The 55,482-nt window shown below is 65.0% G+C and carries 57 protein-coding genes, 1 tRNA gene and 1 pseudogene (2 of these 59 cut by a window edge); 38 read left to right on the top strand and 21 right to left on the bottom strand.

Features of this window, described 5'->3' with window-relative positions:
* From DS843_RS13460 to DS843_RS13475, 4 genes are all read left to right on the top strand, one after another.
* Window positions 1-145 carry the end of a glycosyl hydrolase family 28-related protein gene (locus DS843_RS13460; RefSeq protein WP_149469403.1) on the top strand. The gene continues 1,886 nt to the left of window position 1, outside the view, so only the last 145 of its 2,031 coding nucleotides appear in the window; its start codon lies beyond the left edge, outside the window; its stop codon occupies window positions 143-145.
* A complete protein-coding gene (terL, locus tag DS843_RS13465; protein WP_149469404.1) occupies window positions 145-1,689 on the top strand; it encodes a phage terminase large subunit in 1,545 nt (514 codons plus the stop codon). The genes DS843_RS13460 and terL overlap by 1 nt, the downstream gene beginning before the upstream one ends.
* Before the next feature lie 88 nt (window positions 1,690-1,777).
* Entirely contained in the window at window positions 1,778-2,113 is a 336-nt protein-coding gene (locus tag DS843_RS13470) for a hypothetical protein (protein ID WP_149168017.1), read from the top strand.
* The gene (locus DS843_RS13475) at window positions 2,110-2,625 is read left to right on the top strand and encodes a cell wall hydrolase (RefSeq protein WP_149469405.1); all 516 of its coding nucleotides are present in this window, start codon (window positions 2,110-2,112) and stop codon (window positions 2,623-2,625) included. The genes DS843_RS13470 and DS843_RS13475 overlap by 4 nt, the downstream gene beginning before the upstream one ends.
* Window positions 2,626-2,665: 40 nt before the next feature.
* Here DS843_RS13475 and DS843_RS13480 read toward each other — a convergent pair whose 3' ends face one another.
* Window positions 2,666-2,914, bottom strand: coding sequence for a hypothetical protein (locus DS843_RS13480; protein ID WP_149469406.1), 249 nt, complete (start codon window positions 2,912-2,914; stop codon window positions 2,666-2,668).
* Between the two features lie 307 nt (window positions 2,915-3,221).
* Between DS843_RS13480 and DS843_RS13485 the strand changes: the two genes are divergently transcribed.
* The 6 genes from DS843_RS13485 (at window position 3,222) to DS843_RS13510 (ending at window position 10,574) form a co-directional block, all read left to right on the top strand.
* Window positions 3,222-3,599, top strand: coding sequence for a DUF952 domain-containing protein (locus DS843_RS13485; RefSeq protein WP_149469407.1), 378 nt, complete (start codon window positions 3,222-3,224; stop codon window positions 3,597-3,599).
* Window positions 3,596-4,669, top strand: coding sequence for a quinone-dependent dihydroorotate dehydrogenase (locus DS843_RS13490; RefSeq protein ID WP_149469408.1), 1,074 nt, complete (start codon window positions 3,596-3,598; stop codon window positions 4,667-4,669). Before DS843_RS13485 ends, DS843_RS13490 begins: the two co-directional genes overlap by 4 nt.
* Window positions 4,670-4,677: 8 nt before the next feature.
* Complete coding sequence (locus DS843_RS13495) at window positions 4,678-5,829, top strand: EAL domain-containing protein (protein WP_149469409.1); 1,152 nt, start codon at window positions 4,678-4,680, stop codon at window positions 5,827-5,829.
* Window positions 5,830-5,977: 148 nt separating this feature from the next.
* Window positions 5,978-7,930 (top strand): threonine--tRNA ligase, encoded by a 1,953-nt coding sequence (gene thrS / locus DS843_RS13500; RefSeq protein WP_475849125.1) that lies wholly within the window; start codon window positions 5,978-5,980, stop codon window positions 7,928-7,930.
* 123 nt (window positions 7,931-8,053) lie between these two features.
* Window positions 8,054-8,542 (top strand): translation initiation factor IF-3, encoded by a 489-nt coding sequence (infC, locus tag DS843_RS13505; protein ID WP_475849127.1) that lies wholly within the window; start codon window positions 8,054-8,056, stop codon window positions 8,540-8,542.
* A 187-nt stretch (window positions 8,543-8,729) separates the two neighbouring features.
* Window positions 8,730-10,574, top strand: a complete 1,845-nt coding sequence (locus tag DS843_RS13510; protein ID WP_149469412.1) for a transglycosylase domain-containing protein — start codon at window positions 8,730-8,732, stop codon at window positions 10,572-10,574.
* Here DS843_RS13510 and DS843_RS13515 read toward each other — a convergent pair.
* Both DS843_RS13515 and DS843_RS13520 read right to left on the bottom strand, forming a co-directional pair.
* A complete protein-coding gene (locus tag DS843_RS13515; protein WP_149469413.1) occupies window positions 10,571-11,230 on the bottom strand; it encodes an SH3 domain-containing protein in 660 nt (219 codons plus the stop codon). The two genes, DS843_RS13510 and DS843_RS13515, sit on opposite strands and share 4 nt — an antisense overlap.
* Before the next feature lie 8 nt (window positions 11,231-11,238).
* Window positions 11,239-12,387, bottom strand: a complete 1,149-nt coding sequence (locus DS843_RS13520; protein ID WP_149469414.1) for a hypothetical protein — start codon at window positions 12,385-12,387, stop codon at window positions 11,239-11,241.
* 269 nt (window positions 12,388-12,656) lie between these two features.
* Here DS843_RS13520 and DS843_RS13525 point away from each other — a divergent pair, with 269 nt between their 5' ends.
* Window positions 12,657-12,977, top strand: a complete 321-nt coding sequence (locus DS843_RS13525; protein ID WP_149469415.1) for a ribbon-helix-helix domain-containing protein — start codon at window positions 12,657-12,659, stop codon at window positions 12,975-12,977.
* A 30-nt stretch (window positions 12,978-13,007) separates the two neighbouring features.
* On the opposite strand, the gene DS843_RS13530 is transcribed toward DS843_RS13525, so the two are convergent.
* Together DS843_RS13530 and DS843_RS13535 are read right to left on the bottom strand one after the other, a co-directional pair.
* Window positions 13,008-13,883, bottom strand: coding sequence for a TIGR01459 family HAD-type hydrolase (locus tag DS843_RS13530; protein ID WP_149469416.1), 876 nt, complete (start codon window positions 13,881-13,883; stop codon window positions 13,008-13,010).
* Window positions 13,884-13,921: 38 nt separating this feature from the next.
* Complete coding sequence (locus DS843_RS13535; RefSeq protein ID WP_149469417.1) at window positions 13,922-15,148, bottom strand: glycosyltransferase family 4 protein; 1,227 nt, start codon at window positions 15,146-15,148, stop codon at window positions 13,922-13,924.
* 43 nt (window positions 15,149-15,191) lie between these two features.
* Here DS843_RS13535 and DS843_RS13540 point away from each other — a divergent pair, with 43 nt between their 5' ends.
* Together DS843_RS13540 and DS843_RS13545 are read left to right on the top strand one after the other, a co-directional pair.
* Window positions 15,192-15,995, top strand: a complete 804-nt coding sequence (locus tag DS843_RS13540) for an alpha/beta hydrolase (protein ID WP_149469418.1) — start codon at window positions 15,192-15,194, stop codon at window positions 15,993-15,995.
* A gap of 134 nt (window positions 15,996-16,129) precedes the next feature.
* Window positions 16,130-16,220, top strand: a tRNA-Ser gene (locus DS843_RS13545).
* A gap of 138 nt (window positions 16,221-16,358) precedes the next feature.
* Here DS843_RS13545 and DS843_RS13550 read toward each other — a convergent pair.
* The gene (locus DS843_RS13550) at window positions 16,359-16,871 is read right to left on the bottom strand and encodes a metallophosphoesterase family protein (RefSeq protein ID WP_149469419.1); all 513 of its coding nucleotides are present in this window, start codon (window positions 16,869-16,871) and stop codon (window positions 16,359-16,361) included.
* Between the two features lie 95 nt (window positions 16,872-16,966).
* Window positions 16,967-17,206, bottom strand: a complete 240-nt coding sequence (locus DS843_RS13555) for a DUF4170 domain-containing protein (RefSeq protein ID WP_149469420.1) — start codon at window positions 17,204-17,206, stop codon at window positions 16,967-16,969.
* A 249-nt stretch (window positions 17,207-17,455) separates the two neighbouring features.
* On the opposite strand from DS843_RS13555, the gene DS843_RS13560 reads away from it, so the two are divergent.
* The gene (locus tag DS843_RS13560; RefSeq protein ID WP_286192083.1) at window positions 17,456-18,103 is read left to right on the top strand and encodes a cytochrome b/b6 domain-containing protein; all 648 of its coding nucleotides are present in this window, start codon (window positions 17,456-17,458) and stop codon (window positions 18,101-18,103) included.
* Between the two features lie 65 nt (window positions 18,104-18,168).
* Here the strand turns inward: DS843_RS13560 and DS843_RS13565 are convergent, their stop codons facing one another.
* On the bottom strand, window positions 18,169-18,597 hold the full coding sequence (locus DS843_RS13565; RefSeq protein ID WP_149469422.1) for a c-type cytochrome: 429 nt from the start codon (window positions 18,595-18,597) through the stop codon (window positions 18,169-18,171).
* Between the two features lie 274 nt (window positions 18,598-18,871).
* Here DS843_RS13565 and DS843_RS13570 point away from each other — a divergent pair, with 274 nt between their 5' ends.
* From DS843_RS13570 to DS843_RS13580, 3 genes are all read left to right on the top strand, one after another.
* A complete protein-coding gene (locus DS843_RS13570) occupies window positions 18,872-20,077 on the top strand; it encodes a pyridoxal phosphate-dependent aminotransferase (protein WP_149469423.1) in 1,206 nt (401 codons plus the stop codon).
* Between the two features lie 130 nt (window positions 20,078-20,207).
* A complete protein-coding gene (locus DS843_RS13575; RefSeq protein ID WP_149469424.1) occupies window positions 20,208-20,960 on the top strand; it encodes a hypothetical protein in 753 nt (250 codons plus the stop codon).
* Entirely contained in the window at window positions 20,957-21,337 is a 381-nt protein-coding gene (locus DS843_RS13580; protein WP_149469425.1) for a HEPN domain-containing protein, read from the top strand. Before DS843_RS13575 ends, DS843_RS13580 begins: the two co-directional genes overlap by 4 nt.
* 134 nt (window positions 21,338-21,471) lie before the next feature.
* Here the strand turns inward: DS843_RS13580 and nhaA are convergent, their stop codons facing one another.
* The gene (gene nhaA / locus DS843_RS13585) at window positions 21,472-22,698 is read right to left on the bottom strand and encodes a Na+/H+ antiporter NhaA (protein WP_149469426.1); all 1,227 of its coding nucleotides are present in this window, start codon (window positions 22,696-22,698) and stop codon (window positions 21,472-21,474) included.
* A gap of 122 nt (window positions 22,699-22,820) precedes the next feature.
* Window positions 22,821-24,227 carry an Nramp family divalent metal transporter gene (locus tag DS843_RS13590; RefSeq protein WP_149469427.1) on the bottom strand — a complete coding sequence of 469 codons (1,407 nt, stop codon included), beginning with the start codon at window positions 24,225-24,227 and terminating at the stop codon, window positions 22,821-22,823.
* A 765-nt stretch (window positions 24,228-24,992) separates the two neighbouring features.
* On the opposite strand from DS843_RS13590, the gene DS843_RS13595 reads away from it, so the two are divergent.
* On the top strand, window positions 24,993-25,235 hold the full coding sequence (locus DS843_RS13595) for a hypothetical protein (protein ID WP_149469428.1): 243 nt from the start codon (window positions 24,993-24,995) through the stop codon (window positions 25,233-25,235).
* Between the two features lie 136 nt (window positions 25,236-25,371).
* Here DS843_RS13595 and DS843_RS31760 read toward each other — a convergent pair whose 3' ends face one another.
* From DS843_RS31760 to DS843_RS13605, 3 genes are all read right to left on the bottom strand, one after another.
* Window positions 25,372-25,500, bottom strand: coding sequence for a hypothetical protein (locus DS843_RS31760; RefSeq protein WP_286192084.1), 129 nt, complete (start codon window positions 25,498-25,500; stop codon window positions 25,372-25,374).
* 262 nt (window positions 25,501-25,762) lie between these two features.
* Window positions 25,763-27,802 (bottom strand): elongation factor G, encoded by a 2,040-nt coding sequence (locus tag DS843_RS13600; protein WP_149469429.1) that lies wholly within the window; start codon window positions 27,800-27,802, stop codon window positions 25,763-25,765.
* Between the two features lie 197 nt (window positions 27,803-27,999).
* Window positions 28,000-28,938: a ketopantoate reductase family protein gene (locus DS843_RS13605; protein ID WP_149469430.1), complete on the bottom strand. Its 939-nt coding sequence runs from the start codon at window positions 28,936-28,938 to the stop codon at window positions 28,000-28,002.
* Window positions 28,939-29,191: 253 nt separating this feature from the next.
* Between DS843_RS13605 and DS843_RS13610 the strand changes: the two genes are divergently transcribed.
* The 3 genes from DS843_RS13610 (at window position 29,192) to DS843_RS13620 (ending at window position 30,993) form a co-directional block, all read left to right on the top strand.
* Complete coding sequence (locus DS843_RS13610) at window positions 29,192-29,683, top strand: cache domain-containing protein (protein WP_149469431.1); 492 nt, start codon at window positions 29,192-29,194, stop codon at window positions 29,681-29,683.
* A gap of 242 nt (window positions 29,684-29,925) precedes the next feature.
* Window positions 29,926-30,393 (top strand): Dps family protein, encoded by a 468-nt coding sequence (locus tag DS843_RS13615; protein ID WP_149469432.1) that lies wholly within the window; start codon window positions 29,926-29,928, stop codon window positions 30,391-30,393.
* 141 nt (window positions 30,394-30,534) lie between these two features.
* Window positions 30,535-30,993, top strand: coding sequence for a DoxX family protein (locus DS843_RS13620; RefSeq protein ID WP_149469433.1), 459 nt, complete (start codon window positions 30,535-30,537; stop codon window positions 30,991-30,993).
* Between the two features lie 43 nt (window positions 30,994-31,036).
* Here DS843_RS13620 and DS843_RS13625 read toward each other — a convergent pair.
* A pseudogene (locus DS843_RS13625) lies at window positions 31,037-31,636 on the bottom strand (FAD-dependent oxidoreductase); the annotation flags it as partial.
* A gap of 151 nt (window positions 31,637-31,787) precedes the next feature.
* Here DS843_RS13625 and DS843_RS13630 point away from each other — a divergent pair.
* From DS843_RS13630 to DS843_RS13665, 8 genes are all read left to right on the top strand, one after another.
* On the top strand, window positions 31,788-33,224 hold the full coding sequence (locus tag DS843_RS13630; protein ID WP_167525302.1) for a site-specific integrase: 1,437 nt from the start codon (window positions 31,788-31,790) through the stop codon (window positions 33,222-33,224).
* Entirely contained in the window at window positions 33,224-36,493 is a 3,270-nt protein-coding gene (locus tag DS843_RS13635; RefSeq protein ID WP_149469435.1) for a VPA1269 family protein, read from the top strand. Before DS843_RS13630 ends, DS843_RS13635 begins: the two co-directional genes overlap by 1 nt.
* A gap of 59 nt (window positions 36,494-36,552) precedes the next feature.
* Window positions 36,553-37,293 (top strand): hypothetical protein, encoded by a 741-nt coding sequence (locus DS843_RS13640; RefSeq protein WP_149469436.1) that lies wholly within the window; start codon window positions 36,553-36,555, stop codon window positions 37,291-37,293.
* On the top strand, window positions 37,268-37,732 hold the full coding sequence (locus tag DS843_RS13645) for a hypothetical protein (RefSeq protein ID WP_149469437.1): 465 nt from the start codon (window positions 37,268-37,270) through the stop codon (window positions 37,730-37,732). The genes DS843_RS13640 and DS843_RS13645 overlap by 26 nt, the downstream gene beginning before the upstream one ends.
* A complete protein-coding gene (locus tag DS843_RS13650; RefSeq protein ID WP_149469438.1) occupies window positions 37,732-39,972 on the top strand; it encodes an AAA family ATPase in 2,241 nt (746 codons plus the stop codon). The genes DS843_RS13645 and DS843_RS13650 overlap by 1 nt, the downstream gene beginning before the upstream one ends.
* A 146-nt stretch (window positions 39,973-40,118) precedes the next feature.
* Window positions 40,119-40,322: a hypothetical protein gene (locus DS843_RS13655; RefSeq protein ID WP_149469439.1), complete on the top strand. Its 204-nt coding sequence runs from the start codon at window positions 40,119-40,121 to the stop codon at window positions 40,320-40,322.
* Window positions 40,319-40,519, top strand: a complete 201-nt coding sequence (locus DS843_RS13660) for a hypothetical protein (protein WP_149469440.1) — start codon at window positions 40,319-40,321, stop codon at window positions 40,517-40,519. Before DS843_RS13655 ends, DS843_RS13660 begins: the two co-directional genes overlap by 4 nt.
* 5 nt (window positions 40,520-40,524) lie before the next feature.
* Window positions 40,525-40,734, top strand: a complete 210-nt coding sequence (locus tag DS843_RS13665) for a hypothetical protein (protein WP_149469441.1) — start codon at window positions 40,525-40,527, stop codon at window positions 40,732-40,734.
* 93 nt (window positions 40,735-40,827) lie between these two features.
* Here DS843_RS13665 and DS843_RS13670 read toward each other — a convergent pair whose 3' ends face one another.
* The 3 genes from DS843_RS13670 to DS843_RS13680 form a co-directional block, all read right to left on the bottom strand.
* Complete coding sequence (locus DS843_RS13670; protein ID WP_149469442.1) at window positions 40,828-41,427, bottom strand: hypothetical protein; 600 nt, start codon at window positions 41,425-41,427, stop codon at window positions 40,828-40,830.
* A 20-nt stretch (window positions 41,428-41,447) separates the two neighbouring features.
* Entirely contained in the window at window positions 41,448-42,086 is a 639-nt protein-coding gene (locus tag DS843_RS13675; protein WP_149469443.1) for a hypothetical protein, read from the bottom strand.
* 225 nt (window positions 42,087-42,311) lie between these two features.
* Complete coding sequence (locus tag DS843_RS13680) at window positions 42,312-43,265, bottom strand: ParB N-terminal domain-containing protein (RefSeq protein ID WP_149469444.1); 954 nt, start codon at window positions 43,263-43,265, stop codon at window positions 42,312-42,314.
* A gap of 133 nt (window positions 43,266-43,398) precedes the next feature.
* On the opposite strand from DS843_RS13680, the gene DS843_RS13685 reads away from it, so the two are divergent.
* Both DS843_RS13685 and DS843_RS13690 read left to right on the top strand, forming a co-directional pair.
* Window positions 43,399-44,151, top strand: a complete 753-nt coding sequence (locus DS843_RS13685; RefSeq protein ID WP_149469445.1) for a hypothetical protein — start codon at window positions 43,399-43,401, stop codon at window positions 44,149-44,151.
* A gap of 212 nt (window positions 44,152-44,363) precedes the next feature.
* The gene (locus tag DS843_RS13690) at window positions 44,364-44,783 is read left to right on the top strand and encodes a hypothetical protein (RefSeq protein WP_149469446.1); all 420 of its coding nucleotides are present in this window, start codon (window positions 44,364-44,366) and stop codon (window positions 44,781-44,783) included.
* Between the two features lie 16 nt (window positions 44,784-44,799).
* Here the strand turns inward: DS843_RS13690 and DS843_RS31195 are convergent, their stop codons facing one another.
* The gene (locus DS843_RS31195; protein WP_167525303.1) at window positions 44,800-44,949 is read right to left on the bottom strand and encodes a hypothetical protein; all 150 of its coding nucleotides are present in this window, start codon (window positions 44,947-44,949) and stop codon (window positions 44,800-44,802) included.
* A gap of 156 nt (window positions 44,950-45,105) precedes the next feature.
* Between DS843_RS31195 and DS843_RS13695 the strand changes: the two genes are divergently transcribed.
* Window positions 45,106-45,525 (top strand): hypothetical protein, encoded by a 420-nt coding sequence (locus DS843_RS13695; protein ID WP_149469447.1) that lies wholly within the window; start codon window positions 45,106-45,108, stop codon window positions 45,523-45,525.
* On the top strand, window positions 45,522-46,598 hold the full coding sequence (locus DS843_RS13700) for a hypothetical protein (RefSeq protein ID WP_149469448.1): 1,077 nt from the start codon (window positions 45,522-45,524) through the stop codon (window positions 46,596-46,598). Before DS843_RS13695 ends, DS843_RS13700 begins: the two co-directional genes overlap by 4 nt.
* A gap of 23 nt (window positions 46,599-46,621) precedes the next feature.
* Here DS843_RS13700 and DS843_RS13705 read toward each other — a convergent pair whose 3' ends face one another.
* The 3 genes from DS843_RS13705 to DS843_RS13715 are packed head-to-tail and all read right to left on the bottom strand — an operon-like array spanning window position 46,622 to window position 49,148.
* Complete coding sequence (locus tag DS843_RS13705; protein WP_149469449.1) at window positions 46,622-47,731, bottom strand: serine/threonine protein kinase; 1,110 nt, start codon at window positions 47,729-47,731, stop codon at window positions 46,622-46,624.
* The gene (locus tag DS843_RS13710) at window positions 47,728-48,279 is read right to left on the bottom strand and encodes a DUF3010 family protein (RefSeq protein WP_149469450.1); all 552 of its coding nucleotides are present in this window, start codon (window positions 48,277-48,279) and stop codon (window positions 47,728-47,730) included. The genes DS843_RS13705 and DS843_RS13710 overlap by 4 nt, the downstream gene beginning before the upstream one ends.
* 59 nt (window positions 48,280-48,338) lie before the next feature.
* Window positions 48,339-49,148, bottom strand: coding sequence for a hypothetical protein (locus DS843_RS13715; RefSeq protein WP_149469451.1), 810 nt, complete (start codon window positions 49,146-49,148; stop codon window positions 48,339-48,341).
* 156 nt (window positions 49,149-49,304) lie between these two features.
* Here DS843_RS13715 and DS843_RS13720 point away from each other — a divergent pair, with 156 nt between their 5' ends.
* From DS843_RS13720 to DS843_RS13740, 5 genes are all read left to right on the top strand, one after another.
* Complete coding sequence (locus tag DS843_RS13720) at window positions 49,305-52,142, top strand: competence protein CoiA family protein (protein WP_149469452.1); 2,838 nt, start codon at window positions 49,305-49,307, stop codon at window positions 52,140-52,142.
* Between the two features lie 156 nt (window positions 52,143-52,298).
* On the top strand, window positions 52,299-52,523 hold the full coding sequence (locus DS843_RS13725) for a hypothetical protein (protein WP_149469453.1): 225 nt from the start codon (window positions 52,299-52,301) through the stop codon (window positions 52,521-52,523).
* Window positions 52,520-54,067: an AAA family ATPase gene (locus DS843_RS13730; protein ID WP_149469454.1), complete on the top strand. Its 1,548-nt coding sequence runs from the start codon at window positions 52,520-52,522 to the stop codon at window positions 54,065-54,067. Before DS843_RS13725 ends, DS843_RS13730 begins: the two co-directional genes overlap by 4 nt.
* Window positions 54,068-54,181: 114 nt before the next feature.
* Window positions 54,182-54,859, top strand: a complete 678-nt coding sequence (locus DS843_RS13735; protein WP_149469455.1) for a hypothetical protein — start codon at window positions 54,182-54,184, stop codon at window positions 54,857-54,859.
* A gap of 276 nt (window positions 54,860-55,135) precedes the next feature.
* Window positions 55,136-55,482: the start of a hypothetical protein gene (locus DS843_RS13740; RefSeq protein ID WP_149469456.1), read on the top strand. It continues 703 nt past the right edge of the window; only the first 347 of its 1,050 coding nucleotides appear in the window; it begins with the start codon at window positions 55,136-55,138; the stop codon falls past the right edge of the window.

The raw sequence follows: 55,482 nt of genomic DNA on the forward strand, positions 1-55,482 counted from the left end.
CGACGTATCGGGCAACCCGGTCACCGTCACGGTGCAGGGCGGCGGCGGGCCGGACAACGCTCCGGTGACCCTGGCCGCCACCGGCAGCGCCGTGACCGCCATGTCCAACGGCGCGGGCTGGCACATCGTGGGACGGGTGCCGTGATGGAGGCGGCGGATGAACGGAAGAAGGGGTTCTTCGCCTTCGTGCAGGACTGGAACCGGCAATCGGAGTTGAGCACCCCCCGCCACCATCTGCAGATCGCGGCATGGCTGGAGCGGCAGTCCGTCGGCATCGGGCCTGCCGCCATCGGGCCGCGCCTGCTGCTGATGGCCTTCCGCGGGGCGGGCAAGTCGTCCATCGTCGGGCTGTTCGCCGCCTGGATGCTCTACCAGGACCCCAACCGGCGGCTGCTGGTGCTGGCGGCGGACATGAAGCTGGCGAAGAAGATGGTGCGCAACGTCAAGCGCATCATCGAGCGGCATCCCGACACCCGCGGCCTGAAACCCCCGGCGAAGGAGCGCGACCAGTGGGCCGCCGACCAGTTCACCGTGGTCCGCCCGCAGGAGCTTCGCGACCCCTCCATGGTGGCGGCGGGCATCGGCGGCAACATCACGGGCAGCCGCGCCGACGTGGTGATCTGCGACGACGTGGAGGTGCCGCGCACCTCCGGCAGTCCGGGCAAGCGCGCCGACCTGCGTGAGAAGCTGGCGGAGATCGACTATCTGCTGGTGCCGGGCGGGGTGCAGCTCTATGTCGGGACGCCGCACAGCTACTACTCCATCTACGCGGAGGAGCCGCGGACGGAGGCGGGGGAGGCGCGGCCCTTCCTGGACGGCTTCGCGCGGCTGGTCCTGCCGGTCTACACCGACGGGCCGGACGGCAAGCGCTGCTACGCCTGGCCCCAGCGCTTCGGCGAGGCCCATGTCAACCGCATCCGCAAGACGACCGGTCCCAACAAATTCACCAGCCAGATGCTGCTGCGCCCCGTCAACGAGGCGGAGGGCTTCCTCGACCCCGACCGGCTGGGCCGCTACGGCGGCGAACTGGAGTACCGGGAATCGGCGGGGCGGGCGGTGCTGACGCTGAACGGCGTGCGCATGGCCTCGGCCTCCTGCTGGTGGGACCCGGCCTTCGCGCGCCCGGCGGCGGAAGGCGGCAAGCCCGGCGATTCCAGCGTGGTCGCCGCCGTGTTCGGCGGGACGGACGGGCGCTTCTACCTGCACCGGCTGCTCTACCTGTCGGTGGACCCCGGTGCTCCGGACAGCGAGGCGGAACAGCAATGCCTCCAGGTCGCCCGCTTCCTGGAGCGGCACCATCTGCCGGCGGTGCATGTGGAGATCAACGGCATCGGGCGCTTCCTGCCCGGCCTGCTGCGCAAGGCGCTGGAAAAGGAGAAGGTCGGCGCCGCCGTGGTCGAGGAGGCCAGCCGCCGCGCCAAGTCCCTGCGCATCCGCGAGGCGTTCGACGCCCTGCTGGCCGATCGCCGGCTGCTGGCCCACGCCGCGGTGTGGGAGACGCCCTTCATCCGCGAAATGCGCGAATGGTCGCCGGACGGGCGCTACGCGGGCCACGACGACGGGCTGGACGCGGTGGCCGGCGCCCTGTCCTGCGAACCCTTCCGCTTCGACCGCCAGCCGGTGCCGGGCCGGAAACCGGACTGGCGCGCCGCGGCGCCGTCGGTCGCGGCGGAGGGATGGGACGTGTGATCGTCGCTCGTGAGGTCCCGTGTTCGTCAGGCCGCCTTCCCGACCGGAAGGCGGCCTTTTCTTTTGCTTTTTTCCATGGAGAACGGAGATGCAGGAAACCATCGACCTGTCCTGGTGGATCACGGCGGTCGAGCTGCCGGTCATGGGCGGGCTGTTCTGGCTGATCGCGCGGCTGCGCAAGGATGCGGAGACCGCGCTGGAGACCGTGCGGGCGCGCGCCGAGTCCGCCCAGGCGCAGGTGCGCGAGAGCCTTGCGGCCTACAAGCTGGAGGTCGCGAAGACCTACGTCTCGGTCGCGACGCTGAAGGATGTGGAGCAGCGGCTGACCGACCATCTGCTGCGCATCGAGAACAAGCTGGAAAACGGCTGCGCGCCTTATGGCCAGCCCTATGTCCCGCCCTATGCCGACGGGGGCCGCCGGTGAGGGCGCGCGTCCTGAAGCCCGAACCCGCTCCGGCGGTGGCGCCGCCGCAGGGTTCGTCCGCCGATGCCCTGGGCGCAGATGCCCTGGGCGCCGATGCCCCCGGCGATGCGGTGGACACGCTCGCCCGCACCCTGTGGGGGGAGGCGCGCGGTGAGTCCGTGCGGGCCATGGAGGCGGTGGCGGCGGTCGTGATGAACCGCGTCCGCCGCGCGCGCGACCATGGAGGATGGTGGTGGGGCGGCGATGTGGCCGCCGTCTGCCGTCTGCCGGGACAGTTCCCCTGCTGGGACCCGGACGCGCCGGGGCGGCTGGGGCTGTCGTCGGTGACCGCCGCGGACCCGGTCTTCGCCGTTGCCCAGCGGATCGCGCGCCGCGCGGTGGCCGGGCTGCTGGACGACCCGACCGGCGGGGCGACACACCTGCACCGGGCGGGTGAGAACCCGGACTGGGCCCAAGGCCGCGGCGCCTGCGCGGAAATCGGCGGATTCCAGTTCTACAACGACGTCGAGTGACGCCGCCTTCCGGGAATCGGGCCTGCATTCAGGCCGGTGGTCAGGCGGCTTCCTTGATCATCGCGAGGTAGATCTTCCAGGCCGTTTCGACCGAGACGCCGCCGGCGCGCGACCCCGCGGCCAGCATCGCCGCCGACGGCTTCAGCGGGACGGGCGTGCTGCTGGGCTCGGCGGACCCGGTCAGGGGGGCTGTGTCCGCTCCGGTCACGATCACCCCATGGACGCGCGAGTCGAGCGCGTGTTCCGCCGGGTGCCGTTCCTTCACAACATTCATCGCGATCGCGTTCATGGGGCTTCTCCTTGCTTGCCCCACTCAAAGCAATCCCGATGCCAACCCGGGGCGGCTCCCTGCGGAAGAGGCGGACCCCACGCCGAAGCCTTGATTCCTCGACCTTTCTTCGAAGCCGGCGGGGGAGGGAAAGGCGCGGCGGCCAATTTTCTTTCTGCAAAACGCCGAGAGATTTCCGAGACCGCATTTGCAAATTGCGAAGCAAACAGCGCAACACCCCGTTCCGGGGCCGTCGCGGCCCCGCAGCCCGTACCATTCCCGCCACATCTGGCTTTGCCGACGGGCTTTGGGGTAAGGTCGCCGTGCCATGACTGAACGGATCATCTTTCATATGTGCCGCGCCACGGAGTGGGAGCAGGCGCTCGCCGCCGGCGCCTATCGCGGCTCGTCGCAGGATGCGGCGGACGGCTTCATCCATTTCTCCACCGGCTCCCAGGTCGAGGAGAGCGCGGCCAAGCACCGCGCCGGCCAGGACGGCCTCGTCCTGCTGACGGTGGACGGCGCCGCCCTGGGCGACGCCCTGAAGTGGGAGGCGTCGCGCGGCGGCCAGCTTTTCCCCCATCTCTACGGGCCGCTGCCCCCCGCGGCGGTGCTTCGTGCCGATCCGCTGCCGCTGGGGCCGGACGGCCGCCACGTCTTCCCGCCGAACTTCAAGGACATCATTCTCAAGGATACCGCGCCGTGATCGACCTGTTCCCCATCGTCGGCCCCGTCCTGCGCAGCTTCGATCCGGAAACGGCGCACGGGCTGACCATCAAGGCCCTGTCCAGCGGGCTGATGCCGCCGGTGCGGGAAAAGGACGATCCCATCCTGCGGACCCGGGTGCTGGGGCTGGACTTCGCCAACCCGGTGGGGCTCGCCGCCGGCTTCGACAAGAACGCCGAGGTGGTGGACGCCATGCTCCGGATGGGCTTCGGTTTCGTGGAGGCGGGCAGCGTCACGCCGCGCCCGCAGCCCGGCAACCCGAAGCCGCGTCTGTTCCGCGCGCCGGAGCAGGGGGCGGTCATCAACCGCATGGGCTTCAACAACGAAGGGTTGGAGCCCTTTGCCCAACGGCTGGAGCGGCGCCTGTCCGGCGGGCGCAAGGCGCCGGGCATCGTCGGCGCCAACCTGGGAAAGAACAAGGACACGGTGGAGGCCGCGGACGATTACGTCCTGGGCGTGACGCGGGTGGCGGCGCTGGCCGATTATCTTGTCGTCAACGTGTCGTCCCCCAACACGCCGGGCCTGCGCGCGCTCCAGGGGCGCGACCCGCTGCGCACCCTGCTGGGCCGCGTGCTGGACGCGCGGACGGCCTGCAAGCTGGCCAAGGCGCCGCCCGTCCTGCTGAAGATCGCCCCCGACCTGACGGACGAGGACAAGGCCGACATCGCCGCCGTCGCGCTGGAGTCGGGAATCGACGGGCTGATCGTCTCCAACACCACCATCGCCCGCCCGGCGGAGATTCCGGAGCCGTTGCGCGGGGAAGCCGGCGGCCTGTCCGGCAAGCCGCTGTTCGCGCCCTCCACCGCCGTTCTGCGGGAGATCTACGCGCTGACCGGCGGCAAGCTGCCGCTGATCGGGGTGGGCGGCATTGCCTCGGGCGCCGACGCCTACGCCAAGATCCGCGCCGGTGCGTCGCTGGTGCAGCTCTATTCCGCGCTGGTCTATGCCGGACCGGCGCTCGTGCTGGCGATCCGGCGCGATCTGGCCGCCCTGCTGCGCCGCGACGGTTTCGCCTCGCTGGGCGACGCCGTCGGGGCGGATCACCGCTGAACGGGCGCGTGGCGACCGTGATCCACGCTCTGGCCGTCGCGGCGGCGGCGGCCCTGGCCGTTCTCGGCCTGTGGGAGCTGCGGCCTGAAGCCGATCCGGCTATCGGCTGGCTGGCCGGGGCGCTGGTTTTCCTGGCCGGAATCGTCCTCCACGGCCGGCTGACCCGCCGGGCGCGCGAGAGCGTGGTCCTCGACCGGCTCGACGGCGTGCAGCGGAGCGTCGATGCGCTGGCCGCGAGGCTGGATGAGGGGCGGAGCGCCTCCGCTCCCACACCCGTCACCCAGCAGGCCGTTCTCCAGGAGGTGAAGCTCCTGCAAACGCTGGTCGCCCGGCTCGGCGCCCTGCCGCGGGACGGCGTGCCGGCGCCCCAGGCGCCGCGTCCGCCGGAAGAGCGGCGTGCCGCCTTCGTCGAGGCGCCACCGATGGACGACGCCGCGGTTCTGGAAGCGGTGCGCGACGCTCTGGCCGCCGACCGGATCGACATCTACCTTCAGCCCATGGTCAGCCTGCCGCAGCGCAAGCACCGCTTCTACGAGGTGTTCTCGCGCGTGCGGGCCGCCGACGGGTCCCTGATCCTTCCCGACCGCTATCTGGAGATCGCGGAGCGCGAAGGGCTGCTCGCCACCATCGACAACCTGCTTCTGGTCCGCTGCGTCCAGTTGATCCGCGAGACGGAGCGGCGCCAGCACGCCATCGGCTTCTTCTCCAACATGTCCGCTTCCACGCTCAGCGACGCGGAGTTCATGGAGCAGTTCCTGGATCTGATGGCCCGGAACCAGGCGCTGGTGCCAAAGCTGGTGTTCGAGCTGAGCCAGCAGGAACTGCGGGCCGGCAGGGCGGTGACGATGGGCATTCTGTCGCAGCTCGCCCGCATCGGCTTCCGCTTCTCCATGGATCAGGTGACGGATCTGGACATCGACCCTGACATCCTGTTGCGGCACGAGATCCGCTATCTGAAGCTGGATCGCGGGCTTCTGCTCGACCCCGCCATGGCGCCGCGCGCCGAGGCCCTGCGCCGCCGTCTGGACGGCACGGGGATCGACCTCATCGTCGAGAAGATCGAGACGGAGGCGCAGCTCGACGCGGTCGCGCGCACCGGCATCGATTTCGGCCAAGGCTACCTGTTCGGCGAACCACGTCCGGCGCGCAAACCGGCGTGAATTGATTTTTGCAAGAAAATTCGCCGTTCGGGTGGCGAATTCAGGCTGGAAATGCCCCCGCCGCCCTTGACAGAAAGCCCGGCGGCATTAGAAGTTTCGCCTCCCGGCATGCGCCGGGTGCGATGCAAACAGTCAAATGGTGACTTCGGTGACGTCCAACATCGCCATCACGCTGCCCGACGGCAGCGTGCGGGAGTTCGACCGGCCGGTGACGGGGCTTGAGATCGCCCAGTCCATCGGGCCGCGCCTTGCCAAGGATGCGCTTGCCGTCAAGCTCGACGGCGAGGTGAAGGACCTCACCACCACCGTCACCACCAACGCCAAGATCGAGATCGTCACGCGCAGTCATCCCGACGCGCTTGAGGTCATCCGCCACGACGCCGCCCACGTTCTGGCCGACGCCGTTCAGAAGCTGTATCCGGGCACGCAGGTGACCATCGGCCCGGCGATCGCCAACGGCTTCTATTACGACTTCGCGCGCGAGGAGCCCTTCACGCCCGACGATCTGGAGAAGATCGAGGCGAAGATGCGCGAGATCGTCGCCAAGGACATCCCCATCGTGCGCGAGGTCTGGACCCGCGACGAGGCCATCGCTTATTTCAAGAAGCTGGGCGAGCATTACAAGGCCGAGCTGATCGAGGCGATCCCGGCGGACCAGGACATCAGCGTCTACCGCCAGGACGACTGGCTGGACCTCTGCCGCGGCCCGCACGCCCCGACCACGGGCAAGGTCGGGACCGGCTTCAAGCTGATGAAGGTGGCCGGCGCCTACTGGCGCGGCGACAGCCGGAACCCGATGCTCCAGCGCATCTACGGCACCGCCTGGCGCGACGAGAAGGAGCTGAAGGGCTACCTGCACCAGTTGGAGGAGGCGGAGAAGCGCGACCACCGCCGGCTGGGCCGGGAACTGGACCTGTTCCACGTCCAGGAGGAGGCCGTCGGCTCGGTCTTCTGGCACCCGAAGGGCTGGACGCTGTTCCGCACGCTGGAGACCTACATCCGCACCAAGCTGCAACAGGCGGATTATGTCGAGGTGAAGACGCCGCAGCTCATCGACAGCTCGCTGTTCAAGGCGTCGGGCCACTGGGACATGTATGGCGACAACATGTTCAAGGTCTCGGCGGACGACGGCGAGAAGATGCTGGGCATCAAGCCGATGAACTGTCCGGGCCATGTGCAGATCTTCAAGCACGGGCTGCGCTCCTACCGCGATCTGCCGATCCGCATGGCGGAGTTCGGGGCCTGCCACCGCAACGAGCCGTCGGGCGCGCTGCACGGCATCCTGCGCGTGCGCGCCTTCACCCAGGACGACGCCCACATCTTCTGCACGGAAGATCAGGTGCCGACCGAGGCGGCGGATTATTTCAAGCTCCAGCTCGGCGTCTACCGGGATCTGGGCTTCGACAAGATCGACGTGAAGCTGGCGCTGCGCCCCGACGTGCGCGCCGGTACCGACGCGGTGTGGGACCGTGCGGAGGAGGGGCTGCGCACCGCGCTGCGCTCCGCCGGGCTGGAGTTCGAGGAACTGCCGGGCGAAGGCGCCTTCTACGGCCCGAAGGTGGAATTCCACCTGACCGACGCCATCGGGCGCACCTGGCAGTGCGGCACGCTCCAGCTCGATTTCGTCCTGCCGGAGCGGCTGGACGCGTCCTACATCGGCGAGGACGGCGCCCGTCACCGTCCGGTGATGCTGCACCGGGCCATCCTGGGCTCGCTGGAACGCTTCGTCGGCATGCTGATCGAGCATTACGCCGGCAAGTTCCCGATGTGGCTCGCCCCGGTCCAGGCGGTGGTCTGCACCATCACCAACGAGGCCGACGGCTACGGGCAGGAGGTCGTCGGCCTTCTGAAGCGCCGCGGCATCCGTGCCGAACTCGACACCCGGAACGAGAAGATCAACCTGAAGGTCCGTGAGCACAGCCTTCAGAAGGTTCCCGTTCTGGTGGTCGTGGGCAAGCGCGAAGCGGAAGAGCGGACGGTCGCCCTCCGTACCCTCGGTGGTAAGGATCAGGAAGTTCTTGCCCTCGACGCCGCGCTCAATAAACTGAATGAGGAGGCGAGGTCCCCCGCGGGCGCCGCCGCCTTCGATTCGCCGTTCTAACCGACCGCACCGTTCGGGTGGGCTTCCCTCCGGGAGGCCGCGCCACGGTGGGTTTCCAGTCATGGAGAAGCGTCCATAGCCAGGATACCGTCCGAAGCCGCTCCGACCCGCGATGGACCGCGGGTGAACCGGGAGATCACGGCTCGCTCCGTCCGTCTCGTCGGCGCCGATGGCGAGATGGTGGGCGTCGTTTCGTTGCGCGATGCGCTTCTGGCCGCCGAAGATGCGGGTCTCGACCTCGTCGAGATCGCCCCGCAGGCCGAGCCTCCTGTCTGCAAAATCCTCGACTATGGCAAGTACAAGTACGAGGCGCAGAAGAAGGCCGCCGAGGCCCGCAAGAAGCAGAAGATCATCGAGGTGAAGGAGATCAAGCTCCGTCCCAACATCGATGACAACGACTACGACGTGAAGATGCGCTCGGCCCGCCGCTTCCTTGAGGAAGGCGACAAGGTCAAGGTGACCATGCGCTTCCGCGGGCGCGAGATGGCGCACCAGGATCTTGGCATGAACGTGCTGGTCCGCGTGCGCGACGAGTTGGATGAACTGGCGAAGGTCGAGCAGATGCCGAAGCTCGAAGGCCGCCAGATGGTGATGGTCCTCGCGCCGAGGTGACCCTCCGGCGCGGAAGGCCATACCGCCGTCCGCAGAGCACACGCGTTTCAAAAAAGGCCCGCCGGTTCCGGCGGGCTTTTTTGTTGGGCGGGGGTGCCGTCGCGCCTCCGCAATTACGGGGTAACGGCATTGTGAAAGGCGGGCGGTGCGCCGACGTGAGGCTCGTTCCGCCTCCAACGTCCGGCCTATGCCCCGACCATCCCTGTTCCGCCGCGCCGCCCTTGCCCTGACGCTCGCGCTGCCGCTGCTGGCCGTCGCCCCCGCCGCGCCTTCCGCGCAGGCGTTGGAACTGTTCGGGGAGGACTTCCCCACGGTGAACGACGTGCTGGCGTACAACCGCGGCCACGGCGTACGCTTCCTCGACCGGCAGGGGCGCTTCATCGGGGCCATCGGCGAGACGTACGGCGAGACGCTGACGCTGGAGGCCCTGCCGAAGCATCTGATCCAGGCGCTGATCGCCAAGGAGGACCGGCGCTATCTGGAGCATGACGGCATCGATTTCCAAGGGTTGGCCCGCGCGCTGGCCGTGGCGGTGACCTCCGGCAGCTTCAGCCAGGGCGGCAGCACGCTGACCCAGCAGACGATGAAGCTCATCTTCCTGAACCGCTACAACCGCTGGTCCCGCAAGGCGTACGAGCTGTACAGCGCCAGCGACTTCGAGGAAAAGCTGGGCAAGAAGAACGTCCTGTACCTGTACCTGAACCGCGCCTATTTCGGTTTCGGCGCGTACGGGGTGGACGCCGCCGCCCGCGTCTTCTTCGGCAAGCCGGCGGGAAAGCTGTCGCTGAAGGAGTCGGCGATGCTCATCGGGTCGCTGCCCGCCCCCTCCCGCCTGAACCCCTTCGCCGATCTGGAGAAGGCGGAGGCGAAGGCCGCCCTGGTGCTGGACGCCATGGCCGACGCGGGATTCATCACCAAGCGCACGGCGGAGCAGACCAAGCGCCAGCGCCCGATGCTGGCCGCGGCGAACAAGGCGGCGGTGCTGTCCACCGGCCATTTCCGCGGGACGGCGAAGGCCCGGTTCGACCGCTTCGCCGCCGACCGCTACCGGGGTTCCGCCATGCCCGGCCCCACCTTCACCGCGCGGACCACGCTCGACCGCGATCTCCAGGCCGCCGCCCTGCGCAGCGTGGAAACCACCCTGAAACGCCACGCCAAGACCCTGGGGGACGCGGAGGTCGCGCTGGTTGCGCTCGACGGCGACGGGGAAATCCTGGCGATGATCGGCGGGCGCGACGCCGCGGCCCGGCGGGACCACTTCAACCGCGCCATCCAGGCCCGCCGCCAGCCCGGTTCGGCCTTCAAGCTGTTCGTGTTCCTGGCGGCGCTGGAACGGGGGATGACGCCGGACTCCCGCGTGGACGGCTCCCGCATGGAATTCACGGACGGGCGGGCCATCCGCAACTTCGACAACCGCTATCCGCCGTCGGAAACGCTGGCCGAAGCCTTCGCCCACTCGACGAACACGGCGTCGGCCCGGCTGACCCGCGGCCATGCGGAGGAGATCGCCGCCGCCGCCCGCCGCCTGGGAGTCGAATCGCCGCTGGAGCCCGACCTCGGGCTTGCGCTTGGGGTCAGCGAGGTGTCGCTGCTGGAGATCACCCAGGCCTATGCGGTGGTCGCCAACGGCGGCAACAAGGTCGACGGTCACCTGTTCCAGCGCATCGGCGACCCCGCCGGGCGAACCATCTACCGCTACACCCCAGGGAAGCCGGAACGGGTGATCGACCCGCGGACCGCCGCCACCCTGAAATCCATGTTGGGCGGCGTGATGCGGGAGGGCACCGGCAAGACCGCCCGCCTGCCCGCGGCCCTCGCCAAGCAAGGGGCGGGCGGCAAGACCGGCACCACCAACGACTACCGGGATGCCTGGTTCATCGGCTTCGCGGACGGCGTGGCCGGACGCGGTCTGACGGTGGGGGTTTGGGTCGGGAACGACGGAAACACACCCATGAAAGGCGTCACCGGCGGCTCCGTTCCGGCGGAAATCTGGCGCCGCTTCATGGTCGAGGCGGCACGGCTGAAGGGTTAGCGGCCCTTGGTCCCCCTGAGCAGCGACGCCCCGACGAAGCCCAGCGACCGTCCGTTGCGCCCGACCTCGTACCAGGACCCGAAGGCGCCCATCACCGTGACCGTCTCCCCTCTCTCCAGCACATCCTTCACCTTGGCGTCGCAGTAGGGAGCGACGCGCAGGTTCGCGGCGGCGAGGACCCGCACCCGCGTGCCCGTGGCGATGGTCGGGCGGCGCGTCTCGGCGCTGCGCTCCTCCGCGATGTGGTCGGGCAGGGCGCAACCCCGGTCTTCCTTCGACGCCTTGGCATAGCCGCCCTTGAAACGATTGGCGGGCGGGCTTTCCGCGGCGGCCACGGGCGCGGGGGCATCCGGCTTGCGGACGGGCAGGGGAGGGGCCGCGGCGTCCGTGGCTGTGGAGGGCGGAGGTTCGTCCTTGGGAGCGGCGGCCTGCTCGGGCGTCGCGGGCGTGGGGGTGGCCAGCGCCGGCAGAGGCAGCAGCGGCGCCTGGGCTTGCGGGGCGCCCTTTCCCGTCCGGCCCAGCGGTGTCAGCCGGGGCAGCAGGGCGGTCGGCGGCGGGCGTGGCGTGAAGGTCGGTTCCGCCTCGTCCGCCCGCGCCGACGAGTTGTCCGGCAGAACCAGCAGACCGAGAAGGACAGAAAGGGCGAGCCGCCGCATCCGCCGCCTCAATCCACGACGACGCGGGCGATGAGGGCGGGCAGGGTCTGGCAGCGGAACAGCCCGTCCATGGTCTGCTGCTCGGTCAGGCGCAGCGACAGGGCGCAGCCATAGGCGTTCACCGTCAGGGTCGTCTGCGCCAATGCGCCGATGGAGGCGGAGGGCTTGGCGATGCTGTAGCCGGGTGCCCCCAGCCGTCCGGCCAGAGCGCCGTTGACCGGGTTGAAGGAATCGATCTCCAGCGTCAGCGGACCCAGATTGTTCAACACCGTTTCGGAGTGCGGGTCCTCCTTCGTCGCGTAGAGCTGCACCGGAACGGCCTTGCGCCGGGCGATCCAATCCTTCAGCGCCAGATTGCCCAGCACCGGGTCGCGGCTTTGCAGCGCCGCCTCGACGGCGATCTGGCGCAGCGCCGGGTCGTTGCCGCCCAGCGCCGCTTCATAGGCGGCGATCCGCGCCGGGCGGTCGGCGCCCAGCATCCGGGCGCGCAGATCGGCGATCCGCGCCGCACGGGCGTCCGCCTGCCGCCGCTCGGCCGCGGCGCGCTCCTCCTCCGCCTTGGCGGCGGCAGCCTGCCGGGCGAGCAGGTCCTCCTCGCGGCGGCGGCGGGCATCCTCTTCGGCGGCGCGGGCCTCGGCCTCGCGGGCGATCTGGTCGCGCAGGCGGTTGGCCTCGGCGGAGCCGACCAGGACCGGGCGGCCCGGAAGCTCCTCCAACGGCTGGCCGATGCCCTCCAGCACCTCCGGATTCCGCAACTCGATGCGCGCGCTCCACCCGTTGGGGCCGAGCGTGGCGAGCGCCTTGGCGGCCAGCGTCTTCTCCAGCCCGGCGTCGGCGACGGGGCGGATGAAGGTCACGGCCCCGTCCCGGCTTTCGACCGAATAGGTGGGCTTGGCCAGCCGCAGTCTTACCCCGATTCGGACCATGGTCCGCGAATCGGCGCCCTTCGCGGCGGTTCGTCCATCGGGCGCCGGGGCGGGCGCCGGGGCTGGAGCCGGCTCCGCCGTCACCTCCTCGACGGACCAGGGGGGCGGGACGAGGCGCGACACCTCGGCGCGGATGCGGTTGATGGGCAGGTCGGACGCGCGCGCCGGCAGGACGGGGAGCAGCCCGGCCATCAGCGTCACCGCGATTCCCAACGCCGCCGGTCGCACCATCTCTCGTTCCCCGCCGGAAGTGACCACTACAGCTTGTGTCGGTCGATCGACCCACTGGTATAGCGAAGCCGTCCGCGAAAGGAAGCGGCTTTTGCCCGGACCGAAGCCGTGCGGCGGCGGGAACAGGAAGCGGTTGTACGGGATCGCGACCCTCGGTCGAGATTGGCTTTGTGCGCACACGCCGCTTGCAATATCCTCATACAAGTGAATGTATGTTCGCCGGGAACGCGAACGCATTTCCGCAACGGCAGGGGATCAAGGGCATCGATATGGCGGGCAGACAGGGGAACAAGGAAGGGCCGGTCCTGGTCTGTCGCAACGTCAAGGTTTCGGGCCGACGCACCAGTCTTCGGATGGAGCCGTACATTTGGGACTCCTTGAAGGAAATCTGCGAGCGCGAGGGCCTGACCCTGAACGACATCTGCACGCAGATCGACGAAAGGCGCGGGGAGGCGAACCTGACCGCCTCCATCCGCGTCTTCATCGTCAGCTATTTCCGCAACGCCATCGGTATCCGGGGCTTCTCCGAAGACGGGCCGTCCAGCATTCTGCGGAAGGCCATGGACGACGCCATTCCCCCCTTCGACTGAAAAGGGGGAACGGGCGCGCCCGGCTCCGCCCTACCAGCGCAGGCTGGGCAGCCCGTAGGTCGGGCGGTGCCCGGCGGCCTGCGCGGCGGCGGCCAGCTTGACCGGATCGACGGATTCGCCCCAGGCGCCGCCCAGCTCCTCCCGGTGGATGCCGAAGGTGACCAGCGCCACGTCGATCCCGGCGGCGTTCGCCCCGGCCACGTCGGTGCGCAGGCTGTCGCCCACGGCCAGGATGCGCCGCTTGTCCGCGACGCCCATCAGCGACAGGCAGCGGTCATAGACCGGGGCGTGCGGCTTGCCATGCCAGAACACGTCGCCGCCCATCTCCTCGTAGCGTTGGGCCAGCGTGCCGGCGCAGATGACCATGTCGGGGCCGACCATCACGATCAGATCGGGGTTCGCGCAGATCATCGGCAGTTTCCGGCGGCGGCAGGCCTCCAGCGCCGGCTCATAGGCCGACAGCGGCTCGCCGAAGTCCACGATGCCGGTGTTGACGACGAAGTCGGCCTCGTCGGGCGTCGGCACGACCGTGTAGTCCAGCCCCTGGAACACGTCCACGTCGCGGTCCGGGCCGATGTGGTACAGCCGGCGTCCCAGGGCGGCGTGCCACGGGTCGTCGCGGTCCCGCAGCGCGTCGTAGGCCGCCTCGCCGGAGGTCATGACATGGTCGTAGCGTTCGCGCCCGATGCCCATGCCCTCCAGCTTGGCGATGACGCCTCCGGTGCGGCGCGGCGCGTTGGACAGCAGGCAGATCACCTTGCCCGCCTCGCGCAGCCGGTCCAGGCACTCGGGAACGCCGGGATAGGGCTGCTCGCCATCGTGCAGGACGCCCCACAGGTCGAGGATGACTCCGTCGTAACGGTCGATGACGGGGGCGATGCCGGAAAGCTGGACGATGTCGGTCATGATGTCCGGTGGTGTGACGGGCGGGAAGGAACGGCGGCTCAGCGGCCCTGCGGGGGGCGCTTCGGCTCGGCCAGAAGCTCCGCATAGACGGCGAGCGTGTCGGCGCACATGCGCTGTTTGGTGTAGCGCTCGGTAACGAAGGCGCGGGCGCGGGCGCCGATGGCGTCGCGCTGCTCCGGCGTGAGGGACAGCGCCTCGTCCAGCGCCTTGGCCAGCGCGTCGGGATCGGCGGGCGGCACCACCCAGGCGGTCTCGCCGGGAATCACCGTCTCCTGATAGGCGCCGATGGCCGAGACGATCACGGGACGGCCCATGGCCTGCGCCTCCACGATCACGCGCCCGAAGGCTTCCGGCTCCTGCGAGGCGGAGACGACGACGGTGGACAGCCGGTAGGCGGCGGCCATGTCGTTGCAGTGGTCGGTCATCGTCACGACGCCTTCCAGACCGGCGCGGCGCGCCTGCTCCTCCAGCTCCTGCCGGTAGCCGGTGCGGCCCTGGTCCGACCCGACGAGAAGCGCGCAGACATCCTTGCGGCCCAGCTTCGCCAGCGCGTCGATCAGCACGGTCTGGCCCTTCCATCGGGTCAGGCGGCCGGGCAGCAGGATCACCGGCTTGTCGTCGGGCAGCCGCCATTTCTGGGCGAGCTGGATCATGCGGGCGGAGCTGACCCGTTCCGGCGCGAAGGACATCGGATCGATGCCGCGGTGGATGGTGCGGATGATCGCCGGATCGACCGCGTAATTCTCCAGGATGTGGCCGCGGATGAAGCCGGAGATCGCGATGATCCGCTCGCCCCGCGCCATCACCGAATTGTACCAGCGCTTCAGCCCGTTCTTGTAATTGTAAGGGGCGTGGAAGGTGGTCATGTAGCGCGCCCCGGTGGCGCGGCAGGCCAGCCACGCGCTCCAGGCCGGGGCGCGGGAGCGGGCGTGCACGATGTCCACGCCATTCTCCCGGATGATCGCCTCCAGCTTGCGCGCGTTGCGGCGGATGACCAGCGGGTTCTTGGAGGCCAGCGGCAGGGTGATGTGGCGGATGCCGGCGCGGTCCAGCTCCGCCGCCATCGGCCCGCCCTCCGACGCCACCAGCGGCAGCGCCCCGGCCTGGGCCAGCGCCAGCGCCACGTCGATGCAGCCGCGCTCCGCCCCGCCGGTGACCAGCGCCGGCAGCACCTGGAGAACGACGGGCCGGCGCCCGCCCTCCGCGAAGGCGCTGGCCGGGTTGCGCGGTGCCTCGCCGGTGCTAAGCTGGGATTCGACGTCCATAGTCACAGATTCCTAAAGTCCTGGCCCACAGAGGTGTCCGATCATGACCGAACCCGCAGCCGGCCCCGTCCCGTCGCCGGGCGGCGCGCACCATAGCCTGAAGCGCGGCGCCGCGACCATAGCCTATCGTCACACCCCGGGCCGCGACCCGGAAGGTCTGGCCCCCGGCGTGATGTTCCTGGGCGGCTTCATGTCGGACATGACCGGCACCAAGGCGCTGGCCCTGGAGGCGTGGGCGGAGCGCGAGGGGGTGTCCTTCACCCGCTTCGACTATCAGGGCCACGGCGCCTCCAGCGGGCGGTTCGACGAGGGCACCATCGGGCTGTGGGCCGACGACGCGCTGGCCGTTCTGGACCGCGTGACGGTGGGGCCGCAGGTCCTCGTCGGCTCCTCCATGGGCGGCTGGATGATGCTTCTGACCGCGCTGCGCCGTCCGGAGCGGGTGGCCGGTCTGGTCGGCATCGCCGCCGCCCCGGACTTCACCGAAGACCTGATGTGGGACCTCTTCGACGAGTCCGTCCGCCGCGAGATCCTGGAAACGGGCCGCTGGCTGCGCCCGTCCGGCTATGGGCCGGAGCCGCAGCCGATCACCCGCGCGCTGATCGAGGACGGGCGCAACCACCTGCTGATGCGCGGGCCCATCGCCTTCGACAAGCCGGTGCGCCTTCTGCACGGCATGGCCGACCCCGACGTGCCCTGGCAGGTCAGCCTGACCCTGGCCGAAAAGCTGACCGGAGCGGATGTGCGGGTCACGCTGATCAAGGACGGCGACCACCGCCTGTCCCGCGACCAGGACATCGACCTGCTGTGCCGCACGGTGAGCGATCTGATCCGCGACCTCGGTTGAGGCGAGGGGCGGCTGAGAAAGGATACTTTGATCCGCAATGCGGATCATCCCGAAGGCGGTGCAAGATTTTTCCGAAAAAGTGATTTCAGGGGCTTGCGCACCGCCTTCGGTCTGGATATAAACGCGGCCTCTGCGGAGGGGTGGCCGAGTGGTCGAAGGCGCACGCCTGGAAAGTGTGTATACCCCAAAAGGGTATCGAGGGTTCGAATCCCTCTCCCTCCGCCAGTTTTTCTTAGCAAGCCGCTGAGTGGAGCCGGTCGATAAGACCAAGCCGGTTCTTCGAAACTGATCAGTTATATCCACGCCATTCCCACTGTATCGGCCTTCCCTTGCTGGAAGCCGCGGCGGGTGTCGCGTGGACTATTACCGTTTCTTCGTCCGTTGCCGTGAGGCAAGAATCTCATCGACGGTGACCGGGCGGAAATTCCACACATCCACCCCCACGTCGAATTGCCGGGTCATGCCCTTCAATTGCCCGTGGCTGTGACCGTGCAGGTTCAGGGCGCCCTTGTACATGCCGTTCCAGGTGCGGAAGGCGTAGTGGCAGAGGACCAGCCGCCGCTCGCCCAGAAGAAGCTCCGCGTAGTCCTGAACGCTCGCCCAGCCGGGCAGGGTCCGGGTGGCGGGGCCGTCGTTGTTGCCGGTGATGAGGTGCTTGGTGCCGTGCAGGCGTTCCAGGAGCGCCGCCATCTCGTCCGGCTTGCGGTGCAGGGCGAAGTCACCCAGATGCCAGACGTCGTCGTCCGGACCGACCGTGGCGTTCCAATTGGCCGCCATGGCCGCGTCCATGTCCGTCACCGACGCGAAGGGGCGGCGGAAGCGGCTGAGCGCGCCGGCGTGGCCGAAATGGGTGTCGCTGGTGAAGAAGACCGCCATCGGGGGTCCTCAACGCACCGGCGGCGCGCAGGGTTCCCCGCGCCGCCGGTGCCGCAGGCCGTCAATCGTGGCAAGCCGTCAATCGTGGCAAGCCGTCAGTCGTGCTTGTGGCCGTCCACCGACGGGTCCAGCAGACGGTGCAGGTGCACGATGAAGTAACGGGTGTGCGCGTCGTCGATCGTCGCACCGGTGGCGCCGCGCCACGCCTTGTACGCATCGTCGTAGCTGGGGAAGATGCCCACGATGTGGACCTTCGTTGGGTCCACGAACTGGTCGGAATCGGGGCGGACGAGTTCACCGCCGAACACGAGGTGGAGAAGCTGCTTGTCGGGCATGACGCGGGCATCCTTGTTGGGCTGGATTTGAGGAAACTCATATCCGCCGTCCCCCTGCTTCTTCAAGTGGAATGACAGTGCTGTGACGCTGTGGCTCCCCCCGATTGCCACTTTTTTTCGGAAATGCGGGCAAAAGGCACCGCCTTGGGGCATAGTTCAAGGAAGAACAGGAGAAGCGAGGGGTGATTCATGGTTGCTGGTAATACCACAAATCGCACGACAGCCCGGTGCGATGTGGCCGTCTGGGACTTGCCGACGCGCCTGTTTCATTGGGGGCTGGTCCTTCTGGTGGCGGTCGCGATCGTTTCCGCGAAGACCGACCGGATGACCATCCACATGCTGGCGGGAGAGGCGATCCTGGCGCTTTTGCTGTTCCGCCTCGTCTGGGGGCTGATCGGCAGCCAGACGGCGCGCTTCGCCGATTTCGTGAAGGGGCCGCGCGCGGTCCTGGCCTACGCCGCCGGGACGCTTCGCGGCAAACGCGGGGGCATGGCGGAAAAGCCGGTGCTGGGGCACAACCCGATGGGTGGGCTGATGGTGCTGGCGCTTCTGGGGGCGCTGACGCTCCAGGCGGTCGCCGGCCTCTTCACCTCGGACGACATCCTGGTCGACGGGCCGTTGGTGGCTCAGGCGTCGGGGGACGTGGTGGCGGGCTTCAGCACCCTGCACCGTGTCCTGGCCGACGGAATCCTGATCCTGATCGGCGTGCATGTGCTGGCCGTGCTGGCCTATCTGGTGGTGAAGCGTGACAATCTGATCCGCCCGATGATCACGGGGCGGAAGACGATCCCGGCGGATGCGCCGGTGGAGCCGCCCAAGCGCCGTCCGGCGGCGCTGGCGCTGGCGGTGATGGCCGCGGCGGCGGGGCTGGTGGCGGCGGTGGTGCAGGCGGGCTGAGAAGGAAGGTCGGGCGTGCCTTCCCCGCGCCGGGCGGGGAAGGGGCGTTCCATGGATCGGCCGGATCAGTCGGCGCGGTAGCGATCGTGACAGGCCTTGCAGGCTCCGCCCACGGCGGCGAACTGCTTGGCGGTGGCGGCCTTGTCGCCGGAGGCGGCGGCGGTCTCCAGTTCCTTGGCGGCGGCCTGGAAGGCCTGGGCCTTGGCGGTGAAGTCGGCGTTGTTTGACCAGATGTCGGACTTGGCCTTGGTATCGCCCTTGTCGCTGCCCGCCGGGAACAGGGTCGGGATCTGGGCGGCGAAGGCACCCATGCGCTGGGCGACCGGGCCGACCTGGGCGACCTTGTCGCTGCCCAGCAGGTCCTTGATCTCGGCCATCGCCTTCTTGCTGGAATCGAAGCCGTCCTTGCGCGCCTTGATCGAATCCTGGGCCATGGCCGTGCCGCCGATGAGGAGCAGGGCGGCCGTGGCGGCCAGCGTGACGCGGGTGAGCATGCAGATCCTCCGGAGATGGGTTGATTAGAAAGAGGTAACATACCCCTTTCGTTGCGCCGGCTGTCAAGCCGGGCCTGTGCGGCGCGGCAACCGGGCCCGCGGGCCAGCCAGCCAGCCGCCGGTCCATCCGCCTGCCGGGAAACCGGCCCGCTCGGGGAGTGATCGGCTTGCAAGAGCAATAAGGCGGAAGTAAGGTCCCGCGTCGCGTTCGCGCGGACATACCAGTTTCCTCACCCCAACCTTCCGCCACCTTCGTCATAGGGGCCAGTACGCCATGTCGATCATCGCGTCCCGTCTGTCGCGCATCAAGCCCTCGCCGACCATCGCCGTCACCCAGAAAGCCCGCGAGCTTGCGGCGGCCGGTCGCGACGTCATCGGCCTCGGCGCCGGCGAGCCGGACTTCGACACCCCCGACAACATCAAGGACGCCGCCATCAAGGCCATCCAGGCCGGCGACACCAAATACACCGCCGTGGACGGCACGCCCGCGCTGAAGAAGGCCATCTGCGCCAAGTTCGAGCGCGAGAACGGCCTGACCTACGCGCCCGACCAGATCACGGTCGGCGTCGGCGGCAAGCAGGTGCTGTACAACGCCCTGATGGCGACGCTGAACCCCGGCGACGAGGTCATCATCCCGGCCCCCTACTGGGTGTCCTACCCGGACATGGTGGAGCTGGCGGAAGGCACGCCGGTCTTCGTCTCCTGCCCGGCCGAGCAGGGCTTCAAGCTGCAGCCCGCCGACCTGGAGAAGGCGATCACGCCGAAGACCAAGTGGCTGATCCTGAACTCCCCGTCCAACCCGTCGGGTGCGGCCTACACGCGCGACGAGATGAAGGCCCTGACCGACGTGCTGGTGAAGCACCCGCATGTCTGGGTCATGACCGACGACATGTACGAGCACCTGCTCTATGACGGCATCGAGTTCGTGACCCCGGCCCAGGTCGAGCCGGCGCTGTACGACCGCACGCTGACCGTCAACGGCGTGTCGAAGTCCTACGCCATGACCGGCTGGCGCATCGGCTACGCCGGCGGCCCGAAGGCGCTGATCAAGGCGATGGGCGTGATCCAGAGCCAGTCGACCTCCAACCCGACCTCGATCGCCCAGGCCGCCGCCGTCGAGGCGCTGAACGGTCCGCAGGACTTCATCAAGGAGCGCGCGGCGGTGTTCGCCCAGCGCCGCGATCTGGTGGTGTCGATGCTGAACCAGGCCAAGGGCATCTCCTGCCCGAAGCCGGAAGGCGCCTTCTACGTCTACCCGTCCTGCGCCGGCACCATCGGCAAGAAGACCCCGGACGGCAAGGTGATCGAGACCGACGAGGATTTCGTCACCTACCTGCTGGAATCGGAAGGCGTCGCGGTCGTCCAGGGTTCGGCCTTCGGCCTCGCCCCGCACTTCCGCATTTCCTACGCGACCAGTACCCAGGCTCTGGAAGAGGCCTGCAAGCGCATCCAGCGCGCCTGCGGCAATCTGAAGGACTGATCCCGGGCGGTTGATTGATCCGGGTGTGTGCGAGGGGGCCGGAAGGCCCCCTTGTTTTTTGCCCTTCCGCGGGTGGCTTTGCGGGCTTCCTCACCCGATGTTAGAGTGTGCGGAACGCGAGGATTCGGCCATGAATGCACCGGCACCGCAGAACGCCGCGGTGGAGCTTTGGAACAGCCTGAACCACCTGAGCCGTGACGACGGGGTTCAGGTGGAGCGTGTCCTTTGGAAATTTCGTGGACAGGTTGCCCGCAAACCCAATGATTTCATTGCGCGCATGGGGCTTGCCAGGGTGCTTCTCATGCTCGGTAGAAAGAGCGAGGCCATGCCGCATGTTGAAACCGTATGGGGCATGCGCCATGGACAAGCGTATGAAGATTTGGTCAGCCTTGGTGGGCTCCTCGTGAATTGCGGGAAACTTCCCGAAATGCTGGATTTGTACAACTCCTTGTCCGGTTTCCAAGGCGTTCACAACGATAGAATCCTTTGGCAGAATGCAGCCGAGCTTGCGTTCCGTCTCGGCGATCTTTCGGTGTGGGACCATTGGGATCGGATCACCAATGCTGCGACCTTGGAGCAGCGCCGGTGGCGGAGTCGCTTGTCCGCAGAGGGCCTGAACGATGCGTTTCAGCGCCATCAGGCGATTGCCGAAGCCATCGTCGGGCCATACACCAGCTATTTTCATGGCACCATTATTCCAGATGGGGATGGTGAGGCGACCGCCTATCTGGAGTATTTCACCGATCTCGACCAGGATGCCCGCTTCGAGATTGAAGGCGCCATCGCCGATCGGCTGGACTCGGATGAACTGATCCGTGTGGCGGATTTCGTCACCGTATGCGTGCGCGGTTCGGCCGCTAACCGGATCGAGGCCGCCGCATGATTACCCCCGCCGATGTGCTGCGTGAAGCCCAAGCGCTTTTCGGCATGGACGATGGTGACGAGGTTCGTCGGCGCACCGCGGTGTCGCGCGCCTATTACGCGGCCTATCATCACGCTCGGTGCGCAGCCGAGGCGGATGGATACCGAGAGGACGGCAAGGCCAGCGTCCATTGGCAATTGCAGCGGCATTACAGCGGCAAGGCGAATCCCAAGCAGAGGCGCATCGCGCAGTTCCTTCGGAATTTGAAAGGCCTGCGTGTTCGCGCGGACTACCGGCTGTCGGAAGCCCTGAGCGTTTCTGAAGCAAGGGAGGCGCTCTCTCTGGCGGCGCACATCGTGACCCAGATTGATCGGATTTCCCAGGACAAACCGGCCTAGCCGGTAGAATGGAAAGAGGCGATTCGCATCGCATGGCGCTTTTCAATGATCCCGGGCGGTTCCGACCGACCTGAAAAAGTAGAGGGGGCCGAAAGGCCCCCTCTTTTCGTCTCTGCGCTTTATGGACCGCTGCTTTACGCGCTGCGGTCGGCTTCCGCGGTTTGCAGGACCGGGGCGATGGCCTTCGCCGACACCAGCCGCAGGACCACGGCGCCCGCTGTGGCGGACAGGAGCGAACCGGCGAAGACGCCCACCTTCACCGCGTCGCCAAGCTCCGGCGAGGTGGGGAAGGCCAGCGCTCCGATGAACAGGCTCATGGTGAAGCCAATCCCGCACAGCAGGGAAACGCCGTAGAGCTGCGCGATGTTGGCCCCGGCCGGCATGTTCGCGTAGCCCAGCCGGATGGTCAGCCAGGCGGTTCCGAAGACGCCGACCATCTTGCCCAGGAACAGGCCGAGCGCGATGCCCATCGGCAGCGAGCCGGTGAGGATCGAGGCTTCCATGCCGGCGAAGGACACGCCCGCGTTGGCGAAGCCGAAGATCGGGACGATCAGGAAGGCCACCCAGGGGTGGATGCCGTGCTCCAACCGAAGCAGCGGGGCATGCGCGTCCGCCGGCTGGCCGGCGGTGGAGCGCAGCGGGATGGTCAGCGCCAGGGTCACGCCCGCCAGCGTCGCGTGCACGCCCGACAGCAGAACCGCTCCCCACAGCCCGGCGCCCAGCACCAGATAGGGCAGGAGGGACCGCACGCCGAACCGGTTCAGGCCGATCAGCGCCGCCAGGATCAGCGCCGCCACGCCGAGCGCGGGCAGGGACAGGTCCGCGGTGTAGAACAGGGCGATGATGATGACCGCACCCAGATCGTCGATGATCGCCAGCGCCGTGAGGAAGATCTTGAGCGAGATCGGAACGCGCGGACCCAGAAGCGACAGGACGCCGAGCGCGAAGGCGATGTCGGTCGCCGCCGGAATGGCCCAGCCGTTGACCGTGGCGGGGTTGCCGGCGTTGAAGGCCAGATAGACCAGGGCGGGCACCAGCATGCCGCCCGCTGCCGCGATGCCCGGCAGGATTCGGCACGACCATGTGGAAAGCTGGCCGTCCAGCATCTCCCGCTTGATTTCAAGCCCGACCAGCAGAAAGAAGATCGCCATCAGGCCGTCGTTGATCCAATGCCCGATGCTGAGCCCCAGGACATAGGTGTGGAGCGTTTCGAAATAGGCGCCCGACAGAGGGGAATTCGCCACCACCAGAGCCAGCGCCGCGGCGACCATCAGCAGGATGCCGCCCGACGCCTCGCTGTTCATGAAGTCCCGGATGAAGGACGCCGGGCGCCGGCCGGCGGCTTGATTCTGAACATCCATGGCGCTTTGTTCCTTTCCTGATTGGCGGGAAAAACGGGATTTGGCGGAGATTGTAAAAAGATTGTGGCGCCACAGCGACTTCGCCATGGCGCCACCGGAAGTTTCCGCTCAGATGCGCGCCATCACATGAAGAACTTCGTGATCAGCACGTAGAGCGTCAAACCAATCAGGCTGATCGTGCCGGCCCAGGCCCAGCCGAACTGGAACTTGCTCGGCAGCAGTTCACGCTCGAAATCGCTCGTGAAGTTGTCCTTGACCGCCTTGATGGTCAGCCAGAACAGGACCGGCGAGAAGACCAGGGCCATGACGGAGGCGAGCTGGACCACGAAGATCGGCTCGGGCAGGCCGTAGACCACCGCGATGCCGGCGACCAGCCACGTCACCTGCATGCCGCGGTACAGCAGCTTGCGGATCGCCGCGGTGTCCCAGTCGCGCTTCAGACGGACCACGCACTCCTCGAACAGGCGGGCCTGACCGTCGAAGTAGGTGAAGACGGTGGAGAACAGAGCGGCCACGCCGCCGGCGATGATGACCGGGAAGATCCACGCGCCGAAGGTGTCGGTGTAGATGCTGGCGATGGTCACGCCCATCTCCGAACCCTTGGGCACCAGACCCTGCGGGTGCAGCACGACGGCACCGACGATCAGGAAGATCATGCCCGACAGCATCGAGATGATGTAGCTGATGTTCATGTCGCGCTTGAACAGGATCAGGCTGTTCTTCATGTAGTTCGGGTCCATGTGCACGGTGTGCCCCTGGGCCCGCATCTCGTTGACCTTCACCATGCCGGCCTTCTTGTCCACGGCCCAGTTGGACTGCATGGGCGCGACTTCCAGCGTGGTCGGGAAATAGCCGAACATGGCCCCGAACAGCATCATCGAGCCGATCGGCGGCAGGGTCGGCAGCAGACGCGACAGATACTCGCCCGGCGGCGGGGCCTGGAGCGCGAAGGCCACGAAGCAGGACACGGCGAAGACGATGATGAGGATCTTGCAGATGCCCTCGACCGCCTTGTAGCTGCCCATCCACAGGATTCCGACGGTCAGCAGAAGGATGGCGACCGCCCAGAGCTGCATCGACATGAACGGGAAGGCCGCCCACATCAGCGCCGCGCAGCCCAGCGCGCGGCCGGCGATGCCCACGGTGTTGGCGAAGCCCTGGAAGATCATGAACCACAGCGGCCAGGTGCCAACGCGGTGGTAGGCGTTGATGATGGATTCGCCCTTCACCATCGTGTAGCGGTGGGCGAATTCGAAGGCGCAGTATTTGATGATGTAGGCGGCCAGGATCACCCACAGCAGATCGTAGCCGTACAGCGCGCCGGCGGTCGGCGCGTGCATGATGTGGCTGGCGCCGATGCCGGTCATGGCCGCGGCGATGCCGGGACCCATGGCCTTCCAGGTGTCCATGAAGCCGGTGCCGGGGGCTTCCAGCCGGATGACCTTCTTGGCGCTTCCGTCCGCGGCGGCGCCGGCACCGTATTGGCCATCGGCGTCGATGGCCGCACTGTTCGTCGAGCTGATGCTCATACCCAACTCCTCCCTAGGATTGGCCTGTCGATTGGCGTCGGGCCGCTTGGTGATTTTCGGCCCGCTTCCGTCCGGCTCCTTTCCTGATCCATGCTCCGATGCAGGCTGGTTTCCCGCATGCCATAGTTTGGTATGCCAAATATCAGCGACGCGTAGGGAAAAATTTCCCTGGGGGGTGGGCGTTTTTCAGACTCAGGAAAAATGCAAAAATCGGGGACTAAAAGTGCGACTACCCATATCGGCACCAATCCCGGCGCTTCATGAGAAAGCAAGCCGATGATGAAGTTTGCGGGTTGCCATCGACCGGAAGATCGTCCATATGCCGTTGGACTCAGCGCGCTTGGGCCGCACGCTGCGTCTCCTCCCCGAAGGCTGTTCCTGTGAATCCAGGAACAGCCTTCTTTCGTTCCGATGCTTTGCGGGGACAAAAATTTTTTCAGTTTTCAGGGATGAAAACTGAGTGCCGCTGAGTCGGCTTTGGGTCTTCGTGAAGACCGGTGATTTGCGGGCCTAGGTTATTAATCCCCGAAATGCAAAAATTTTTTGAAGGACCCGGTTCCGCGACGGGAAACCACGACATCGTTTTGTGTTTTGCCGTATTGTGAAAAATGCGCAGGTGTTCGGGAACTGAAAACGCCTATCCTTACGGGTAGGGCGAGCGGAAAGCCGTGCAACACGCGGCGGCAAACCTGTTGTCCGGGGCATCGCTCCGAAGGATTGCGCCGCCTGAATTCGGCGCCATGAACCGAATGCGTGGGAGTTCCCATGATCCTGGAACCGATCTCACTCGCCGTGGCGTTGTGCCTCGCCACGTTCGCCGCGACCTACATCGCTTCCGTGCTGAACTCGGTGTGGGACAGTCACAAGGACCCCGGCGCCATCCTCGCGCCCGTACGGCCCTGGGGGCGCCCGGCCAACATGAACCGTGCCCCGCGCGGGGCGCGCCGTCATTTGTGGATTGCCGGAGAGGCGCCGGAGTTGAAACACCGGAATGAAAGGCCGGAGTGAGGCGCCTGAGTGAAACGGGGGCGCCCGGAAACGGTCAGGTGCCGGCGGTCAGCGTAAGGCCGGAATCGGAAAGGGCCGCGACACGATCGCGGCCCTTTCGTCGTCCGGTGTTGCCCGGCTTGCTGCAAGGCATGGCTTACAGGAAGCCGTACAGGCGGGACTTTTCGCACCAGGCTTCCATGAAAGACTTGAAGGCTTGGATGAAAGTCGTGCCGGTCGAACCGTTCCGGTTGGTGTGAAGGTGGCTTACAGTCGCGTAGGTCATGATTGCCTCCGTTGTTCGATAAAAAGAATCTGCGCTGGTATACCCAATACCAGAAGCGCAATCCATGCACCTCTCGATTGCCGTCAACACATGACAGGTCGCCAAACAACTACTTTTGGTTTGTTGGACTGATTTATTGTGCAGCTGATTTTCTTTCCCTGCTTTGCGCGGTCCTGCACCGTCGCCAGGACGGTGGCAAAAAAATGGAGCCGGAGGATGAACCCTCCGGCTCCATGGCCTTCACCGCTCGACCCCTTGAATGCTACTGCGCCGCCAGCGCCTCCTTGCGGATTTCCACCGCCTTGTCGGCGGCCTTGCCGGTCAGTTCCTGCAAGCGTTCGAAACTCCAGGTGAAGGTGCCGACGCCGAGCGAGAGCGACCGCAGTTCCACGATCAGGTCGTGCATCTCGGCCTGCGGCAGATAGGCCTTCACCTCGTCCCAGCCCTGCCAGCCGGGGCGCGCGTCGTAGCCCAGGATCTGCCCGCGCCGTCCGCTGACCAGACGCTGGACCTTGGACGTGAAGTCGCTTGGCACGGCGATGGAGACGGTCAGGATCGGCTCCAGGAGAACCGGGTCGCAGGCCGGCAACGCCTCGGTCATCGCCTGCCGCGCCACCGTCTTGAAGGCCATTTCGGAGCTGTCCACGGCGTGGAACTGCCCGCCGGTCAGCTTCACCGCGAAATCCACCACGGGGAAGCCCAGCGGCCCGCGCACCGCATAGTCGCGCACGCCGGTCTCCACCGCCGGGATGAACTGGCGCGGCACGACGCCGCCGACGATGCCGTCCTCGAACTGAAAGCCGGTGCCGCGGGGCAGGGGCTTCACCTCCACATGGATGTCGGCGAACTGGCCGTGCCCGCCGGTCTGCCGCTTGTAACGGGCGTGGTGGGACGTGCTCTTGCGGATCGACTCGCGGTAGGGCACCTGCGGCGGCACGCCCTTGACCGTGACGTTGAACTTGTTGCGCAGCCGGTCCATGGCGATCTGGAGGTGGATGTCGCCCTGGCCCCACAGCACCAGTTCGCTCGTGTCGGCGGACTGGTCCAGCCGCAGGGCGGGGTCCTCCTCCACCAGCTTCTGGATGGCGGCGGTCAGCTTCACCTCGTCGTTGCGGTTCTGGGCGTGCAGGGCGAGGCCGAAGACGGGGGACGGCAGCTCCGGCCACGGCGCCGGGCGGCCCGCGTTGCCCTTGTCGGTCAGCAGGTCGCCGGTCGCCGCCTTGTCGAGCCGGCCCAGAGCCACCACCTCGCCCGCCGCCGCCTGGGACAGCTTTTCCTGGTTGTGGCCCATCATGCGGAAGACGCCGGACACCCGCTCCCCGCCCAGCGTCATGCCGTCGCTCACCGTGCCCCGCCAGACCCGCGCGAGGCTGATCTTGCCGGCGTGGGAGCCGTTCAGCGTCTTGAAGACCTGGGCGGCCACCGCGGCGTCGGCGGGGATGCCGGCGCGCTCCGCCGTCGTGGCGACGTCGGGTCCTTCGTGGCGCAGCGCCTTCAGCAGGCGGCGGATGCCGTTGTCGTTCTCCGCCGAGCCGAAGAAGACCGGGACGATCAGATCCTCCGCCAGTTCGCTGGCCAGCCGGTCGTAGACCTCCTGCGTGTCGGGGGCGACGTCCTCCAGCAGCTTTTCCAGGAGCGCGTCGTCATAGTCGGCCACGGCCTCCAGCATCTCCTGCCGGGCCTCGTGCTCGCGGTCCTTCAGGCTGTCGGGGATCTGCACGAGGTTGGACGGCTTGTGCGGGTTGAAGTGCCAGGCGCGCTCGCTGACCAGATCGACGAAGCCGGTGATCTTCCCCCCCTCGCGGATCGGCACCTCGCGCAGCACCAGCTTGCGCGCCGACACCGCCTGATAGGCCTGCACCACATCGCGCACCCGCAAGTCGCCCAGGCCGTCCACCTTGTTGATGAACAGCAGGTGGGGGATGCGGTTGTCGTCCAGGAACTTGAACAGGGGGGCGAGCAGCACGGCCTTTTCCGGCGCCGCCTCGGCCACGATCACGGCGACGTCGGCCACCATCAGGGCGTTCTGGGTCTCGCAGACCAGCTCGACCGAGCCGGGGCAGTCGAGCACCGTCCAGCGTTCGCCCAGATACTCGAAGGAGGCGAGATTGACCTCCACGCTCATCTGCCGGGCCTTGGCTTCGGGAGAGCTGTCGCCGACCGCGTTGCCGTCGCGGACGCTGCCCTTGCGCGTGGTGGCCCCGGCGGCGGACAGCAAACTTTCCAGAAGCGATGTCTTGCCGCTGAGATAGGGGCCGACCAGCGCGGCGCAGCGGGCCGTCTGGATCTGTGTATGGGGCATGCACACCTCCCGTTTGGTCCCGTATGGGCTGATTGCCGGAACGCCGGGCGGCCTGGGCGGGCCTGCAGGAAGCCGGACTGGTCCGGTGCTTTGAAAGCGGTGCCTTTTCAACGTCATGGTCCACCCGCGCCGGGGGACCTGTCGATGGAAAAAAGGGGCGGCATGACGTCACGCCGCCCCGTCCGGGGTGTCTTTCCTTATGGCGGTCCGTCGGCGTAGGGCGCCAGGGCCGCCGCGACCACCCGGTGGACGGGCGTCGGCACCCCAAGCTCCGCCCCCAACTGCACCGCCGCCCCGGACAGCCAGGGCAGCTCCAGCCGTCCGCCCCGCGTCAGGTCGTTCAGCATCGAGGACGCCATGGCGGGCGGCAGGCTGTCCAGCAGGGACTCGACGCGGGCGACGATGCCGGTGCCCAGGTCCACGTCGCGGGCGCGGGCCAGCCGGGCGACCTCCGCCACCGCATCCAGGAACAGGGCGCGGGTTTCCGGCACGCGGCGGATCACCCCGGCGGGCTGGCGGGTCAAGGCGGTGATCCCGCTGAAGGGCGCCAGGAAGGCGAACTTCTCCCACAGCGCGCGCAGGATCGCGGCGGACAGCACCGCCTCGAACCCGGCCGCCTCGGCCAGCGCGTGGAAGGCGGTCAGCCGGGGGGAGGGGCGTCCGTCCAGCTCCCCGTAGGTCAGGCGGGCCAGGGTGCCGGTGTGGCGGATCACGCCGGGGGCGGCGACGGTGGCGCCGATGTGGGCGACGCCGCCGGCCACATGCTCCCGTCCCAGAATCCGGCACAGCGTGTCCAGCCCGGTGACGCCGTTCTGGACGGAGACCACGACGGTGCCGGGCTTCAGCAGCGGGCGGCAGGCCTCCGCGGCCCGGTCGGTGTCCCACAGCTTGACCGCGAACAGCACGAGGTCCACCGGCCCGACCTCCGCCGGGTCGTCGGTGGCCCGGACGTCCGTCAGGTGCAAGGGCGCCGCCTCGCTTTCGATGCGCAGGCCGCCGCTGCGGATGGCCTCCAGATGCGGGCCGCGGGCGATGAAATGCACCTCCATTGCGCCATTTGCCACCGCGCCGCTTGCCGCAAGCCGCGCGCCGAAATAGCCGCCGACCGCGCCCGCCCCCATGATTGCGATGCGCATGCGTTGCTCCTCCCATTGGCGGTCGGGGCCGGTGCGCTCCGTTCGGTGGGGCCGATCCGCTGGCGGAGGACCCGGATGCGCCTTCTCAATCCCCGGATGTCGAAGGACAGTGTGGCGCGACCGGGTCTTTGCGGCAATAGGCCGCAGGATACCGCATTGCCGGACGCGGGCTTTCTTTCGAAAGTGCACGGAAGCGAACAGCGACCTTACTCGAACGTCACGTCCCGGCATCGGCCGGCCTGGGGGATCTGCCATGCGCGCCTTCGTCCGTTTGCCGCCGGCCCGCGTCTTATGGGTCCTTCTGGCCGCCGTCCTGATCGCGACCGTCCGGATCGCGGGCGCCGAGGCCCAAATGCACAGGCCGGCGCAGGAGGAGGCCCGCGCGATCGCGCTGAAGGCGGTGGACCTGATCGTGGAGAAGGGGCTGGAGGCGGCGGCGGATGCGTTCAACCGCGACGGCGAATTCAAGCATGGCGAGATCTACGTCAACGTCATCGACTTCGCCGGAGTCTGGAGGGTCTATCCGCCCCGGCCCGCCGGAATCGGGATGAGCGTGATCAACGTGAAGGACCCGGACGGGCGGGACATCGTCCGCGACATCCTGTCGGTCGCGCGGGACTCGGGCGAAGGCTGGGTGGAATACCGCTGGCTGAACCCGTCCAGCAACCGGATCGAGCCGAAGGTCACCTTCGTGAAGCGCGTGCCGGGGCAGGAACTCGTCGCCTATGTCGGCGTGTATCGGTGACGCCGCGCGGCTTGCGGTCCGGGACGCTTGATACGAACGCTGTTGCAGCGCACATCTTGACCCGCCCCCGGCGCGCCCAAGCTTGTCTGGATGGTGGTTCACACGGCACGCCGGGGCATGCGAGCTGCGCAGGGCTGTTTTTTAGAACTCTTCTAAAGTAGGGCCTTTACCCGGGACGCAACTGGGCGTAGCCTCGATTGCAGCCAAGAATGGAAGACAACCCGTCGGAGGATAGAGGAACCATGCAGATCGACATCGGGATTGCGGAAGCCGACCGGAAGGCCATCGCCGAGGGGCTGAACCGCGTGCTGGCCGACACCTTCGCGCTGTACCTGAAGACGCATTCCTTCCACTGGAACGTCACGGGTCCGATGTTCAACACGCTCCACGCCATGTTCATGACCCAGTACACGGAGCTGTGGACCGCCCTGGACGAGGTGGCGGAGCGCATCCGCGCGCTCGGCTATCCGGCGCCGGGCAGCTTCTCGCAGTTCACCAAGCTCGCCTCCATCAAGGAGGAGCAGGGCGTGCCGAACGCGCAGGAGATGCTGCGCCAACTCGTCGAGGGGCACGAGGCCGTTGCCCGCACCGCCCGTCAGGTCTTCCCCACCGCGGAGCAGGCCAACGACCAGCCGACCGCCGACCTGCTGACCCAGCGCCTGCAGATCCACGAGAAGACCGCCTGGATGCTGCGCTCCATGCTGGAATAGTCCGCACCGTCCAGCGCTTCGCGATTTTCGATGGGGCGCCGTCCTTCGGGGCGGCGCCCCATCCTTATTGGGGTGGCGCGAAACAACAGGGTGAGCGGTCGTGTTTCTTCCCGAATGTCCGATGGGCAGGGAGAGGACGCCATGGCCTCTTACGACTTCGACAGGACGCGGGGAACGGACCGGGCGGCGACGGGCGGGCAGGATCTTCTGCTGCTGGGCGCGAGGCTTCTGCTCGGCGCGATCTTCGTGGAGAGCGGCTTCGGCAAGCTGATGAATCTCGGCGGATTCGCCGGAAGCCTGGAAGGGCAGGGGCTGCCCATGCCGATGCTGCTGGCCGCGCTGGGCGCCGCCGTGGAGTGTTTCGGCGGGCTGGCCGTGGTGCTGGGGGCCTGGACGCGGCTGGCCGCCGCGGCGCTGATCGCCTTCACCATCATGGCGACACTGATCGCCCACCGCTATTGGGCCTATCCGCCGGAAGCCCAGGGAATGCAGCGCATCCAGTTCATGAAGAACCTCGCCATCATCGGCGGCTTCCTGGCGCTGATCGCCGCCGGGCCCGGGCGTTTCAGCGTGGACAGGCTGCTGACCCGGCGGCGATGAGGAGGCCGGACGCCCGGCCTCCCGCTTTCGTACCTTGCCAGCCTTACCAGTTGCCGGCGGGGCTCGGCTCGCCCTCGTGGTGGGCAAGCCAGCGCTCGGCCTCCAGGGCGGCCATGCAGCCCATGCCCGCGGCGGTGACGGCCTGCCGGTAGATCTTGTCCTTCACGTCGCCCGCGGCGAAGACGCCCGGCACGTTGGTGGCGGTCGAATCGGGGGCGGTGACGATGTAGCCCTCCGCGTCGGTCTCCACCTTGCCCTTGAAGACGGCGGTGGCCGGCACGTGGCCGATGGCGACGAACACGCCCGCCACGGGGATCACCCGCTCCTCACCCGACTTCACGTTCTTCACGCGCACGCCGGTGACGCCGCGCGGGTTGCCCATGGACCCGTCGCCCTCGCCGACGATCTCTTCGACCACGCTGTCCCAGACCACCTCGATCTTCGGGTTGCGGAACAGGCGGTCCTGCATGATCCGCTCCGCGCGGAAGCTGTCGCGGCGGTGGATGACCGTCACCTTGGAGGCGTGGTTGGTGAGGTACAGCGCCTCCTCCACCGCGGAATTGCCGCCGCCGACCACCGCGATCTCCTTGCCGCGGAAGAAGAAGCCGTCGCAGGTGGCGCAGGCCGAAACGAATCGTCCCTTTCCCGGACATACTGAACGCCTCATCGGCGACTACGACATAGGGATGATAGTCCTATTTTGGGCTTGCAATCTGCTAAGCCATACCCATACTGGCATTCGAAGCGTTGCCCAGGCCGTAACCTGGCGGTTCGAGATTCGGAGGAAGGCGGTCATGCCTGTGCCGAACAAACCAAGAACATTCTCCGTTTTCGATGTCCGTACGAACATTGAGGGACAATACCTGCCGGTATTGATCCTCGACGATCTCCACGGAAGCCCGCAGGTGTCACGCGAATGGGTGTCCTTCGCCCTGAACGAGATCCTCACCGGGACTACTTTGCAGCGCCTGCGGGCTGCGGCCTTTGCCGTCGGCATGCTCCATGATTTCCTCGTTTTGCACGAGAAAAACAGGGTCCTCACGGCAGAGGAACTCCAGGTGCTCATCCTGAAGTTCTTCGCTGCGCGAGGAAACGGAACGATGCTGGACGAGGACGGCTCTGACCCGACCGGCCTCTACTGGACCTCCGTCAACTACAGGACCTATCTCCGAGATCAAGACAACATCTACCGTTTCTCGCGGTGGTGTGTGGATCGGTTTGGCTACGTCCCGTTGTTCCGTCTCGCGGACACCCGGCAGGAGTCCGTGACGCTCATGAAGCAGAACTTCCAGAACTCCGCCATGGGGCAGCGTGACTTCTTCTTCCACCTGGCACGACACCGCAGCCAACAGAAGGCCGTCCTTCCGGGTTTGGGCCGGAGAAAAAGTCGGCGACGGAAGGAGGCGGTGGGCAACGAACGTCCGATTCCACAAGACGAGTTGTGTCGGCTGATCGCAGAGACGCCCAGCATCGTTCAGCGGATGGTGTTCATCCTGGGCGCCTTCGGCGGCCCTCGCATTTCCGAACAGTTGCACCTGTGGCGAGACGACGTGCTGCCGGGCCGCTTCAGGCCGCACCTGTTCCCAGACGATGTGGCTTCCGACGTCCCTCTGGTGGTTCTCGCGCATCCCACGGAGTCCACCTACACAGGGCGTCTGACGACAGGCAGCGTCACCCGGTTAGAGGCGCTACGGTCTCGCTACCGGCTACGCCCGCGTTGTCTGGACGAAAAGGATCCTCTGTTCGCGGGTTGGAAGGGGATGGCCGAAGACAACCCTCTGAGGCATATCTCGCAGGTCTTCTGGATCAGTGAGGAGTGGGCGAAGGTCTACTATCAGCACTACGAGGCCCTTCTCAAGCAGGTGTACCCAAGAGTGCCCAATGGGGTGCTGAACTCTCATCCCTTCCTTCTCATCAACGACGATCCGAAGACGCAGCACTTCGGGCAGCCTTTGAAGATGAGCAACATCAAGAAAGGATGGGAAAGGGCATGTCGCCGGATCGGTGTTGAACCGTACACGGGCCCTTACACGCTCCATTCCCTTCGGCACAAGTACGTTCACTTCCTCAAAGGTTCCGGGTTCCGTCCGGATGAGATCCAAAGACTTGTGCATCACGGATCGGTGGAGGCGCACGACGGCTACGGGAAGGATGCTTCGCGCCTGAACATGAGGCTCAGAGAGTTGCCGCTGAGACCTGCTGTGCTGGAGTTGTCCTTGGAGGGTCTCTGATGCTGCGTCCGAACAGCGAGTTCTGCAAGGAGTACCAGTACCCTGGCTCTGATCGCGTTGTGCTCGCCAACATGTCCAAAGATCAGTTCCTGCTGTTTCGCGAGCCGAAAGACAAGGACATGGCTCGTGTATGGGGTATGTACGAGTCGGAGTACCTAAAGCACCTTCATTGGTATCTGACGGCGACATATTCCGAAGTAACGTGGAGCAAGAGCAGGCAGCCGGAGCGAGTGGTTGGCACCAACGCCTACAATGGAATTTGTGAGTTGCTCAAGACTGAGGTGCTGCCCTTGGAGTTGGTTGCCGAGGTTGGGCGTTTGCACCTGATGAACGCTGGCGAGCAGCGGGCTTGGGTGCTTCAGGTTATCGGCAAGACGTGGAGCGACCTCCGGCACGTAGCAAAGAAGCCGCTGCGCAAATGGCTGCCCCCTACGAAGGACGAATTCCTCAACGGCGGAGGGTGGATCGACGGATTGGAACGTATGGTGGCTGAACACACCTCAACGTTCGCCAACAAGACGTCCGCGGCTGTGATTCCGCCACAGGTTACGTTCTTGCTGTGCCTCCTGCATCGAGAAGGATTCTTGCTCTTTCCTTCTGAAAACTGGGGGCGCAGCGTCAACTATGTGCCAAATGAGGCATGGCTGGCCGCGTCGCGTCGGGTAATCTACGATTCGACGGTTGCTGCACTTGAAGATCTGACCACGGGGTATGGCAGGGCCAACAACCTTCCGCGCCTGCCGGCGGTGCTGCGCTCCATGTTGCTGACGACCATCAAAGAGATGGACGATGTGCACCGCGACTTCAATAAAGATTTCTATGACTACAGATCAGACAACAAGGCCGTAGGCGAAACCGTCATTAGGTCGCTTACGCTCAAGATTCTGCGCCATTGGTCGGAACAGGTTCATGGCGCCGCAAAACTGGAAGATGAGGGGCTGGAAGGGCGTGATCTGTTCCAGTGGACACGCTATCCGAAGAAGAACAACCTTCCGACAGGGGTGGAGAACTATCACCCCGATGCAACGATCATCGGATGGGGGGACGCGCTTCAGAGTGTGATGGGTGCGCTGAACCACATGTACATGGATGATCACCGACGCGCTGCGAACTCATGGCTTGCCTACCTCTGGTCGTTGGATGAACGTCCCAGAGATCTAACCGACGTCGTTCGAGATCGGCACATTAATAGTGGCGAACCAAAGGGCGGATGCTTCAGATCGTATGTGTTGTCCATGGACATCAGAGACGACAGGAAGTTGACCATTGTTCGATTGTTGGGGAAACTCTTCGATCTCTTGATCAGTCAGCGCAACCTGGCGATCAAGAACCCTATCGTGTACGATCTCGATAAGTTCAGGTCCGGCGACAGCCGTCGCAAGACGGTGAGGATGCCGCTCAGCATCGACTTGATGTCCTACATTCGCGAGTTCAACTGTCGCGGTGAATTCGCGTTCTCAAGGTCTCTGGACGTTCACTACTGTGAGAGGCGAGACCCGGCAACTGACAAGGTGCGGAAGATGTGGTGGCCAGGCGTTGCGGTCGCCATCCACTTCCTTCTGGAACTGCCGTTGCGTGGCTTTCAGGTCCGTTTTCTCGACTCGGGCGAGGCGGATGAGGAAACCGTGGATGTCGAGCGGCTCCGGTGGCTTCGCAATACGTCAGAACACGCAAGGAATGGGCGTTCCAAGGGAGTGCTCTACATCGAGCAGGGGTGGGAAGGTGACCCGTTCCTCGGTGTTTACGTGAACACGAACAAGACCGGTGTGAGCGACGCTAGGTCCGGCTACCGGATCCCGTGGTGCCCTCCAGAGTTGGCTGATTACATCCGGATGCTGGCCGAATGGAACAGGGCAAACAACAACGTTGGCGAGTGTCCGCTTCTCGAAAAGAAGAACTACAACGAGATCAAGAACCCCGTCGTTAAGGCTGCGGTCGGAACATGCTTTCCGCTCTTCCGCGATCCCATCACCGACGATGGCTATCCGTTGCAGAGACGCCGTCTTGACGCCTACTGGCACAGGCTGGTCAGGGCTGTGGAGGACGAGATCAACGCTTCTCCGGAGCGCAAGGACAAGCGCCCGCTGCACCTGACCCGTCTTGATGGGAACGGAGAAGAGGCCGAGCGGGTGTCCCTGTTCGACATCCACTCACTCCGCGTCAGCGGCATCACCAACCTGATCGAGCGCGGTCTTCCGCCGTCGATGGTCATGGAGATCGTCGGGCACGCAACCGTCGTGATGACGCTGTATTACAACCGCACTCGCATGGAGAACCTGAACGCGCGCCTCAGGGACGTGTTGGGGCGGTATCCCAGCCCGGCTTCCATCCCAGACCTCGACATTCCGCAGATTGAGGATCTGCTCGAACATCTCGTCAATATTCGACCGTCTGCGCAGGGCAAGGACCTGGTCCGAGACAACCCACAAGGGTTCGGGAACGGGTCGTTCCACATCTTCGTCGATGGCATTTGCCCCGGTGGCGAGTGCGACACCGGTGGTGAGGGAACCAAAGGTGGCGCCGTCCCGGTACCCCGCCCCAGGGCGTGTTCGCTGTGTCGGTACCGTCTCACCGGCCCGTCCTTCTTGGGCGGTCTGGTCTACAACGCCAACCGACTCATGTACGAACTGCGGAAGATCGGAGAGCGGATCACCGGTCTGCTGGAGGACAGTACGGCAGCGGAAGAGCGGGGCGAAGGCACCGGTATCTACGAGGCCCAGATCAACGGCCTGTACGAAGAGGCATCCAACGTCTCCATCGAGTGGGCGGCGGAGGTGCAATACATCCATCACGTCCTGGACATGATGGACGCGAATGCCGAAGGGGATGGTGGTCAACTCGTCCTGATCGGGGCTGACGCTGGAGAGGTCAGCGTTGCAAGGCAGGCTAAGACCGACTTCCATCTTCTTCAGGAACTGGTTCGTTCTGCTGACATCATGCCCGGCTTCAAGCCGGACAAGGGCATCGTGTTGGACCACCGGGAATTGCTCAACGACATCCTGTCGCAGAACGATCTCGACCCCTTCCTTGTGCGTCTCGATCCGAAGACGCGTGACCGCGCTGCTGTGATGCTGGGCGAGGTCTTCCTCAAGTCCATCCCGGAAGGCGAATTTAGTGGCCTGTTGGATGGAGGACGGCGCTTGGTGGACTTCAGCCAAGATCTACCAGCCACGATCGCGGCCTTCGGAGAGCGCATGGTCAATGGAGCGCTGCCGAGTTCTGACGAAGCGATCGTTATCGATAGTGATCATCGGGACACGGAGACGTGACGCCCATGGTTCCAGCAACGGCGGCACCCCCGACATCTGCGCAGATCTTCGAGAGCCTCATGGAGGCTGCGAAGGATGATGGACGCCGCGAGACGCTGCTGCGCCTCAAGGAGGCTTGCGACGCGCTCCAGCGCAAGAAGGTGGAGATCACGGGTGCTGACGTGCAGAGGTACATCGAGGGATCCTATGGGCGAGAGGTAGGTCCGAAGGCGCAGTCGATTCGGAATGACTGCAAGAAGAAGGGTGTCCCAGGCTACCTTGGCATGTGGCAGTACCTTGAGGCCCGAAAACGAGAGCAGGTGTTTTCGAAGAAGCCGAATGCGGGGGCGTCGAATGCGCATCTAAGGGCGATCGATTCGGTTGAGGATCCGAACGAACGGGCTCTGCTACGCGATCTGTACGACCGCGCACTGCTCGCCGAGAAGAAGGTTGTTCGGGCGCAGCAACTCTTTGCGCGGATCGTGCCGGGGGTGGACTTTGCCGCGTGGCTGAAGGATGGCAGCACCGGAAGAGAAGGGTCGGGCACAGGTTCGTCGCTGACGATCAAGAGCGGGTGGATAACCGCCCTGGAGCAGACGCTCTCCTCGCTGACCGACGTCGAGAAACTCTCTCGTTGCGGTCTGGAGTACGACGGCAAGAGGGTCCGTCGGAAGGGCGGCTTGCCCGCGGTGTTGCTTGAACTTGGAGTAGTCGAGCACCTGGCTGAGATGCACCAGTACCTGGTGACCAACGCGCGTCCCGATGAGATTCCGCCGAAACAACTGGTGCCGTTCGATGGCGATGAAGTCGATCCTACCTGAGATCCTTCAGAAACTGGAGCCGTGGCTGGAGGAAGCCGACGCCAAGTGGCACGCGGCGCCTGAAGGTCAGCGTTTCCCCACTCTGCCCATCACGCCCGACCGGAAGGTCAATGTCCGCGAACTGGTTCGTCTGATCGGCTTGAAGCAGAGCCAGGAACAGCACTTCTTCAAGAAGCCCGAACTGGCGGCGGCGGTGAACGCCATCGCGGACATCCAAGGGGTTGGCAGCATCGGCAGCCGAGCCTTGGAAGACGCCGAGGATGACGCGGTCCGCAAGCGCATCCGCATGCTGAACAACACCAACAGCGACATGGCGAAGACGTTGGCTGAGCAGGAGGCTATTATCGCGGAGCAGCGGCGCATCATCGACCAACTCCGGGCTCAACTCGGGCTGCTGGAAGAGACCGGCATGACCATGCGCACCGAGGACGTCCGCTGATGCGCGTCGTGGTCCGGAAGATCGTTTCCGAGCGGGAGTATGGCTGCATCTTCGCGGCCGCACCCGAGGCGGAACCGGACCGCGAAGTGCGCGTCGTGGCTTGGGCGAACCGCATGGTCGGCATGCCAGTACCTGGCGAGATCTGGACCGTCGAAGGCAAGACCAGGCAGACCGAACGTGGTGATCAGATCGAGGCGGACCATGCCGTTCGCGTCCTGCCGACCGGTCGCCTGATCGTTACCTACTTGGCAACCCATCTGCCGGGCATCGGCCAGGAACGGGCGCAGCGCCTGTGGGACGCCTTCCGCCCTGATCTCGGAAGCGTCCTGGCCTCCGAGGCCAACATCGACGAGATCGCCAGGGTCATCGCCCCCGATCGACCGGTGCTGTCGGTTCGCCTTGCGTCGGCCGTGGTGCGGGAATGGATGGCGACGACGGCCACCACGAAGACGGTGGAGTGGCTGACGGCTCGGGGCGTCGAGAACCTTCGCCTGGCGCTGCGGGTGGTGCGCATCCTGGGCCCGAGCGCCGTGGAGCGCCTGGACCGCAACCCCTACTGCCTCGTTCCAGTCCTCTCCTGGAGCAAGGTGGACGAACTCGGCCTGCGTCTGCTGGCCGAGGCCGGCGAGATCGCCCCGCACGACGACCGGCGCCGGCTCGTCGGCGCGGTGGACGCCGCCATCAAGATGGCGATCCGTGCCGGCCACACACGTCTCACCGACGAGATGCTGCACGGCTATCTCGCGAAGCGACTCGGCGTCGTGCACGGTCACCCGCGCATTCAGGCCGCGGTGCACGCTGGGCGCGCCAACGGTGCCGTCGTCCCGGACGAGCGAGGATGGCGGGCGCCGGGCTGCGCCATCATGGAGGACCGCGTGGTCCAAATGCTGCGGGCCATGCAGTTCGACCCCGGACCCATCGCCGTTCCTTCTCAAAACGCCATAAAATGCCGCATGGAAGGCTTTGGCATCGACGGGCGGCGGCTGCACCCCGAACAGGTCCAAGCCGTCTCAGAAGCGCTCCAAAGGCCCGTCGCGTGCCTCCAGGGTGGAGCCGGAACCGGCAAGACGTTCACGACCCGCGCCATCGCGGCCCTTTGGGAAGACTTGGGCGGCGCCGTTCTGTGTTGCGCCCTCTCCGGCAAGGCCGCCCTGCGCCTCAACCAAGCGACCAAACTCCAGGCTCGGACGATCACGCGCTTGCTGGCCGACCTGGACCGCTACAAGGAGTGCCTGGAGCGGCTGAAGGAGCCCGACCTTGATCACCACGAACGTGAACGGCTGGAACGGGCCCTGCCGACCCTGCCGAACTTCACCGAGAAGGCGCTGCTCCTCTGCGACGAGGCGTCCATGGTGGACCTGCCGACCATGCACGCCATCCTGCGTCGCCTGCCGCGAGGTGCCCGGCTCCTGCTCGTTGGGGACGACTGCCAACTGCCGCCGGTGGGTTTCGGCCTCATCTACCACGTGCTCGTGTCGGATCCGGAGATCACGTCCAGCCTGAAGACCGTGCACCGCCAGACGGAGGCGTCCGGCATCCCGTCGGTGGCGGCCGCGATCCGGAACCGCCGGATGCCGGATTTCGCGGCCTACTCCGGCGTCAGCGATGGCGTCTCCTTCGTCGATGCTGAACCTGAGGTTCTGCTCGCCACCGTCCAGAAAATCGCCACAGACCTCGGCGGCTTCGACGACGGCAACCTTCTCTGCGTTACGGCAACGAACGAGGGCGTGGCGGGGATCGACCCGATCAATCGCATGTTCCATGAGGCTCACCGTCAGCGGCACGGGCTGCCGGACATGAAGGGGTACCTGGGGCAGCGGTTCAGCCGCGGCGAACCGGTCATCCACCTCCGGAACAACTACAAGCGGGACCTTTGGAACGGGTCACTCGGCCGGATCACGATGGTCGGCGAGGCGAGCGGCGGCGTCAAGGCGCTGTTCGACGGGCAGGAACATACCTTCCTGAAAGACGATCTCATCGACCTGGCGTTGGCCTACGGTATCACCTGCCACAAGGCCCAAGGCTCCCAAGCGAGGCGCGTGATCATCCCGATCTACCCAACCAGGCTGCTCGACCCGGCCTGGCTCTACACCGCCGTAACAAGGGCTGAAGCCCAAGCCGTGCTGGTCGGCTCCCGCGACGCGCTTACGAAAGCACTACGTCGGCCTTGGGCGACCGAGAACCGCATGGTGGGGCTGGAATGGCTAGGGGCAACAACGCCTTCTCCTCTGGCGATGTGATCGCTCTGGCGGTTTCGCATTGTGCTCGGAACAAACAAAGAACATCATTGTTCCGTCACCAAGCGAGGCACCTCGCGCGGCGGCTTGCAACGAGACCGGTGGGCGCGCGACGCGCCACCGGCTTCGTGCTCCTCGGGGAGGCGGACATGGAGGTCGAAGGAATGCGCCCTGGTGTGCTGCTGCTGCGCGACGGACAGACCGGTCTGCGCGCTGCAGTCCGTGTCGCCATGATCCAGGGGATCTTCGAGGGGGAAGCGGGCGGCACCTTGGTCACGCTTCCCGGCGGACGCATCCTCGCGGTCGATGACACCTTCGATTCGGTCGTCGCCCTCATCGGATGGAGCCGATGAAGGCCGTCAGCGCTGCGGAATTCGCCGAGAACATTGAGCACTGGATGGCGGACGTCGAATTCGCCAACGAGGCGATGGTCGTCACTGCGCCGGGTGGCCGGCAGATCGTCGTGATCCCTGGACATTGGTGGTGCCCCGCGGTCGACAGCCCGCCGGAGCCGTCGCCTGAAGCAGGGCCCAGCGAGTGGAATCTATGAAACGCATGCTGTTGATCGACGGCGGCTGCACGCTCGGCCATCTGCTCCGTGATCAAAATGGCATCGGCATCGTGTTCCACTGCGGCATGTGCGGCCGCGATGGCTACATTCCGCTCGAACCGTTGATCGCCCGTTTCGGCCCTGATCGTGCGGTGCCGACCATCTTCGGCCGGCGCAGCGCGTGCGGTGGGCTGGCAGACGCACGCCTTGACTAGGGCGCAGTGCGTAACGTCCCCGGCAAACCGCCACGCCAACAGATTACACCGACCACGCAATCTTGACGCAAGCGAACGGAGAGCCCGTTCGCATTACACTGCAGCATCGCCCGTGCCGGCCGGTTCCAAGGATGGGGGCGCCCCGGCAGACTGGGGATGCCGTGAGCCGTTATCTCCGGCTTCTCGGAAGCGCGGAGGGCGGATGGGATGGCGTTCCGAATACGGCGGAATGGCTTGCAGCGCAGCCAGTTGGCTGGGTTTGATGGTGCGGGACTTTACCATGCGCCGCGCCGTCGCTGGAGAAATCGTAAGAAGCGCTGCTATTTCCCCCGCCCGGCGTCGCGCGTTTGGGTGAACCCGTTCGAGAAGGGTCGCCCATTCCACCTCCCCGACGGTCACGGTCTTTGATTTTCCTCGCTTCTTAGCCCGTGCGGTAGGCTGCCGCAGCGTGAGAACCTCTGAACGAAGCCGGTCAATTGTATCTTGGCGGGAACGCAGTTCGGCAATCATCTGCCCGAAAGCATCGCCTTCTGTTACGATTTGCAAATCGCCGGGGGCGACGCGGTTGCGGCGCACATGATCGACCAACGAGCGCGCCGCTGCCCTCTGTTCGTGTTCGTTGTCTGAGAACAGCATCTGGAAGATGCGGTTCAGGCGGTCATCCAGACCGGGAATGCCGCTGGCTTGTGCCATGCCGCCCTCCTCCCCAGCGTTCAGCGATGCGGCGTCGGCGCGAGCATGCTGGACGAGGGCTGCCCATCGCCGCCAGTCAGCCGGTTGAGGATGGCCGTGACGTTGCGCGTCTGCTCCTCCATGGTGGCGATGTAGCCGGCCTGCTGTTCGATGATCTGCCGGTCGCGAGCCATAAGATCCTCACGGTGTTTGATCTCCATGCGGGCGAGTGCCTCGTGCTCAACGATGCCGTTGAGGCGCTCAGCGATTTCGCCCCACTTGCGTTCGGTAATGCTGCGTGCGGACAGTTCCGCGATCGCCCGCATGTTTTCCTGTGTGGTCGGCGAAACGTTGCCATTCACCCGCACCAACGCAGCGGCGACGGCCCGCGACCCGGTCGTCTGAATGTCACGTTCGCGGGTGGCGACGCCGGTCTGCGCATGGTGCACCCACGAGTCTTGACGTGCGCGTGCCTTGGCCTCAGCCGTGGCACGAATGGAACCGTTGCGCACCAGATCGAACAGCGAACCGTCCTGTTTGAGCGCGCGTCGCAGGCTGGTGTGGGCGGAATTCCACCGTTGCGGTGTCCACTGCGGCTGAATGGCCACGAGATAATCTTCAATGACCAGTCCAGGCTCGGCCTCAACAGCCGCCCGCACACGGGTTTGGATGTTGGTCATGATGCCCTCCATCGTTTCCACTTGGAAGAGTTAACGCCGATGTAGAAAACCGTGCAAACGGGCAAACGCACCCGCACGACAACGATGGCTGATGGGCCTACTCATTCTTTCCAGCACCGAGTTCGACAGATGTTTGAAGTGTTCCGTCAAACACCTTCAAACAGGAAGATGGAGGAGCCGCAGGCTCCTCCATCTTCGTCGCCGTTCATAAAATTGCGCGTCGTCCTACGCCGGACTGGCGGTGGCTTGATCAATTGGTGACCGCAGAGAACGGCTTTGAGCAGGGCGCCGGAGCACTTTGCTGCCCTCCAACGGGGTGTCGAGCAACGGAATAACGTCGCGAGGTTTGCGGATCGGCGCAAACCTTGCGGCTTTGACGCCTTGCACATGAGCGTTCCATGCGGCAGCGACCGCTTGGCACAGACCGACGCGTGCAGCCACCGTCCGCGTTGTTCCGTTGCAGGCGAGCACGTTCGCAGCCTTGGGGGGATCCTCGTGGTACATGCCTTCGTCCCGCGCCGCTGCGGTCCAGAACGCTTTCGCCTTCTCGGGGGCATTAGCGAGCGTGTACAGGGCAACGGCAACCACCGGCGGCGACATCATCGCCTTGCGAATGTTCGGCATGCCAGCACTCAAGCAGTCGAGGTATATCCTGGCTGCAGGCAGAAAAGGCCGCATGGCCTCCGATTTGGCTTCTTTCGTCATGCTCTTCGCCAGACGCCTAGTCTGTGCCATCCCGAATTCGCCGACGATGAAGGGAATAGCCCCACCAATGCTCTTCAGGTGCTGCGGCTCCAACCCGAACTCCTGTGCAAACCCGCGGGCGATGCACATATCGGTCAGCGAACGCGGCGCACAGTTGTCAAACATGGTGTAGAGCCGGTTCAGGCAATCTTCGTCCTCCACTTCCCACTCGCATACCGTGAACAGCAGGGCTTTCCCGTACTGGATTTGGGCGGTCAGTCGGTGCTGGCCGTCCACAAGGTAACGACGTTCCTGCCCGCGTATGCGCCCGAAGTGGATCATGCTGCCTTCGGTAAAGGTCCCTGACTTCATGTTTTCGAGTTTGGCGGCCACGACATGTGGCTTGATGCTTCTCTGGCGTGGGTAATCCTCATAGGACAGAATGTCTGAGGACTCGCTGATCGTGTGTGCCCTTTGATAGACTTTGATCGACATGCGAACCTCCTTGGTGTTTGAAGTGAAAACATACAAAGGGTTTCCTTGTGGGACGCGTTTTATCTAGTATCTTCCTCTTTGGTCGCCGTACATTTGTCTTGCCTCGACATCGTGTGTATCGAAGGAGGGGAAAATGAACATTGAATGTTCGAGGAATTCGACGGACAGTCAGTCGCCGTTCTTTGCCAGAGTTTCCGTCTGCGTTCGCGAGCCGTTGTTGTCGGCCATTGACGTGGTGCTGTTCGCAAACGGATTGTGGCGCAAGCGCAGCCCGTTGCTGCGAGCGATCCTCCTGCACCATTTTAATGCTTCAGTGACGCAACCTGTTCGGGGACGCTCCATCGATCTCAATACCTTGGGGCTGCCCTTCGGAGCGGTGACCAGCGTGGACATCCGCAGCATCCGTGAAGCGAACCGGAACATGGTCCGTCGCATCATCCTTCGTCGGGCGGAGGCTGGACGGAGCCCCACGGCGCTGTCCATTGATGTATCTATGCCCCGTAACCTCATGCCGAACCTCGAACGCGTTGCGGCCGACGGAGAGGCGCCGCGCCGCCTGAGCGTTATGGTCCGGGAGACCACCGAAGCATGGTTTGAGGAGCGCCTTCCTGGCTTACTGGCGGCCATGGCAGCCGGCCAGGAAGAGGAATGGCTACGCCGAGTGGACGACGGAAACGAAAAGCCCGTCCCACCGGAAAGCGGCGACATGGTGCGTGCCTGGGTAACCTTCGACGGTGTCGTGCAACCGGCGGCTCGGACAGCGTTGCGCACCCTGCGGTTCCGCCGCGCCCAATGCGGGTGGAGCGGGTGGATAGCGCGCGCGAAGATCGCCGACGCTCAGGCGAGTTTCTCCGATCACGGCGGGCGCCTCCGCCTCGACCTTTAGAGCACGGCGCAAAACCTACGCTGATCTAAGGAAAATCAACGGCCTAAGCGTCCCAAACCAAATTGAAGATTTGATCCACGCTCTCGGGCCAGCCTCTTGGAAAACGCTAAGCCGCGATGTGAAACGTCCCCGCCAAAACGCCACGCCAAACGAAGACACCAACCCGATGGTCCACTGCCTCGGTAACCGATGGAGAAGGAGGAGAATGAGCCATGACGGATGCAACAGCAGACTGGGCACGCCGCCCTGGCCTCCACTGGGTCGTCGATCCCGACGACCCGCTGCAGCCCACCGTGGGCCGGTGGGACGCCAGACGCCGTTGCTGGTGGCTGATCGGTGCTGAGGTTCCGTATCCAGGCGACCTTGAGCCTTTGGGCACCCTAATTCCGCCGCCGCATGTGCTGCCGACACGCGCCATCGCCGATGTGCTTGCCGATGCCGAAGCCGCCGGTGATGCGACGATGCGATGGCCAGCGATCGGCTATGGCTACCGTGATCGGGATACGGGCGCGCGTTACGTCGTTGCGGATGTCGCGCCCGTGGGCGGCGTGCTGACCAGCGGCCACCGCCCCGGTGGGCGGTTGTTCGGCGTTCCGTCGGGGTGGGTGGCGAGGGTGCGCTACGCGGACTGAGGCGGTGGTTCCTCCATCAGCGTCGTGGGTGATCCTTCATCAGGTCTTCGCCGTCCTCGTCCAGCACGTCCTCCGGATCTCGGACGTAGACGGGCACCCGCCCATGGTGCCAAGCCATGATGCGCGCGGCAACGGCGCGCTCCGCAGCCCTACGTCGGGCCAGCACGTCGGCGGGTTCACTGTCAGGATTCGCCCCCCGCCGGCCTCTGGCGTGTCCGGGGGTCAGGCGCGTGGTTGGCCGTCATCGGGCTCTCTCTTCCGCACTCGCACCAAATGCAGGAGCATGTGGACCCATGAGCACCGTCCCTCCTTGGTGATGGCTATGTCCAACTTGCTCAACGACGTCTGTGAACAGCCATCCGGCGCAAACTGGCGGGATGCCGAGGCAAACCTGTTCCGTTTGTTGGAACTCTTGCGGAGCGGCCGCTTCGGGGGATTGGAACTGGCCGGGGCTGCGTTCGAATCCGCGCGCCGGTTTGGCTACCTCTGCGATCTTGCGCTTGAGTTGGATCCAGTGGACCGGGTCGGCTTGCAACGGCTGTCGGCCGAAGCCTGGGCTGCTGTGGAAGGGTGGACTGGAGATTGGATTCCAGCGGTGCCGATCTCGTTGGGGACGCGCTGGTGGCAGCGGCGAACCGGTGCGTACAGCAACAGGTGGGGGATCGGGCCGGGGCTCTACCTAGACCGCTTCCACTCCGAAATCGGCGCGATCACATTTGAGGATCGGCTCAACGGTCGGTGAGCAGCATCTCGCGCAATCAAACCACCTATCGAGCGATCATCTGTGATGATATGCAATTTTCCTGTCTGACCTTTCGTGGATATGGTAATCAGAAAGGACGCGAGCACAACGTATGGTACAGCATGAGCGACAAGAACGAGAGTTCCCGCACCGAGAACGTCTGGTCCTCAGTGCTGCGTCAGGCCGGTCTGAAGATCGGTGATCCGCGTGCTCAGGAGAACCTGGTCGATCGTGTGCCTGAAGGCGTGGAGCCGGATGGCATTCTGAACCGGTATGACTATCGTGAAGAGAAGGTGCGATGTTCTGTCTGCCCAAACCGGCAGCCGCACAACATCGGCATCACGCTGTCGCTGCCGGATGGAACGAAAGCCCTTTGCGGCAGCACGTGCGCCGAAGACCTGTACGGCGAGGATGTTTGGCGACGACTCGACCTCGACTTCAAGGCTCGTGAACGGAAAGCCATCCTGGCGGATGTCGTTCGTCCTATGACGGAGATCGTCAACCGGTCGCGGAGTGTTGCACTGCCATGGTCCGGTGTAGCCTCATCCGTCAGCCATTTTCTCGCAAGCCTGCGCAGGGCCGCACCGACCACGTTCAAGTCGTTGGCGGAAATCGTTCGCAAGCGTGATTCGCGCTTGGAACGTGGTGATGGCAAAGAGCCGTGGGTGGTCGCTGGTGGCGCCTGCCTGCTGGCTGATGTCGCCCTGATGCTGCCCAGACTTGGCGAGCAATTCCGGGAGGTGGAGGCGCTGCTGGCTGGGAACACCGATCAAGTCGAGACTTTGGAGCACCTCAGCCGCCTGAAGGGGGAAATCCGCAACGGCATGCTTGATGCGGCTCACCTTCTCGCAGCGGCACAGCAGTTCATCGAACCAAGCAACTTGCGTGTCGTGGCGAAGTGGGCCAACCTTTCAGCGCGAAGGGGAAGCCGGCACAAGGTCGCCGACACACCAGAAGGGCTGTCCTACGAGATCGAGTGCGGCAGGGACGAGTACTGGGACAATCCCATACCTCGTTGGCCCGCCGACGTCACGATCCCCGATCGAGACACGATCTTGCGCATCTTCGCCTGATGCTGCATCGCGCGCATAGGCGCTCAGATGCTGTCCTTAAGAGAAGCGCAAACGTCCGCCAACGTACCAGGCGCGACTGCGTTGTGCTTGCGCCAATCCCCACTGACCCGCTTCTCGCAGACGTAGAACCCAGGCTTGGCCTCGACGATGCGGTAACTCTTCCCGCCGGAGTCGATGGAGACTTCAGAGCCATTCGATTGCCAAGCCGGCGCCTTCACCAAATGCTGGTTCAGGGCAATGCAGAGGTCGCTTGCCGTCAGGTGACGCTTTGGCGGAGCGGGCGACGTGGCCTTGCTGATCAGCGTCCGAATCGACTTCGGAACCCATGGAGCCAAGGTGTCGAGGTCGAGTAACCGCCCGGATTGGATCCGCTTGCGCACGGCTTGATCGACGAAAGTAGACTGATCCGCGCGGTGGGGAAGGGTCGCGAACTCCTTCTTCTCCTTGGCGGTGAGCCAGTCCATCTCGCTGTACGGCAGCCGTCCCCCCAGAAGTTGGTAAAGCACGACGCCGCACTGATAGATGTCGCCCGTCCGACCGTAGAAGCCTTCCCACGACTCCGGAGGACGGTACGCGAGCGAATGACCGGAGCCGGGAACGGTGTCCGCGCCTTCTGGTATTTGTTTCACGGACCCGAAATCCGCAATGACGGCTTCACCAGTATCGGACAGCAGGATGTTCTCAGGCTTGATGTCCCGATGCAGCAGCGCCTTGCTGTGCAACTCCGACAGCGCACTCGCGATACCGAGCACAAAGTACAGCGCCTGCTTCAGGCTGAGGCTGTTCCTGGCGATGTAGTCGTCTAAATCGCCATTCTGGAAGTGGGGCATGATGAAGAACGCCCACTCGCGATTAACATATCCGGCATGATCGAGTTGGATGACGTTCTTGTGGTTGATGCCCGCTAATTTCTGGGGCTCGGCATGGAATTTATCTTCACCGCCCCAATAGTAATACTTAACGGCGATCTTCTTTCCTGATATGTTGTTTCGGCCGAACACAAGGTATCCATTGGCGCCTTTGTCGGATACCCGCTCGATCTCGAAAGCGGTGATCTCCTTGGTCACATGGGCAAGAAGTTCCTCAGGTAGAACATCCAGCCCATCCACCGAAGCCGTGACGGCCGCCATCATGCGGTCTCTCGCAACGCCAGGGCAGTCGCGATCAGAAGTGCCTCTTCGCAGTATTGCTTGTCTGCTGTCGGCGGTTCCACATCGGCGTCACGGAGGATCTTGGTAGCGGTCTTGGTGTGGAGAAACTCCACGGATCGACAGACGTCGTTCAGTTGAACGATTGTTTCCAGTTTGTAGGACGCTGCGCCAGGCTTGTACATTCCCGACTTCTGGCGCTCCTTGATCACGATGCGCTCGATCGCGTGCTCCCGAAGGATGCCTTCCAGCGTGGTCTTCGCCGCGCGCAGTTGCTCGGCGTTGTCCGCATCCGCGATGGTGATCTTGGGACGGGGAAGAGCCTTAACCTTGAGGCCGTCGGAGGAAGCCTCCCCAAGCACCAGGATGATGTCCTTCCCGCGAATGTCGATCCCGCAGACGTGCATCACTTTTCCATTTGGATGAACCGCTGTCGGTGCAGCGACAGATAGTGCATACGCCACACCAAGCGTATCGGCAAGCGTGGTTATGGCTCCACTGTTTTGGAAATGCGTATGAACCTGATGATCCACAAGAAAATGAGGCCACTCGGGGTGTTGATGGTGAGCGTCGGGATGAATGAACCAACGCCTCAAACGCGCTGCAGAAACGCTGCCCAGTAGCGCTGCACGTCTTGAACCTGATCGTAGGGGTAGCGCGAAACGCCGCTGTTTCCTTCCGTCGCCAGCCCGTCCTTGATCTCGGCCATGCGCTTCAAGATGGCATCCCTGATGCCATCCGACAACGGTCGCACGCGGATGCGTTGTGGCCCAGGGGTGCAGCCCGGCCAACCGGCTGGGTAGTGCTCGGGCAGGTTCCCGGCACGGATCCAATCGGCATCGTCCTTCACGTCGTCGTGGTCACAAACCCAGCCGTACAGGTGGAAAGCCGCCGTGCGCAGAATGCGCTTCACCTCGGGTATGCTGTCGGTCGCGCCCTTCAGCGGAGCAGGAAGAAGCACCATGTTCGCGACGCACGAGTAGTAACGTGCGTTCTTAATAACGTTGTTCGTGGTTTGGAATGACGGATCATCCACGCCCCAAAGGTGACACACGGACCAGTTTCTCGGTCTCCTCCCGGTTGGGATTCCCAGGGCGCTGCACAGCGCTTTTCCCGCCTTAATGTTGGTCTCCACGTTCTCGGTCTTCACCTTCGTTGTCCGATTGGTGTTCGTGTAGCGGGTTTGCCAGTCGGCCTTGTAGGCCGGTGCACCTCGATAGAACTCCGGATACCAGGTGGGAAGGAGGCGGAATGTCTTGGGATCGACCCAAAGGGCGGTGCGCGCGATCAAAGCGACCAGATCCGGCAGGTCGTCCTGAAGGACTTCGAGCCCGTCCGGGACGGTGTCAACGTCGGCGATCGCTGCGGGCGATGCGGCAATCGAAACCCCAGCATCCGGCATGATCGGGACTCCTTGTGGAACGCCTGCATCTTACGACTGCCTGAATGGACAGGATAGGGTCCGCGACCAACGTTTCGCTCTGGGGTGGAGTAGAATCATTGATCTGCAAGCACATCCAATTCATGCTGCACCAGCCACTTCGACGTTCTGATCGTCATGCCGTTCCTCTGCTACGACGCTGCCGACAGTTTGATCCACGCCGGCCGGTGCTCGGCCGAGGAGTGGGTGCGGTTGCAGTCGGGGTGGCGCGCCCTTGGGCTGCGCATGACCTGCTGTCCCGCAGCGGCCATCCCCGTGACGCTTGAGACGGGCACCCGGTTTTTCAGACATCATCTCGGCGAGGACTGCGGCTCCGAAGGCGAGTCCGTAGAGCATCAGGCGGCCAAGGCCGAAGCAGCCATTGCGGCCGCGGAAGCCGGCTGGACTGTCCAGGTGGAAGGCCAGGGCTTCGCACCGAGCGGCGAGGAGTGGAGGGCTGATGTTCTCTGCGAACGCGGCGAAGAGCGGGTTGCCGTCGAGATCCAGATGTCCAGGCAGTCCTTGGACGAGTACGCGCGCCGACAGGCGTTGTACGCGGCGTCTGGTGTTCGAGGCATGTGGCTGGTCGGCCATGCCGGTTTTGATCGTCGCTGGGCCACGGCTGAACTTCCCGCAATCCACATCGAGTTCGATGGACTGAAAGCGTCTGCAGCACTGGGACAGCGTTCGGTGTTGCGGCAGCCGCTTGGAGAGTTCGTCAAGGAGTACCTGGCAGGTCGGTGGTACTGCCGGAGGCCGCTCAAGGTGCCGGCCGTTCTGATCCCGGAACTGACCGCGTGTTTGGACTGCGGCCGCGCAATCCGGGCCGGCCGCGTCATCGCCGCGTTTCCGGGCGAGGCAGACGACCGGTACCCGTCACGTCCGATCTTCTCCTGGTACGGGGGCTACCATAAGGACGAGCCGCTCAAGGACGCGGCCTGGGAGCAGAACGGCATCATCGCTCTTGAAGAGCAGGCTGAAAAGTGCCCGTACTGCCGCGGACGCTTAGCGCCGGTCCGCTACGGCCCCGAAGCCATGCTCAAGGGCCAGCATCCAATAAGCAGCCGGCACGGAACCATCCGCCTGGACGCAAGCGGTTGGTGGCGCACCGGCGAGCCCCTGCTGCCCAGAGGGTGGGTCACGCGACGGCGACCGGCAACGGGGCGCGCCCTATCCGTCGCCGAGATCATCAAGAAGCAGGACGACAAACTGCCGGACAACCTTCGTCAGCCGATGCGCCATCGTCGTAGGGCGTGCCAAGCCCTGCTCTCGGCCATTGACGGGCTGACCGACTGGGAGTCCAGTGAAGGGAGGTGGCGAGACTCTCCCGAGGGGCGCTGGCTCCCGGACGTCGTTGTCGAGGAAACGATGCCGAACCAGGGCGGGCGACGCATTGCCTATTTCCTGGCACTCGGCGAGGAGGCTTTGGAGAGCCGGCGCAAGCACGCGCTGCTGGCCAAAGCCGCGGGCTTCGAAGCCCTTCTGCTGAACCCGACCTCCCGTCTTCAGCAGTTCACCGACCACCCGACCGAGATCGTCGTGGAGTACGGAGACGAACCCTCGGTGACGCTGGCCGGAACACGCATGCCGCTGGAGCGGTTCGCAGCCGACTTCGTCCGCAGCCAGTGGGTTCAGCGGACCTATGTGACGGTTCCCTACTCATCGATCCCTGAAGCGGCTTCGTGCCCTTCCTGCGGGCGGACTGGGACGACGGCGCGACATGTGGCGCTGCACTTCGGCGAAGCCGACATCGCCTTTGGAGATGATGTGGTCGTTCTACCGATATCCGCGCTGAGCAGCCGTGCCGTCTATCCGATTGGCCGGCGCCATACCGGAGGTGCTCTGAGCCGGTACTGCGTCTGCGGCGCCAATATGACCTCGAACCTCCCGTCCGAGGTCGTGATTGCCGACTACAGCGACATCCAAGTTCGTAACGGCCGCATGTCCATGTACGTTGGCCCCTGGGTTCGCCGCGGGTCGGTGCCCACCATGCCCGAAGCGCTCGGGGTGGCGGAGGGGAGTGGCGGCTGGACACCGGATGACTGGCTGCGCCATGTGGCCAGGATCGCTCCGCCGCCCGAGCATGACGCCCTCATGTTCAGGCATGCCGCGCTTGGCGCCATCGAGCAGGGCGCCCGTGCGGCCGCAGGGATCGTTGACGTGATGCACGTCGAGGACGGCGTCGTACTCGTTCGCAACCGCTCCGAGGTGACCGCCGTCGCTCTCCTTTCCACGATGCCGGGATCCGGCGCGGACGACCGCGTGCGTGCCGAAATCGAAGCGCTGTCGGCGCTCGTGAAAAAGGCCGGCGTGACGGACACGTACTGGTTCTCACCCCTACCACACCTCCCACACCGTGAGCATCGCTTCCCGGTGGTCAGCATTGGGCAGGACGAACAGGGCATGTGGGCGGCTCCAACCCATGACGGGATGGTCATGCCGCTCGACGGCTTCGTGGCTGGGCTCTTGGACGGAGAGTGGGAGAATGTCGGCACTCTCGACCTTGCAGTCGTGCTGGTGCCCGAACAGGTGCGTTGCGCCTGCGGGGAGGTGTCCATCATCACTCCTTGGTGCGCCGCGACGCCGGTCGGTCGTCATGTCCCGACGTTCGCCCCGACGCTGGGAGCAAAGGGTGCAGGCACCGTGAGCATCGTGGACTCCGAAACGCTTCGGGCTCGTGCCCACCGGCACCTCAAGGTCGTTCCGTACGTCGAGCGCCCGGATGGAACGGTTGCGCAGCCCTGCCGGCGGTGCGGCCGCGACCTGCTGTCGGCGCTCACCCCCGAGACCCTGCTGAAGCGGTGGGCCGGCGCCGGCTCTGGTCAGGGGGTGAAGAGGGTGAGCGTCAATCGGTGGTGTCGTGTCGGGGAGGCTATCCTGGTGCAGCCGTGGCTTGTGGCCGGGAAGCCGTCAACGACTCGTCAGTCAGTAGAGGAATGGTTGTCAAAGACGGCGCCGCAACAGGCTTTGTTTTGAGCACCGTACGGGCAAGGCGTATCATCCATCCCCTGTATGGGACTGAAGGCTCCAACTGAGGGCATATCGCATCTACAACGTTCCTTTCGGAACGCTTGCTCATTCACTATTCGCGTTTCAGTTGGTATCCTCGGCCTCACATGTGATGGGGGCGTCATGGCTGACGAGGGCGAACTGGACCTCCTGACCAAGGAGGCAGTCGAAGGTGATTGGATCGACGTCAGAGTACGCGAAGCGCTTGGCGTGACCACCGTTCCGGAAGAGGTCGCAAATGCGGTTAACGCTGCGATGCGTGGAATGCAGGACCGGCGACTGTCATCCGGTGAGATAGCGAGACTGGCAAAAGAATTCCTCGGTTTCCTGGAGGCGGGAAATCGATGAGGATTCAAGAACTGTCCGCCGAGTGGTTCCGGGGCGCGGCCGATACCATCGCGCTCAACACCGACAACAAAAGCGTTGTTGTGTACGGCCCCAACGGTTCGGGGAAATCGACATTTGTAGACGGTTTGGAGTACCTGTTGTGTAGTGGAAAGATTGCTCATCTTGGCCACGAATACAGTGGTCGTCGCCTGGAAAATGCGATCATCAACACCCATTGTCCGGCCGGCGCATCTCGGCGGTTCATAGTGAAGTTGGATGGAGGTTTCGAGGTTGTGGCCGAATTGGCCGCGAATGGTGCGGCCCGTTTCCTGGGGAATGATGCACTGGAGGGTTGGGAGAAGGGTTGGAGCATACTGCGCCAGGACGAGGTTTCTGCGTTCGTCCACTCCAGCAAGGGGGACAAGTATTCCGCTCTCCTTCCTCTCCTTGGACTGGAGCCCATTGAGAATGTTGCTGCGAACTTGCGCAGCATCAGCAATCGGGTAAAGGAAGAGGCCGGCCTCGAACGGCTGAGAGCGCAACTCACCCAATTGACACAGGAATGGGATGCGGCGTTCCCTGGCGTGGCGACTACCTCGGTGGGAGGTCTTATCAAAGATCTGCATCGCAAGTACCTGCCGGAACAGGAAGTGCCGCCTACTCTTCCAGAAACGCTTGCGGCGTTGCGTCGCAGCATCTCCGAACGCATTGCGGGGCTGGACGCCGAAGGTGCATGCCACTTTCATCTGAAAGTTGCTCACGAAGCCGACCTGCGGTCACGCCTTTCAGAGGCGGTTACAGCCTCCGACCATGCGGCCAAACTTGCGGAACCTTTGCTTGAGGAGCGGCTCGCAGTTCTGCGTTCGGCAGCCATGTTCGGGCGCAAACTGGCCGATGAAGGGCTAATTCATTGTCCCGCGTGTGGTCGTGAAATCGATGCCGGCGAGTTCAAAGAACACGTTTCGCTCGAAGCGACTCGGCTGGAAGGGGCTCTGAAGGCATTTGAATCCCGCAGGCTGGCATTCGGCCGGCTGGCGAGCGCATTGGTGACGGCCATTGGTGCACTCAGCAGGAAGGAGGTCGCCATTTGGCGCTTGGCGCCGGAGCAGGCGCCGGTCTCCAAAAACCTTGAAGCCCTGTCGTCCTTCGATGCTGAGCGTCTGAGGGAAGGCGTCGCGACACCTGAGTTGGAACGCCTGCGCGAGAATCTCCATCCTTTGGCGGCCCACCTTGAACAGTCCGTCAAGGCGGTGCCGCCGTCGGTGGAGCAGGTCGTGACCGATCAGAGGATGGTGAACGCGGCAGCGTCGCATGCAACCCGGAGAGCCTGCGCTTCGAAAATCACCGTGGTCGAGGGCTTGCTCGCTTTCCTCGGGCAAGTCGAGGCGGAAGTTCGAAGCGAGATCCGGCAACGGACCGAAGTTCTTATCGATTCGATCAGCACTGACCTGCGACGGATGTGGCTAATTCTCCATCCAGATGAAGCGGTTGATGAAGTGAGGCTTTATCAACCAGATGGAAACAAGGCGATAGACATCGCGCTCCGCTTTCATGGCAAGAATTAATTGTCACCCCGGCTTACCCTTTCCGAAGGACACCGAAACAGCCTTGGTCTCTGCATTTTCTTCGCGCTTGCAAAGAAAGGAGGGCAAAACTTTCCGCTTATGTTAGACGATGTCGTGACCAGTTTTGATCGCGAACATCGGAGTTTTGTTGCTGATCTGTTGATGCAGGAATTTCCGGATACCCAGGTTCTGCTCCTCACCCATGATCACGACTGGTACGTCGAATTGAAGAGACGGCTGCCCGGTAATCGCTGGATGACGAAGGCGCTGTTGCCCTGGTCAGACCCAGCGACCGGCATCCGGTGGGACGGCAAACCGCACGGCCTCGGTGCGTCGAGGGTCTTGGTTGAGGTGGACGTGATGGCTGCTGCCAACCGAGCACGGGCTGTCATGGACGTCGAGATGGCGGTGATCGCTGAACGCCTGGCAATCCCCGTTCCCTTCATCCGGGGCGCAAGGAACGATTTGCGTGGCGCTTTGGATCTGGTTCAGCGCTTTCGGAGTCGTGCACAAGGGCGCTTCAAGAAGCGGAACGCCCAAGGCAACTACGAGGGCTGGAGCGATCCTGCGGACCTCGCCAAGGCCGCGGAAGATTGGCTTGTCACCTACGGCAACGCCGGAAGCCACGGCCGGATTCTCACCAACTTGGAGGTCGGTCGCCTGATCGACGCATGCGACGCGCTGTTGGGCGCCTTCGAATGCATGTCCTGCAACACAGCGGTGTGGCACGCCATGGACGCTGGCCGTACCCACCTCCGATGTGATTGCGGGCAGGTTCGGTGGAACCTGTGAGCAGGTTCATCCTGGTGCGTCGTTCTGGGTGATTGCGGCTAGGCAGGCCAGGTAAGCCGGCCGACCTTCACGCCTTCGTCGTTACAGACCCAACCGTACAGGTGGAAAGCCGCCGTGCGCAGGGAGGCTGAAACGAGGCGAGGCAGTAGGAGGTGGCCGCGGGAATGGCGCTTCTTGAAAACTTTCTCACATCTTTCCGTGCTCTCTTATCCGAAGGATGGCGGCCCCCTTACAACACCGGCTGCCCTGCCGACGGAAACGATCACGGAGACGGGCATGGACACGGTCAGAGCCAGGATCATCGACGAACTCGTGCAGGTAGGGCTGTGGCTGGATCAAACCGCCACCGTCGCGTCCCGGCACAGCATCGTCGCAGCGCATCGGACCCTACAGACCAAAGGGATGCTCTTCGGTTCGCGGAATGCGAAGCGCGACCCCAGGGACGTGCCGGCGTGGCTGACGGACTTCCGTGCCGAGCAGCGCCTTGACGCGATCCACATCGGCGTTCGCTCCAGCACATCCGAGGTCATGTTGGTGACCGGGTGCCTGCCGGCGGACCTGCCTGACGATGTGCGTTCCGATTTCGCGACGTGCATCACCATGATGCCGGCTTGGCTCAGTGG

Origin of the sequence: Roseomonas genomospecies 6, from assembly GCF_008365375.1 — a bacterium.
Taxonomy (GTDB): Bacteria; Pseudomonadota; Alphaproteobacteria; order Azospirillales; family Azospirillaceae; genus Azospirillum.

Excerpts from the sequence above, each read along its gene's own strand:
- terL (WP_149469404.1), top strand. The coding sequence starts at position 145 with ATGGAGGCGGCGGATGAACGGAAGAAGGGGTTCTTCGCCTTCGTGCAG.
- DS843_RS13470 (WP_149168017.1), top strand. The coding sequence starts at position 1,778 with ATGCAGGAAACCATCGACCTGTCCTGGTGGATCACGGCGGTCGAGCTG.
- DS843_RS13480 (WP_149469406.1), bottom strand. The coding sequence starts at position 2,914 with ATGAACGCGATCGCGATGAATGTTGTGAAGGAACGGCACCCGGCGGAA.
- DS843_RS13485 (WP_149469407.1), top strand. The coding sequence starts at position 3,222 with ATGACTGAACGGATCATCTTTCATATGTGCCGCGCCACGGAGTGGGAG.
- DS843_RS13510 (WP_149469412.1), top strand. The coding sequence starts at position 8,730 with ATGCCCCGACCATCCCTGTTCCGCCGCGCCGCCCTTGCCCTGACGCTC.
- DS843_RS13515 (WP_149469413.1), bottom strand. The coding sequence starts at position 11,230 with ATGCGGCGGCTCGCCCTTTCTGTCCTTCTCGGTCTGCTGGTTCTGCCG.
- DS843_RS13520 (WP_149469414.1), bottom strand. The coding sequence starts at position 12,387 with ATGGTGCGACCGGCGGCGTTGGGAATCGCGGTGACGCTGATGGCCGGG.
- DS843_RS13525 (WP_149469415.1), top strand. The coding sequence starts at position 12,657 with ATGGCGGGCAGACAGGGGAACAAGGAAGGGCCGGTCCTGGTCTGTCGC.
- DS843_RS13530 (WP_149469416.1), bottom strand. The coding sequence starts at position 13,883 with ATGACCGACATCGTCCAGCTTTCCGGCATCGCCCCCGTCATCGACCGT.
- DS843_RS13535 (WP_149469417.1), bottom strand. The coding sequence starts at position 15,148 with ATGGACGTCGAATCCCAGCTTAGCACCGGCGAGGCACCGCGCAACCCG.
- DS843_RS13540 (WP_149469418.1), top strand. The coding sequence starts at position 15,192 with ATGACCGAACCCGCAGCCGGCCCCGTCCCGTCGCCGGGCGGCGCGCAC.
- DS843_RS13550 (WP_149469419.1), bottom strand. The coding sequence starts at position 16,871 with ATGGCGGTCTTCTTCACCAGCGACACCCATTTCGGCCACGCCGGCGCG.
- DS843_RS13555 (WP_149469420.1), bottom strand. The coding sequence starts at position 17,206 with ATGCCCGACAAGCAGCTTCTCCACCTCGTGTTCGGCGGTGAACTCGTC.
- DS843_RS13565 (WP_149469422.1), bottom strand. The coding sequence starts at position 18,597 with ATGCTCACCCGCGTCACGCTGGCCGCCACGGCCGCCCTGCTCCTCATC.
- DS843_RS13570 (WP_149469423.1), top strand. The coding sequence starts at position 18,872 with ATGTCGATCATCGCGTCCCGTCTGTCGCGCATCAAGCCCTCGCCGACC.
- DS843_RS13575 (WP_149469424.1), top strand. The coding sequence starts at position 20,208 with ATGAATGCACCGGCACCGCAGAACGCCGCGGTGGAGCTTTGGAACAGC.
- DS843_RS13580 (WP_149469425.1), top strand. The coding sequence starts at position 20,957 with ATGATTACCCCCGCCGATGTGCTGCGTGAAGCCCAAGCGCTTTTCGGC.
- nhaA (WP_149469426.1), bottom strand. The coding sequence starts at position 22,698 with ATGGATGTTCAGAATCAAGCCGCCGGCCGGCGCCCGGCGTCCTTCATC.
- DS843_RS13590 (WP_149469427.1), bottom strand. The coding sequence starts at position 24,227 with ATGAGCATCAGCTCGACGAACAGTGCGGCCATCGACGCCGATGGCCAA.
- DS843_RS13595 (WP_149469428.1), top strand. The coding sequence starts at position 24,993 with ATGATCCTGGAACCGATCTCACTCGCCGTGGCGTTGTGCCTCGCCACG.
- DS843_RS31760 (WP_286192084.1), bottom strand. The coding sequence starts at position 25,500 with ATGACCTACGCGACTGTAAGCCACCTTCACACCAACCGGAACGGTTCG.
- DS843_RS13600 (WP_149469429.1), bottom strand. The coding sequence starts at position 27,802 with ATGCCCCATACACAGATCCAGACGGCCCGCTGCGCCGCGCTGGTCGGC.
- DS843_RS13605 (WP_149469430.1), bottom strand. The coding sequence starts at position 28,938 with ATGCGCATCGCAATCATGGGGGCGGGCGCGGTCGGCGGCTATTTCGGC.
- DS843_RS13610 (WP_149469431.1), top strand. The coding sequence starts at position 29,192 with ATGCGCGCCTTCGTCCGTTTGCCGCCGGCCCGCGTCTTATGGGTCCTT.
- DS843_RS13615 (WP_149469432.1), top strand. The coding sequence starts at position 29,926 with ATGCAGATCGACATCGGGATTGCGGAAGCCGACCGGAAGGCCATCGCC.
- DS843_RS13620 (WP_149469433.1), top strand. The coding sequence starts at position 30,535 with ATGGCCTCTTACGACTTCGACAGGACGCGGGGAACGGACCGGGCGGCG.
- DS843_RS13630 (WP_167525302.1), top strand. The coding sequence starts at position 31,788 with ATGCCTGTGCCGAACAAACCAAGAACATTCTCCGTTTTCGATGTCCGT.
- DS843_RS13635 (WP_149469435.1), top strand. The coding sequence starts at position 33,224 with ATGCTGCGTCCGAACAGCGAGTTCTGCAAGGAGTACCAGTACCCTGGC.
- DS843_RS13640 (WP_149469436.1), top strand. The coding sequence starts at position 36,553 with ATGGAGGCTGCGAAGGATGATGGACGCCGCGAGACGCTGCTGCGCCTC.
- DS843_RS13645 (WP_149469437.1), top strand. The coding sequence starts at position 37,268 with ATGGCGATGAAGTCGATCCTACCTGAGATCCTTCAGAAACTGGAGCCG.
- DS843_RS13650 (WP_149469438.1), top strand. The coding sequence starts at position 37,732 with ATGCGCGTCGTGGTCCGGAAGATCGTTTCCGAGCGGGAGTATGGCTGC.
- DS843_RS13655 (WP_149469439.1), top strand. The coding sequence starts at position 40,119 with ATGGAGGTCGAAGGAATGCGCCCTGGTGTGCTGCTGCTGCGCGACGGA.
- DS843_RS13660 (WP_149469440.1), top strand. The coding sequence starts at position 40,319 with ATGAAGGCCGTCAGCGCTGCGGAATTCGCCGAGAACATTGAGCACTGG.
- DS843_RS13665 (WP_149469441.1), top strand. The coding sequence starts at position 40,525 with ATGCTGTTGATCGACGGCGGCTGCACGCTCGGCCATCTGCTCCGTGAT.
- DS843_RS13670 (WP_149469442.1), bottom strand. The coding sequence starts at position 41,427 with ATGGCACAAGCCAGCGGCATTCCCGGTCTGGATGACCGCCTGAACCGC.
- DS843_RS13675 (WP_149469443.1), bottom strand. The coding sequence starts at position 42,086 with ATGACCAACATCCAAACCCGTGTGCGGGCGGCTGTTGAGGCCGAGCCT.
- DS843_RS13680 (WP_149469444.1), bottom strand. The coding sequence starts at position 43,265 with ATGTCGATCAAAGTCTATCAAAGGGCACACACGATCAGCGAGTCCTCA.
- DS843_RS13685 (WP_149469445.1), top strand. The coding sequence starts at position 43,399 with ATGAACATTGAATGTTCGAGGAATTCGACGGACAGTCAGTCGCCGTTC.
- DS843_RS13690 (WP_149469446.1), top strand. The coding sequence starts at position 44,364 with ATGACGGATGCAACAGCAGACTGGGCACGCCGCCCTGGCCTCCACTGG.
- DS843_RS13695 (WP_149469447.1), top strand. The coding sequence starts at position 45,106 with ATGTCCAACTTGCTCAACGACGTCTGTGAACAGCCATCCGGCGCAAAC.
- DS843_RS13705 (WP_149469449.1), bottom strand. The coding sequence starts at position 47,731 with ATGATGGCGGCCGTCACGGCTTCGGTGGATGGGCTGGATGTTCTACCT.
- DS843_RS13715 (WP_149469451.1), bottom strand. The coding sequence starts at position 49,148 with ATGCCGGATGCTGGGGTTTCGATTGCCGCATCGCCCGCAGCGATCGCC.
- DS843_RS13720 (WP_149469452.1), top strand. The coding sequence starts at position 49,305 with ATGCCGTTCCTCTGCTACGACGCTGCCGACAGTTTGATCCACGCCGGC.
- DS843_RS13725 (WP_149469453.1), top strand. The coding sequence starts at position 52,299 with ATGGCTGACGAGGGCGAACTGGACCTCCTGACCAAGGAGGCAGTCGAA.
- DS843_RS13730 (WP_149469454.1), top strand. The coding sequence starts at position 52,520 with ATGAGGATTCAAGAACTGTCCGCCGAGTGGTTCCGGGGCGCGGCCGAT.